This is a genomic window from Kitasatospora sp. NPDC094028 (assembly GCF_049543595.1).
GTDB lineage: Bacteria > Actinomycetota > Actinomycetes > Streptomycetales > Streptomycetaceae > Kitasatospora.
The window spans coordinates 1-56209 of the sequence record NZ_JBMVFA010000026.1 but is presented as its reverse complement, the minus strand read 5'-3'; the positions used below and the strand labels follow the sequence as shown (position 1 = coordinate 56209).

Sequence of the window (56209 nt, the reverse complement as noted above, 5' to 3'; positions counted from 1 at the left end):
GAGGGGGACGACGTGGCCGGTCGGGATGTGACGGTGACCTGCGTCACGGGCTCGCGGGGCCGGGTCAGGGTGCGGGGACGGGTTCGATCCGGGTGAGCTTCTCGGGGTTGACCACCACGTAGGCCTCGCGGATCAGGCCGTCGACGACGTCGAAGGCGACCACGCCGGTGACGGTGCCGGTGGCCCGCTCGTACCAGACCAGGCCCGGGTCGCCGTTGACCAGGGCGGCGCCGAGCCCGAGTTCGGGGGTGAACCACTTGCCGACCAGGCCGGCCACCAGCCGGGCCACCTTGTCGGCGCCGAGGACGGGGCGGGCGGCGGCGCGGACGATGCCGCCGCCGTCGGCGTGCCAGACCACGTCCGGGTCGAGGACCTCCATCAGGCCGAGGATGTCGCCGCGGGTGCTGGCGGCGGTGAAGGCCTCGACGGCCCGCCGGTGCGCGGCCGGGTCGGCGTGCGCGTGCCGGCTGCCGTCCTTGACCCGGCGGCGGGCCCGGGAGGCGAGTTGGCGGGTGGCGTCGGGGGTGCGGTCGAGGGAGGTGGCGATGTCCTCGAAGCCGACCGCGAACACGTCGTGCAGGACGAAGGCGGCCCGCTCGGCCGGGGTGAGCTGTTCGAGGACGGCGAGCAGGGCGAGCGACACGGACTCGCCGCGTTCGGCGAGGTCGGCGGGGGTGTCGGGGGTGTTCGCGTAGGAGACGGACGGCTCGGGCAGCCATTCGCCGTAGTAGGCCTCGCGGCGGGCGCGGGCGGAGCCGAGCTGGTCGTAGCAGAGCCGGGTGACGACGGTGGTGAGGAAGGCGCGTGGGTCGTCGACCGCGCCGCGGTCGGCGGCCTGCCAGCGCAGCCAGGCCTCCTGGAGCACGTCCTCGGCGTCGGTGAAGGAGCCGAGCAGCCGGTAGGCGACGGAACCCAGGTAGCGGCGGTTCGTCTCGAACGCGTCGGGGGTCGGTCGGGCGGCTGCGGGCTGGGCGGTCACGGGTGCCACCGTAGCGAAGGCCGGGCCGCTGCGCGACGGCCCGTCGCGCAGCGGAGCCGGGACGGGTGGGTCCGTCCCGGCTCCGCGCGCCGCCGCCCGGGGGGCGGGTCAGTCGACCTCGGCCACGGCCTCGGCGAACTGGGCCTGGTAGAGCCGGGCGTAGGCGCCGTCGACGGCGATCAGCTCGTCGTGCGTGCCCTGTTCGACGATCGAGCCGTTCTCCATGACCAGGATCACGTCGGCGTCCCGGATGGTGGAGAGCCGGTGGGCGATCACGAAGCTGGTGCGGCCGGTGCGCAGCCGGGCCATGGCGCGCTGGATCAGCACCTCGGTGCGGGTGTCGACGGAGCTGGTGGCCTCGTCCAGGACCAGGATGGACGGCTGGGCGAGGAACGCCCGGGCGATGGTGATCAGCTGCTTCTCGCCGGCGCTGACGCCCGCGCCCTCGTCGTCGATGACGGTGTCGTAGCCGTCCGGCAGGGTGCGTACGAAGCGGTCGACGTGGGCGGCCTTGGCGGCTTCGACGACCTGGTCGAGGGTGGCGCCCTGGGCGCCGTAGGCGATGTTGTCGGCGATGCTGCCGCCGAACAGCCAGGTGTCCTGGAGGACCATGCCGATGCCGGAGCGCAGTTCCTCGCGGGACATCGCGGCGATGTCGGTCCCGTCGAGGGTGATCCGCCCGGAGCTGACCTCGTAGAACCGCATCAGCAGGTTGACCAGGGTGGTCTTGCCGGCGCCGGTGGGGCCGACGATGGCGACGGTCTGGCCGGGTTCGACCTTGAGCGAGAGGTCCTCGATGAGCGGCTTGTCGGGGTCGTAGCGGAACGAGACGTCCTGGAAGGCGACCCGGCCGTGGATGGCGTCGGGCTTCTCGGGCATGGCCGGTTCGGGGCTCTGCTCGGGGGCGTCGAGGAGTTCGAAGACGCGCTCGGCGGAGGCGACGCCGGACTGCACCAGGTTGGCCATGCTGGCGACCTGGGTGAGCGGCTGGCTGAACTGCCGGGAGTACTGGATGAACGCCTGGACGTCGCCGATGGACAGGGCGCCGCTGGCCACCCGCAGTCCGCCGACGACGGCGACCAGCACGTACTGCAGGTTGCCGATCAGCATCATGGCGGGCTGGATGATCCCGGAGATGAACTGGGACTTGAAGCTGGCCTGGTAGAGCGCCTCGTTGTGCTCGCGGAAGGTCTCGGCGGCCTCCTTCTGGCGGCCGAACGCCTTGACCAGGGTGTGCCCGGTGTACATCTCCTCGATGTGGGCGTTCAACTTGCCGGTGGACGCCCACTGTTGGACGAACTGCGGCTGCGCCCGCCTGCCGACCTTGGCGGCGACGACGACCGACAGCGGGACGGCGACCAGGGCGATCGCGGCGAGCAGCGGGGAGATCCAGAACATCATCGCGAGCACGCCGACCACGGTGAGCAGCGAGTTGACGACCTGTCCCATGGTCTGCTGCATGGACTGGCCGATGTTGTCGATGTCGTTGGTGACCCGGCTGAGCACTTCGCCGCGCGGCTGCTTGTCGAAGTAACTGAGCGGCAGCCGGGCGAGTTTGGCCTCGACGTCCTGGCGCAGCCGGTAGACGGAGCGCTGGACGGCGGTGGTGGCGAGGCGGCCCTGGACGATGCCGAACAGGGCGGAGGCGACGTAGATCGCCAGTACCCAGAGCAGCACGGTGCCGATGGCGCCGAAGTCCATGCCGGAGCCGGGGGTGAAGTCGACGGAGGCGAGCAGGTCGGCGATGCCGTTGTCGCCGTGGGCGCGCAGGCCGGCGACGGCCTGGGCCTTGGTGAGGCCGGGGTCGAAGCGGGGGCCGACGACGCCGGCGAAGATCAGGTCGGTGGCGTGGCCGAGGACCTTGGGGCCGACGACGGCGCAGCCGATGCCGAGCACGCCGAGGCCGATCATGCCGGAGAGCCGGGTGCGTTCGGGGCGCAGCAGGCCGAGTACGCGTCTGCCGGAGTTCTTGAAGTCCATGGACTTCTCGGCGCCCTGGCCGCCGGCGAAGCGGCCGGGCCCGGCGGGGCCGCGGCGGGCGGCGGCGGCCTGCGAGTCGCTGGGGAGCCCGGGCTGGGGCTTGCCGCCGGCCTTGGGGTCGGGCTTGTTGCCGGGGCTGGTCACGCCGCCTCCTGCTCGGTGAGCTGGGAGAGCACGATCTCCCGGTACGTCGGGTTGTCGGCCATGAGTTCGTGGTGGGTGCCGGTGCCGACGACGGCGCCCTCGTCGAGGACGATGATCCGGTCGGCGTCGCGGATGGTGGAGACGCGCTGGGCGACGATGAGCACGGTGGCGTCGGAGGTCTCGCGGGCGAGGGCCTTGCGGAGCCTGGCGTCGGTGGCGTAGTCGAGGGCGGAGAAGGAGTCGTCGAAGAGGTAGACGCCGGGTTTGCGGACGAGGGCGCGGGCGATGGCGAGGCGCTGGCGCTGGCCGCCGGAGACGTTGCTGCCGCCCTGGGCGATGGGGGCGTCGAGGCCTTCGGGCATCTTCTCGACGAAGTCCTTGGCCTGGGCGACCTCCAGGGCGTGCCAGAGTTCCTCGTCGGTGGCGTCGGGCCGGCCGTAGCGCAGGTTGCTGGCGATGGTGCCGGTGAACAGGTAGGGCTTCTGCGGGACGAGGCCGACGGTGTCGGCGATCGTCTCGGGGGCGAGGTCGCGGACGTCGACGCCGTCGAGCAGGACCTGGCCGGTGGTGGCGTCGAAGAGCCGGGGGACGAGGCCGAGCAGGGTGGACTTGCCGCTGCCGGTGGAGCCGATGACGGCGGTGGTCTCGCCGGGCCGGGCGGTGAGGGCGATGCCGCGCAGCACGGGGGCCTCGGCGCCGGGGTAGCGGAAGTCGACGTCGCGCAGTTCGAGGTTGCCGCGGCGCAGCAGTTCGGTGACGGGGGCGGCGGGCGGGACGACGCTGGAGGAGGTGTCGAGGACCTCCTGGATGCGTTCGGCGCAGACCTCGGCGCGGGGCACCATCATGAACATGAAGGTGGCCATCATGACGCTCATCAGGATCTGCATCAGGTAGGAGAGGAACGCGGTGAGCGCGCCGATCTCCATGCCGCCGCTGTCGATGCGCTGGGCGCCGAACCAGAGGACGGCGACGCTGGAGGCGTTCACGACGAACATGACGGCCGGGAACATGAAGGACATCAGCCGGCCGACCTGGAGGGCGGTGTGGGTGAGGTCGCGGTTGGCCTCGTCGAAGCGGTTCTGCTCGTGGTCGTCCTTGACGAAGGCGCGGATGACGCGGATGCCGGTGATCTGCTCGCGCAGTACCCGGTTCACGGTGTCGATCTTGACCTGCATGCTGCGGAACTTGGGGCGCAGCGAGCGGACCAGCAGGATGACGACGGTGCCGAGGACGGGGATGACGGCGAGCAGCAGGCCGGACAGCGGGACGTCCTGGTTGAGCGCCATGATGATGCCGCCGACGCACATGATCGGGGCGGCGACGACCAGGGTGAAGCTCATCAGGGCGAGCATCTGGACCTGCTGGACGTCGTTGGTGGTGCGGGTGATCAGGGAGGGGGCGCCGAACTGGCCGACCTCGCGGGCGGAGAAGCTCTGCACCCGGTCGAAGACGGCGGCGCGGACGTCCCGGCCGAAGGCCATCGCGGCGTGGGCGCCGTAGCGGACGGCGCCGATGGAGCACAGTGCCTGGACCAGGGTGACGCCGATCATCACGGCGCCGACCCGCATGATGTAGCCGGTGTCGCCCTTGACCACGCCGCTGTCGATGATGTCGGCGTTCAGGGTCGGCAGGTAGAGCGCCGCGAGGGTGGACACCAGCTGGAGCACGACCAGCAGGGCGATCGGTCGGGAGTAGGGGCGCAGGTACGCCCTGAGCAGTCTGATCAGCACTGTCACACTCTTGTCGTCGACGGGAGGGTTCGCATCCCAATTCTCGGCCCTGGGTGGCCTCGTACGGGTGATTCGATCAATCAGCACGGGAGTTTGCCAGGGTTTTGCCGTACCCTTCGGCCGGCTCGGCGGTCCAGTCGGTGGTGCGGGCGCGGGCCGGTGGTGGCGGCGGGCACCGGCCCCGTGGGGGTGTGCCAGCTGGGCCCGCCCTCTTACGGAATGACCGATTTCCCCCTAGGCTGCTGGTTGCCCCCTTGTTACTGGCCGGTACCCCGCGGGTTTCGTACCGGTTGCGAGCGGGCCCGGCGACCGGCCCCCACGGCGCCGCGCCACCCCTCAGACGGCCACCCGCCTCCGGAGGTCCTCGTTGAGTTCCGCGCAGTCCCTGATCGGCTCCGGCAGCGCCGACATCGTCGCCGGGCGTCCCGCCTCCGTCGCCCACCTGTTCCTGGAGCGCGTCGCCCTCACCCCGAACGCCGAGGCCTACCGCTATCCCGCGGCGGTCGACCCGCACGCCGCGGACGGGGCCCCCGGCGCGGAGCAGTGGCGCTCGCTCACCTGGGCGCAGACCGCCGTCCGGGTGAAGGCGGTGGCGGCCGGCCTGATGGCGCTCGGCATCCAGGCGGAGGACCGGGTCGCGCTGGCCTCCTCCACCCGGCTCGAATGGGTCCTCACCGACCTCGGGGCGATGTGCGCGGGAGCCGCCATCACCACGGTCTACCCCAGCACCAACGCCGACGAGACCGCGTTCATCCTCTCCGACTCCGGCTCCAAGGCGCTGTTCGCCGAGAACACCGCCCAGCTGGCCAAGGTCGCCGGGCAGATCGACCAGCTGCCCGAGCTGCGCACCGTCATCCTCTTCGACTCCCCGGCCGGGGCCCCCGAGACCGCGGGCCTGGAGCTGATCACCCTCGCGGAGCTGGAACGGCGCGGCGCCGAGTACCTGGAGCAGCACCCGGACGCCGTCGAGAAGGCCGTGGCCGCGCTCGACAAGGAGCAGCTCGCCACCCTCATCTACACCTCCGGCACCACCGGCCGCCCCAAGGGCGTGCGCCTGGTGCACGACTGCTGGGCGTACGAGGGCCGGGCCCAGGAGGTCAGCGGGCTGCTGGCCGCCGACGACGTCCAGTTCATGTGGCTGCCGCTGTCGCACGTCTTCGGCAAGACCCTGATCTCCGGCCAGATCGCCACCGGCCACGTGATGGCCCTGGACGGCCGGGTCGACCGGATCATCCACAACCTGCCGGTCATCCGGCCGACCACGATGGCCTCCGCGCCGCGCATCTTCGAGAAGGTCTACAACGGCATCGCCGGCAGGGCCCGGGCCGAGGGCGGCGCCAAGTACAAGATCTTCATGTGGGCCGCGCAGGTCGCCCGCGAGTACGCCCGGGTCGTCCAGGAGAGCCGGATCGCCACCGGCACCGAGAGCGCCCCGCTCGGCCTGCGGCTGCAGCACGCGCTGGCCGACAAGCTGGTGTACGCCAAGATCCGGGCGGCCTTCGGCGGCCGGTTCCGCGGCGCCGTCTCCGGCAGCGCCGCGCTCGCCCCCGAGATCGGCTACTTCTTCCTCGGCGCCGGCGTGCCGATCCTGGAGGGCTACGGGCTCAGCGAGACCAGCGCCGGCTCCTGCGTCAACCGCCGCGAGGACGTGCGGATCGGCACCGTCGGCCGCCCGCTGCCCGGCACCGAGGTGCGGATCGCCGAGGACGGCGAGATCCTGCTGCGCGGCCCCGGTGTCATGCGGGGCTACCACAACCTGCCGGAGAAGACGGCCGAGGTGCTGGAGCCGGACGGCTGGTTCCACACCGAGGACATCGGCGAGCTCACCCCGGACGGCTTCCTGCGCATCACCGACCGCAAGAAGGACCTGTTCAAGACCTCCGGCGGCAAGTACGTGGCGCCCAGCGAGGTCGAGGGCAAGTTCAAGGCGGTCTGCCCGTTCGCCAGCAACATCCTGGTGATCGGCAACGGCCGCAACTACTGCACCGCGCTGATCGGCCTCGACGAGTCGGTGATCATGCCGTGGGCGGCCGAGCACGGCCTGGCCGGCAAGTCCTACGCCGAGGTCGTCGCCGACCCGGCCGTGCACCGGCTGATCGAGGGCTTCGTGAAGCGGCTCAACGGCGAGCTGCAGCGCTGGCAGACGATCAAGAAGTTCCACCTGCTGCCGCGCGACCTCGACGTCGAGCACGGCGAGCTCACCCCGAGCCTGAAGATCAAGCGCCCGGTCGTCGAGCGGGTCTACGCGGACGCCGTCGCCGCGATGTACGAGGGCGCCAACGAGGCCTGAGCCCGCCCGTCCCGTACGGCCCACCGGCCCTCACCGGTTCGGGTGAGCCGTACGGGACAATGGGGGCATGCCCTCCGCACTCCCCGACGGCGAACCGGTGCCGTCCGACGGCTCCCTGCCCGCGCACGCCCTCGCCGGGCTCGGCTCACGGCCGTTCGGCTTCTACCTGCACGTGCCCTACTGCGCCAGCCGCTGCGGCTACTGCGACTTCAACACCTACACCGCCACCGAGCTGCGCTCCTCCGGCGCGGTCGCGTCGCAGGAGACGTACGCGGACAACGTGGTCGCCGAGATCCGGCTCGCCCGGAAGGTACTGGGCGACACCGACCTGCCGGTGCGCACGGTGTTCCTCGGCGGCGGCACCCCCACCCTGCTGCCCGCCCGCGACCTGGTGAAGATGCTCGCCGCGATCCGCGACGAGTTCGGGCTCGCCGACGACGCCGAGGTCACCACCGAGGCCAACCCGGAGTCCGTCGACCCGGCGTACCTGGCCGAACTGCGCGAGGGAGGCTACAACCGGATCTCCTTCGGCATGCAGAGCGCCCGCCCGCACGTGCTGCGGTTGCTCGACCGCCACCACACCCCCGGCCGCCCCGAGGCCTGCGTCGCCGAGGCCCGCGCCGCCGGCTTCGAGCACGTCAACCTCGACCTCATCTACGGCACCCCCGGCGAGAGCGACGACGACTGGCGGGCCTCCCTGGACGCCGCCATCGGCGCCGGGCCCGACCACGTCTCCGCGTACTCCCTCATCGTCGAGGACGGCACCAAGCTCGCCGCCCGCGTCAAGCGCGGCGAACTGCCGATGATCGACGACGACGTGCACGCCGACCGCTACCTCATCGCCGAACAGGCGCTCAGCGCGGCCGGCTTCGCCTGGTACGAGGTCTCCAACTGGGCCACCGCGCCCGAGGGCCGCTGCCGCCACAACGAGCTGTACTGGACCGGCGCCGACTGGTGGGGCGCCGGCCCCGGCGCCCACAGCCACGTCGGCGGCGTCCGCTGGTGGAACGCCAAGCACCCCGCCGCCTACGCCCGGGCCCTCGCCGAGCACCGCACCCCGGCCCAGGGCCGCGAGGTCCTGGCCGACGAGGACCGCCGCGTCGAACGCATCCTCCTCGAACTGCGCCTCGTGGACGGCGTCCCGCTGTCCCTGCTCACCCCCACCGGCCGCGAAGCCGCCGCCCGCGCCCTCACCGCCGGCCTCCTCGCCGCCACCCCCTACGAGCAGGGCCGCGCCGCCCTCACCCTCCAGGGCCGCCTCCTCGCGGACGCCGTCGTACGTGACCTGGTGGACTGAGTCTCGTTAACGTGGTGTCAGCCGTCGGAGGGAGCGCGCAATGACCGCCATCGATGACCGGGTGACAGGGATCTTCGAGAAGCTGGAGGTTCCGGAGGGCTTCAAGGCCGAGCTCATCAGGGGGGAAATCGTGATGATGGCCGGGCCGGACATGGTCCACAACATCATTGTCGAAGCCATCCGGGACCAGGTTCCCCGGGCGAGGTGGTACCGCCTGACCACGCAGGACATCGACCTTCCCGGGTTGACCAGCGAGCCCCAGCCCGATCTGGTCGTGTTCGAGCGGGACGCCTTCGAGGGCCCCGGCCGCCTGGTTCCCGCGCCGTTCCTCACGCTGGTGGTCGAGGTCGTCTCGAAGACCAGCGTCCTGCGCGACTACCGGACCAAGCGGGAGCTGTACGCGGAGGGCTCGATTCCGGCGTACCTGATCGTCGACCCGATCAAGGCCGTCTGCGTGCTGCTCACCGAACCGACCCGGTCGAGCGCCTCAGGGCTGCCGGACTACGTGTCCGCGCGGACGACCAAGTTCGGCGAGCCCATTCCGGTGGATCTGCTCGGCATCACGCTCGACACCTCGGAGTTCCAGACCTACTCCTGACCCGGCAGGGCCGTGAAGTCGATCAGTTCCTCGACGCGGCCGAGGAGTTCGGGTTCGAGGTCCTTGTAGCTGTTGACCCTGGACAGGATGTGCTTCCAGGCGGCCGGGGTGTCGACCGGCCAGCCGAGGCGGCGGCAGGTGCCCTCCTTCCAGTCCTCACCCCGGGGGACGGCGGGCCAGGCGGGGATGCCCACGGAGGCGGGCTTCACGGCCTGCCAGATGTCGATGTAGGGGTGGCCGACGACCAGGACCGACTCGCCGGTGACCTTGGCGGCGATGCGGTGCTCCTTCGTTCCCGGGAGCAGGTGGTCGACCAGGACGCCGAGGCGCCGGCCCGGGCCCGGGGCGAAGTCGGCGACGATCGCGGGCAGGTCGTCGATGCCCCGCAGGTACTCGACGACGACGCCCTCGATCCGCAGGTCGTCGCCCCACACCCGCTCGACCAGCTCGGCGTCGTGCCGGCCCTCGACGTAGATGCGGGACTCGCGGGCGACCCGGGCGCGGGCGCCGGGGACGGCGACCGAGCCGGAGGCGGTGCGGCCCGGGGTGCGGGAGGGGGCGGGCCCGGCCGGGCGGACCAGGGTGACGACCCGGCCCTCCAGCAGGAAGCCGCGCGGGACCAGCGGGAACACCCGGTGCTTGCCGAAGCGGTCCTCCAGGGTGACGGTGAACCCCTCCGCCGTCTTCTCGCAGCGCACCACCGCCCCGCAGAAGCCGGTGGCGGCCTCCTCCACGACCAGGTCGCGCTCGGCGGCGACCTCCGGGGCGGGGGCCTGCTTCTTCCACGGCGGGGTCAGGTCGGGTCCGTACTGGCGGCTGCGCATGCAGGCGACTATACGGACGGACGGGCCGTCAGAGCCCCGGCGCACCCCAGACCGGGAACCAGCGGCCGAGGTCCTTCTCCAGCCGCAGGTCGTTCCCCAGCATGGCGTTGACCTGCAGCTCCAGCGGGCTGTTGCGGCGCTCTCCGCCGCCGGGCATCGGGGCGAACGGGTAGAAGGTGCCGCGCTTGTAGAGGTAGACCAGCGCCAGCGACTGCCCGTCCGCGTTGCGGAAGCCGACCAGCGAACAGAGCAGCTGCGGCCCGAATCCGTTCGCCTCCAGCTCGCTGTTGACCGCGTGCAGGTCGTTGACCAGCTCCGGCAGCTCCTCGGGCCGGTGCCGGGCGAGCAGCCAGGAGTAGCCGTAGCCGTCCTTGGAGGCCTCGACGGGGACGCCGCCGCGCTCGGTGTCGGCGTCGAGCAGGGCGCGGACCTGCTGCTCGACCTGGACGAAGGCCGCACCCTCGACGGCCGCGAAGCAGACCGCCCCGAGCCCGGTGGGCAGGAACCCGGCGGCGGCCTCCAGGGTGAGGGCGGCGGACGGCACGCCGAACAGCTGGTCGAGGTCGGGCCTGACGGGCTTGCTGCGCCCGAACAGCGTGTCCAGGAATCCCACGGCGGTCCTCTCGTCGGTCGGGAAGGGGCGGTCAGCGGCCGAGCTGCTCGGAGATCTTCGCGAGCTGCGCCAGCCGCTTCTCCAGCGTCGGGTGGGTGGAGAACAGCTGCGCGGCGGTCTCCCGGGCGCTCAGCGCGGGGGCGAAGTAGAAGGCGTTGTACGGCTGCGACTTGCGCAGGTCCTCGGTGGGGATGGCGGCGATCTGCCCGGTGACCTTGGTGAGCGCGGCGGCGAGGGCGCTGGGCCGGCCGGTGAGCTGGGCGGCGGCGCGGTCGGCGGCGAGCTCGCGGTAGCGGGAGAGCAGCCGGGTGAGCAGGAAGCTGATGGCGTAGACGACCATCGACACCAGCGGGATGATCAGGGCCGCGATGGCCGCGTTCTGGTCGTTGTTGTTGCGCCCGCCGCCCATGAACCCGCCGTACAGGGCGATCCGGGTCATCGCCCCGGCGAGGACGCCGAGGAAGCCGGCGACGGTCATCACGGCGACGTCCCGGTGGGCGACGTGCGACAGCTCGTGCGCGAGGACGCCCTCCAGCTCCTCGGGCTCCAGCCGGCGCAGCAGGCCGGTGGTGACGCAGACCACGGCGTTCTGCGGGTTGCGGCCGGTGGCGAAGGCGTTCGGCATGTCGTTGTCGGCGACCGCCACCCGGGGTTTGGGCATGTCGGCGAGGGCGCAGAGCCGGTCGACCGTGCCGTGCAGCTGGGGGTACTGCTCGGGGCTGACCGGGCGGGCGCCCATCGCCCGCTCGGTGATCTTGTCGCTGAACCAGAACTGGGCCACGAACAGCCCGCCGGAGATCAGGACGATCAGCGGCCAGGCGCCGCGCAGCAGCGCGATCAGCAGGCCGGTGAATCCGACGTACAGCAGCCCGATCACGAACATGGTGGCGACCATGCGGCTGGTCAGGCCGCGGTCGGGGGCGAACCGGGTGTGCTGGCCCGAGCTGGTCATCGCTTGCTCCTCCCAACGCCGTCGCTTTCGATGCTGCCACCCGGACGGCCGCCGGGCACCACCCGCGCGCGGGCCGTGTCGCGCCGGACGGGCGGAACTGCGGGCAGGATCACTCCGGCCGGGCCGTTCCTGCGGTCGGACCCGGGCCGTACACTGGCAGGTACGGTTCTGGCACTCGTGTGTTCGGAGTGCCAGGATCCGGGTCCTTCGCCGGAGCGGCCCGCAGCATCACAGACGGACAACGTGCGACGACGGAGGTGCGTGCCCATGGCCGGTGAGGTCCGCCAGCTGGACGAGCGCAAGCTCGCCGTGCTGCGCGCCATCGTCCAGGACTACGTCGGCACCGAGGAGCCGGTCGGCTCCAAGGCGCTGGTGGAGCGGCACAACCTCGGCGTCTCCCCGGCGACGGTGCGCAACGACATGGCGGCGCTGGAGGAGGAGGGCTACATCCACCAGCCGCACACCAGCGCCGGGCGCATCCCCACCGACAAGGGGTACCGCCTGTTCGTGGACCGGCTGGCCGAGGTCAAGCCGATGAGCGCCCCCGAGCGCCGGGCGATCCGGCACTTCCTGGACGGCGCCGTCGACCTGGACGACGTGGTCGCGCGCACCGTGCGGCTGCTCGCCCAGCTGACCCGGCAGGTGGCCGTCGTCCAGTACCCCTCGCTGTCGCGCTCGACGGTGCGGCACATCGAGCTGGTGGTGCTGGCCCCGGCCAAGGTGATGCTGGTGCTGATCACCAACACCGGCCGGGTCGAGCAGCGGATCGTGGACTGCCCGGGCACGGTCGGCGAGACCGTCCTGGCGGACCTGCGGGCCCGGATCAACGCGCGGGCGGCGGGCCAGCGGCTGCCGGACGTCCCGGGGCTCCTGGAGGAGCTGCCGGGCCAGTTCGAGCAGGGCGACCGGCCGACCGTCAGCACGGTCCTGGCGACCCTGTTCGAGGCGCTCGCCGAGCAGAACGAGGAGCGGATCATGCTGGCCGGCACGGCCAACCTGACCCGCTTCGGGCACGACTTCCCGCTCACCATCCAGCCGGTGCTGGAGGCCCTGGAGGAGCAGGTCGTCCTGCTCCGCCTCCTGGGTGAGACCGCGGACGCCGGGATGACGGTCCGGATCGGGCGGGAGATCGCCTACGAGGGGCTGAATTCCACCTCGGTGGTGTCGGTCGGCTACGGTTCGGGCGACGAGAGCGTGGCCAAACTGGGGGTGATCGGTCCGACCCGGATGGACTACCCGGGCACAATGGGGGCGGTGCGGGCGGTGGCACGGTACGTGGGTCAGATCCTGGCCGAGTCGTAGCAAGCAGGCTTCCGTCAGAATTCTGACGGGGGCGTCCAGTCGCAGCACTACTACAGGCGGAACAAGCGGAGCATTTGGTGGCCACGGACTACTACGCGGTACTCGGCGTCCGACGGGATGCGGGGCAGGACGAGATCAAGAAGGCGTTCCGGCGCCTGGCGCGCGAACTGCACCCGGACGTCAACCCGGACCCGAAGACGCAGGAGCGGTTCAAGGAGATCAACGCCGCCTACGAGGTGCTCTCCGACCCGCAGAAGCGCCAGGTCTACGACCTCGGCGGCGACCCGCTCTCCCCGGGCGGCGGCGGCGCGGGCGGCTTCGGCGCCGGCGCGGCGGGCTTCGGCTTCTCCGACATCATGGACGCCTTCTTCGGCGCCGCGGCCGGCCAGCGCGGCCCGCGCTCGCGCACCCGCCGCGGCCAGGACGCCATGATCCGGCTGGAGATCACCCTGGAGGAGGCCGCGTTCGGCACCACCAAGGAGCTCCAGGTCGACACCGCCGTCACCTGCACCACGTGCAGCGGCGAGGGCGCGGCCCCCGGCACCTCCGCGCAGACCTGCGACATGTGCCGCGGCAAGGGCGAGGTCTCCCAGGTCACCCGGTCCTTCCTGGGCCAGGTCATGACCTCCCGCCCCTGCCCGCAGTGCCAGGGCTTCGGCACCGTCGTGCCGACCCCGTGCCCGGAGTGCGCCGGCGACGGCCGCGTGCGCGCCCGCCGCACCCTGACGGTCAAGATCCCGGCCGGTGTCGACAACGGCACCCGCATCCAGCTGGCCGGCGAGGGCGAGGTCGGCCCGGGCGGCGGCCCGGCCGGCGACCTGTACGTCGAGATCGCCGAGACCACCCACAGCGTCTTCCAGCGCCGCGGGGACGACCTGCACTGCACCGTCACCATCCCGATGACGGCGGCCTCGCTCGGCACCCAGGTGCCGCTGCAGACCCTGGACGGGCTGGAGGAGGTCGACATCCGGCCCGGCACCCAGTCCGGCCAGTCGATCCCGCTGCACGGGCGCGGCATCACCCACCTGCGCGGCGGCGGCCGGGGCGACCTGATAGTGCACGTCGAGGTGCAGACGCCCACCAAGCTCGACGCCGAGCAGGAGGAGCTGCTGCGCCGACTCGCGGTGCTGCGCGGCGAGGAGCGGCCGTCCGGCCAGTTCGCGCCGGGCCAGCAGGGGCTGTTCTCGCGCCTGAAGGACGCCTTCAACGGCCGCTGAGTCCCGCTCGTCGTGAAGGGTGCCGGGGGAGATCCCCGGCACCCTTTCCGTGTCCCCACCCACCCGGAGGTACCCCGTCATGACCGCGCCCGTGTTCGTCGTCGAGACCGAGCGGATCGCCGCCGCCGCGCCCGGCTCGGTGGTGCGCCTGGACGGGCCCGAGGGGCGGCACGCGGCCGCGGTGAAGCGGCTGACGGCCGGCGAGGCGGTGACGCTCGCGGACGGGCTGGGGCTCGGCGTGGACGGGACGGTCGCCGAGGTGCTCGGCAAGGACGCGATCGACGTGACGGTGGCGGCCGTGCGCCGCGAGCCGGCGCCGGCGCCGCGGATCGTGGTCGTCCAGGCGCTGCCGAAGGGCGACCGCGGCGAACTGGCCGTGGAGACCATGACCGAGGTCGGCGTGGACGCGGTGATCCCGTGGTCGGCCTCGCGCTGCATCACCCAGTGGAAGGGCGAGCGCGGCGCCAAGGCGCTCGCCAAGTGGCGGGCCACCGCCCGGGAGGCGGGCAAGCAGTCCCGCCGGCTGCGCTTCCCCGAGGTGGGCGAGCCGGTGACGACCCGGCAGCTGCTGCCCGTGCTGGCCGGGGCCGCGTTCGCCGCCGTGCTGCACGAGGAGGGCGCCGAGCCGCTGGCGCACGCCGCGCTGCCGCACAGCGGTGACGTGGTGCTGGTGGTCGGCCCGGAGGGCGGGGTGTCGCCGGAGGAGCTGGCGGCCTTCGCCGAGGCCGGCGCGAAGCCGTACCGGCTCGGCCCCTCGGTGCTGCGCACCTCGACCGCCGGGGTGGCGGCGGGCGCGCTGCTGCTGGGGCGCACCGGCCGCTGGTCCTGAGCTCCCGGGCGCCGGGCGCGTCTGCCGAAATCGTGGGCGGGCGGGCGGTGCGGCTGCCTACGCTGGCCGCGTGACGGACTCCCTCAGCACCTCCGCGGGCGCCTATCCGCGCCACCCCCACCTGCACGGTGACCTGCTCACCTTCGTCGCCGAGGACGACCTCTGGCTCGCCCCGCTGGACGGCGGCCGGGCCTGGCGACTGACGGCCGATCACCTGCCGGTGCACCACCCCCGGTTCTCCCCGGACGGGCGGAACATCGCCTTCACCTCCACCCGCGACGGCGCCCCCGAGGTGCACGTGGTGCCGGTGGACGGCGGCCCGTCCCGGCGGCTCACCCACTGGGGCAGCGACCAGACCCGGACGCTCGGCTGGACACCGGACGGCCGCCCGGTCGCCGCGACCACGGCCGGTGAGGCGAGCCCGCGCCGCACCTGGGCGCACGCCGTGCCGCTGGACGGCGGCGCGTCGCGGCGGCTGCCGTACGGGCCGGTCGGCGGGCTGGCCTTCGAGCCGGGCGGCGACCGGGTGCTGCTGGTCACCAGCAACAACCGCGAGCCGGCCTGGTGGAAGCGCTACCGGGGCGGCCGGGCCGGCAAGCTGTGGCTCGGCCGGGACGGGGACGAGTTCGTCCGCGTCCACGGGGAGCTGGACGGCCAGCTCGACTCGCCGATGTGGGTCGGCGGCCGGATCGCGTTCCTGTCCGACCACGAGGGCGTCGGCGAGCTGTGGTCCAGCCTGCCGGACGGCTCCGACCTGCGCCGCCACACCGCCGACCCGGACGGCTTCTACGCCCGCGGCGCCGCCACCGACGGCGCCCGGGTGGTCTTCCACCGGGCCGGCGAGGTCTGGCTGCTGGACGACCTGGACGACCTGGACGGCGCCGGGCCGCGCCGCCTCGACGTCCGGCTGGCCGGCCCGCGCACCGGCCGCCGCCCCCGCCCGGTGCACGCCGCGCACTGGCTGGAGTCCGTCTCGCCCGACCGCACCGGCCGGGCCAGCGCCGTGGTGGTGCGCGGCGGCGTGCACTGGCTGACCCACCGCGAGGGCCCGGCCCGGGTGCTGGACGAGACCCCGGGCGTGCGCGGGCGCCTGGCCCGGGTGGTGCAGGGCGAGGACGGCGCCCAGGGCGTGCTGTGGGTGTCCGACGCCGAGGGCGAGGACGGGCTGGAGTTCACCCCGGCCGTGCAGGGCGCCGAGCGCCGCCGGCTCGCCGCCGGGCAGCTGGGCCGGGTCAACTCGCTGGCGGTCTCCCCGGACGGCAAGCAGGCCGCGCTCGGCGTGCACGACGGCCGGGTGCTGCTGGTGTCGCTGGCCGACGGCGCCGTGCACGAGCTGGACCGCAGCCGGGACGGCGAGGTCAGCGGGCTGGTGTTCAGCCCGGACTCGGCCTGGCTGGCCTGGTCCCGCCCGGTGCACGGCCTCGGCGCGTACTCGCTGCGCCAGATCGCGCTGGCGAACCTCGCCACCCGCACGGTCGGCGAGGCCACCCAGCCGCGCTTCGTCGACACCTCGCCGGCCTTCACCGCGGACGGCCGCTACCTGGCCTTCCTGTCGGTGCGCAACTTCGACCCGGTGTACGACGCGCACGGCTTCGACCTGGCCTTCCCCGGCGGCTGCCGCCCGTACCTGGTCACGCTGGCCGCCGACACGCCCTCGCCGTTCGGGCCGCAGCGGGCCGGGCGCCCGCTCGGCGGCGAGGAGGACGAGCCGCGCGCCAAGAAGCCGGACGGCGAGGAGGGCGCGGCCGACGCCGCGCCGGTGACCAGGGTCGACCTGGACGGCATCGCCGACCGGATCGTGCCGTTCCCGGTCGAGGGCGGCCGCTTCGGCCGGCTGCGCGCCGCCAAGGACGGCGTGCTGTGGACGCGTTCCCCGCTGCTCGGCGAACTCGGCGACGACGCGGCCTCGTTGGACGACCAGCGGCCCCGGCCGGTGCTGGAGCGGTTCGACCTGAAGCGGCGCCGTGCCGAGCAACTGGTGCACGGCCTCGACGACTTCACGGTCAGCGGCGACGGCACCCGGGTGGCCGTGCTGGACGAGGGCGAGCTGCGGATCGTCCCCGCCGACCACAAGGCGGGCGGCGAGGACGACGAGACCACCGTCGACCTCACCCGGCTGCGGGTGAGCGTCGACCCGGCCGCGGAGTGGCGGCAGATGTACGCCGAGAACGGCCGGCTGATGCGTGACAACTTCTGGCGCCCGGACCTGGACGGCGTCGACTGGGCGGGCGTGCTGGAGCGCTACCGGCCGCTGGTCGAGCGGGTCGGCTCGCACGACGAACTGGTCGACCTGCTCTGGGAGGTGCACGGCGAGCTCGGCACCTCGCACGCCTACGTGGCGCCGTACGGCCGCTACACCGAGCCCGCCCGCCGCCAGGGCCTGCTCGGCGCCGATCTGGTCCTCGACGGCGGGCAGTGGCGGATCGCCCGGATCCTGCCCGGCGAGTCCTCCGACCCGCGGGCCCGCTCGCCGCTGGCCGCGCCGGGCGCCGCGATCCGCCAGGGCGACGCGGTCCTCGCCGTCAACGGTCGCCCGGTGGACCCGGCCACCGGCCCGGCGCCGCTGCTGGCCGGCACCGCCGGGCAGCCGGTCGAGCTGACCGTGGCCGGCAAGGACGGCACCGACCGGCGCCACCCGGTCGTCGTCCCGCTCGCCGACGAGGAGCCGCTGCGCTACCACGACTGGGTGGCCGGGCGGCGGGGCGCGGTGCGCGAGCTGTCCGGCGGGCGGCTCGGCTACCTGCACATCCCCGACATGCAGGCGGCCGGCTGGGCGCAGCTGCACCGCGACCTGACCACCGAGATGGCGAAGGAGGGCCTGGTCGTCGACGTCCGGGAGAACCGGGGCGGCCACACCTCGCAGCTGGTGATCGAGAAGCTGGCCCGCCGGATCGTCGGCTGGACCTTCGCCCGCGACCTCGCCCACCCGGTGCCGTACCCGGCGGACGCGCCGCGCGGGCCGGTGGTCGCGCTGGCCGACGAGATGTCCGGCTCGGACGGCGACATCGTCAACGCGGCGATCCAGGCGCTGGGCATCGGCCCCGTGGTCGGCACCCGGACGTGGGGCGGGGTGATCGGCATCGACAGCCGCTACCAGCTGGTCGACGGCACCCTGGTCACCCAGCCCAAGTACGCGTCCTGGCTGGAGAACTACGGCTGGGGCGTGGAGAACCACGGCGTCGACCCGGACGTCGAGGTGCCGTGCGCCCCGCACCACTGGGCGGCGGGGGAGGACCCGCAGCTGGCCGAGGGCGTGCGGATCGCGCTCGCGGCCCTGGCCGGTGCGCCGGCCCGGACGGCGCCGCCGGCCCCCTGGGAGTAGATCGTGTACGGGGCCGCCCCGAGCCGAAGGAGCGCCGGAGCGAGGAACGTCGGCACCGGGTCGGAGCGCCCCGGAGGCGAGCGGGCGATGAAACAGCGCGGGAAGTCGACGGGGCCGACTTCCCGCGCCGCGCGGTGAGTAGGATGCGGGGCTGTTCTTGATCCAGATCGCCTGATCGACAGTCACGGGGGAGCACATGGCGCAGGGCTATCCGCCGCCGCAGCCGCAGCAGTACGGCTACGGCCCCAATCCGTACGCGCAGCAGCCTCAGCCGCCGCAGCCGTACCCGCCGCAGGGGTACCCGCCTCCGCAGCAGCCGTACCCGCCGCAGGGCCAGCAGCCGTACCCGCCGCAGCCGCAGCCGTACGCGCAGCAGCCGTACCCGGCGCAGGGCCAGCCGCAGCCCCAGCCGTACGCGCAGCCGCAGCAGCCGTACCCGCCGCAGGAGCAGCAGCCGTACCCGCCGCAGGGCTACCAGCAGCAGCCCGCGCAGTTCCAGCAGCCCTACGCGCAGCAGCCGTACGCGCAGCCGCAGCCGGAACTCCCGAAGTGCCCGGAGGAGGCGTTCGCCGGGCGGCGGTTCCTGGCGATCGTGCTCGACTTCCTCCTCGCCCTCGTCGCCGGCTTCGCGGCCGCCATCGCCGACGACAAGACGGCGGAGACCGCCAAGCCCGTCGTGCACGCCGGCCACACCGTGATCCAGAGCCCGGTGGTGCCCTTCTGGGTGGCGTTCATCGGCGTCAGCCTGCTCACCTCCTTCCTCAACCAGGTGGTGCTCGCCCGGCTCACCGGCTTCAGCGTGGGCAAGGGGATCCTGGCCATGCGGGTGGTCCGCCGCAAGCACGTCCAGCGCCCCAACACGTGGCGGCTGACGCGGCGTTGGCTGCTCGGCTTCGTCGTGCTGATCGTCATGTGGCTGTCCGACGAGGTCGAGGTGTCCGAGGGCGACATCGTCGGCATGCGGTCGGTGCGCTGGAAGCACCTGCGGGAGTACGAGCAGGCGGTCGGGCGGCTCGGCTAGGCTGCGCCCGTACGGACCAGAGCATCCCGCGAACCGAGGAGAGACCGATGGCCGGCGAGCCGCAGCACGACTGCGTGTTCTGCAAGATCGTGGCGGGCGAGATCCCGGCGACCGTGGTGCGCAAGACCGAGCGCGTCCTCGCCTTCCGCGACATCGCCCCGAAGGCCCCGGTGCACGTCCTGGTCATCCCGCACGTCCACTACCCGAACGCCGCCGCGCTGGCCGCCGCCGAGCCGGAGATCGCCGCCGAACTGCTCGCCGAGGCGGGCGCGGTGGCGAAGGACGAGGGCCTGGAGGACTACCGGCTGATCTTCAACACCGGTGCGGGCGCCGGCCAGACCGTCTTCCACGCGCACGTGCACGTGCTCGGCGGCACGTCCATGACCGAGCGCATGGTCTGACGTGTCCCAGCGCGAACTCGTCGTCCTCGGCACCGCCAGCCAGGTGCCCACCAGGCACCGCAACCACAACGGCTACCTGCTCCGCTGGGACGGCGAAGGCCTGCTGTTCGACCCCGGCGAGGGCACCCAGCGGCAGATGCTGCACGCCGGGGTCACGGCCACCCAGATCACCCGGATCGCCGTGACCCACTTCCACGGCGACCACTGCCTGGGCCTCGCCGGGGTCATCCAGCGGATCAACCTCGACCGCGTCCCGCACCCGGTCGACGTCTACTTCCCCGCCTCCGGCGAGGTCTACTTCGAGCGGCTGCGGCACGCCACCGCGTACCACGAGACCGCCGTGCTGCGCCCCCGGCCGATCGACGAACCCGGCCCGCTGCCCGCGCCCGGCGCCCGCTTCGCGCTGGACGCAGTCCGGCTCGACCACCCCGTCGAGTCCTTCGGCTACCGGCTGTCCGAGCCGGACGGCCGCCGGCTGGTGCCCGAGCGGCTCGCCGCACTGGGCGTGTCCGGCCCGGCGGTCGGCCGGCTGCAGCACGAGGGCGCGGTCGTGGTGGACGGCCGGACGGTCACCCTGGACGAGGTCAGCGAGCCGCGGCCGGGCCAGAAGTTCGCCTTCGTGATGGACACCCGGATGTGCGAGGGCGTGCACGCGCTCGCCGAGGGCGCCGACCTGCTGGTCGCCGAGGCGACCTTCTCGGACGCCGACGCCCGCCTCGCCGAGGACCACGGCCACCTCACCGCCGGCCAGGCCGCCAAGGCCGCCGCGGAAGCGGGCGTGCGCACCCTGGTGCTGACCCACTTCTCCCAGCGCTACCCGGACCTGGGCCAGCACCTGGCCGACGCCCGCAAGCACTTCGACGGGGAACTGGTGATCGCCGAGGACCTCGCCCGGGTGCCCGTCCCGGCCCGCCGGTAGCCGCAGCCGTGCGGGAAAAGGGCTCGCGCCGCTCCGCGATCTGCCGCAGCATCGTCGGGTGCGGCCCCGCCGCCCGCCGCGGCGATCACGTGCGCGGCGTACCCTGGTGCCCCGGAGAGACCGAGCGGCACCCGAGACCACGGATGGGATGAGGCAGGCCCCAGGGCCGACCCATGAGTGACACATCGCAGACCCGTACCAACGGACGGTCGCGGCCCGAGCCGGCCGACGACGGTCGCGTGAGCGCCCGGATCGTGATCCCCGAGAAGCACCCGATGGTCACCCTGCTCGGCACGGCGGACTCGCTGCTGCGCGTGATCGAGCAGGGGTTCCCGGCCGCCGACATCCACGTCCGCGGCAACGAGGTGACCGCCACCGGAGAGCGCGCCGAGGTCGCCCTCGTGCAGCGCCTGTTCACCGAGATGATGCTGGTGCTGCGCACCGGCCAGCCCCTGACGGAGGACGCCGTGGAGCGCTCCATCGCCATGCTCCGCGAGGAGGGTCCGGACGGCCCGGCGCCGTCCGAGGTGTTCACCGCGAACATCCTCTCCAACCGGGGCCGTACGATCCGCCCGAAGACGCTCAACCAGCAGCGCTACGTCGACGCGATCGACAAGCACACCATCGTGTTCGGCCTCGGCCCGGCCGGCACCGGCAAGACCTACCTGGCGATGGCCAAGGCCGTGCAGGCCCTGCAGGCCAAGGAGGTCAACCGGATCATCCTGACCCGGCCCGCGGTCGAGGCGGGGGAGCGGCTGGGCTTCCTGCCCGGCACCCTCTACGAGAAGATCGACCCGTACCTGCGCCCGCTCTACGACGCGCTGCACGACATGATGGACCCGGACTCCATCCCGCGCCTGATGGCGGCCGGCACCATCGAGGTCGCCCCGCTCGCGTACATGCGCGGCCGCGCGCAACCGCTTTTCACCAAGGTGCTCACGCCGGACGGCTGGCGTGCGATCGGCGACCTCCGAGTGGGTGACCTCGTCACCGGGTCGAATGGCGAGCCGACACCCGTGCTGGGTGTCTACCCGCAGGGTGAGAAGGACATCTACCGCGTCACGGCTCAGGACGGGGCATCGACGCTCTGCTGCGGAGAGCACTTGTGGACGGTCCGGACAGCAGCGGACCGTCGCCGGAACAAGCCCTGGCGCGTTCTCGAAACCCGGGAGATGATCGGGAACGTCCGGGCCGCGCACGCGCGGCGGTACGAGTTGCCGCTGCTCAGCCAGCCGGTTCGCTTTCCGGAGCAGGACGTGCCCATCGACCCGTACGCATTGGGACTGCTGCTCGGTGACGGCTGCCTCACCGGCTCCACGACACCCTCCTTCGCCACTGAGGACCCCGATCTCGCGTCCGCCCTGGACGCAGTTCTGCCGGGAATCGAAGTTCGGCCGAAGGGCGGAGTCGACTACACGCTGAGCAGGGCGAAGGCGCCGGGCGACCTGATGACCCTCGCGAACCCGCTCACCGAGGTCCTTCGGGAGCTCGACCTCCTGGGCGGCAGGTCGTGCTCGAAGTTCGTGCCCGAGGTCTATCTTCGCAACTCCCCGGCGATCCGTCTGGCCGTCCTGCAGGGGCTGCTGGACGCGGACGGCGGGCCGGTGACGCAGGCCGGCCGGACCTGCCGCGTGCAGTACACGACCACCTCGATCCTGCTGCGCGATGACGTGATCGAACTGGTCCGGTCCCTCGGCGGGGTGGCCTACACCCGGCGCAGGCCGGCGGAAGGCCGGAAGCCGGGCCGCGCGCGGGGCCGCGACATCCAGCACCGCTACGATGCCCACGTCGTCGACATCCGCCTTCCCGAAGGGATCGAACCCTTCAGGCTGCGGCGCAAGGCGGAGAAGTACCTCGCCGCCGGCGGTGGAGGGCGGCCGATGCGGCACATCGACAGCATCGAGCCCGCCGGGCGCGAGGAAGCCGTATGCATCCAGGTCGCGGCGGCCGATTCGCTCTACGTGACCGAGGACCACCTGCTGACGCACAACACCCTCAACGACGCCTTCATCATCCTGGACGAGGCCCAGAACACCTCGCCCGAGCAGATGAAGATGTTCCTCACCCGCCTCGGGTTCAACTCCCGGGTGGTGGTCACCGGCGACACCAGCCAGATCGACCTCCCGGGCGGCACCCGCAGCGGCCTCAAGGTCGTCCAGGAGATCCTGGCCGACGTGCCCGACATCCACTTCTCCGTCCTCACCAGCACCGACGTGGTCCGCCACAAGCTGGTCGGCCGGATCGTGGACGCCTACGAACGCTGGGACGCCCGGCAGGAGGCCGAGCAGAACACCCCGCTCGACCGCAAGCCGACCCAGCGCCGCCCCGGCAAGACCGCGGCGGCCCGCGCACCCCGACAGTCCCACCGCACCGAAAGCTGAGCACCAAGCCCCTCATGTCCATCGATATCGCCAACGAGTCCGGCTGGGAAGCGGACGAGGAGGCCATCCTCGACGTCGCCCGCTTCGCCCTCGACCGGATGCGGATCCACCCGCAGTCCGAACTGTCCGTGATCCTGGTGGACGGCGCGGCGATGGAGGAGCTGCACATCCAGTGGATGGACCTGCCCGGTCCGACCGACGTGATGTCCTTCCCGATGGACGAGCTGCGCCCCGGCAAGGACGGCGAGGAGCTGCCGCAGGGCCTGCTCGGCGACATCGTGCTGTGCCCCGAGGTCGCCAAGCAGCAGGGCGAGGCGGCCCCCTCCAAGCACTCGATGGACGAGGAGCTGCAGCTGCTCACCGTCCACGGGGTGCTGCACGTCCTCGGCTACGACCACGAGGAGCCCGAGGAGGAGGAGGAGATGTTCGCCCTCCAGAAGCGGATCCTGGACGACTGGCGGGCGGGCAAGGGCCTCGGCGGCATCTCCCCGGCCCCCACCACCCACTGAGCGCGGGGCCCGAACTCCTGTGAGTGGTGAGAGTACGAGCTTCATCCTCGGCGCCGTGGCGCTGGTCGTGCTCGGCTGGTTGGCCGCGTGCGCCGAGGCGGGCATCTCCCGGGTCTCCCGGTTCCGGGCGGAGGAGGCGGTCCGCAACGGGCGGCGCGGTTCCGCGCGGCTGCTGACCGTCGCCTCCGACCCGATCCGCTACCTCAACCTGGCGACCCTGATCCGGGTCGCCAGCGAGATGGCGGCGGCCGTGCTGGTCACCGCGGTGTGCGTGCGCAACCTCCACCCGACCTGGCAGGCCGTGCTGCTGGCCTTCGGCGTGATGGTGCTGGTCTCCTTCGTGGCGGTCGGCGTCTCGCCGCGCACCATCGGGCGCCAGCACCCGCTCACCACCGCGACCGCGGCCTCCTTCGTGCTGCTGCCGCTGGCCGCGGTGCTCGGCCCGATCCCCCGGCTGCTGATCCTGCTCGGCAACGCGCTGACCCCGGGCAAGGGCTACCGGGAGGGGCCGTTCGCCTCCGAGGCGGAGCTGCGGGCCCTGGTCGACCTCGCCGAGAAGGACGACCTGATCGAGGACGAGGAGCGCCGGATGGTGCACTCGGTCTTCGAGCTCGGCGACACCATCGTCCGCGAGGTGATGGTGCCGCGCACCGACCTGGTGATGATCGAGCGGCACAAGACCGTCCGGCAGGCGCTCACCCTGGCGCTGCGCTCGGGCTTCTCGCGGATCCCGGTGGTCGGGGACAACGAGGACGACGTGGTCGGCATCGTCTACCTGAAGGACCTGGTGCGGCGCACCCACATCAACCGGGACGCCGAGTCGGAGGAGGTCGGCGCGGTGATGCGCCCGGCCGTCTTCGTCCCGGACTCCAAGCCGGCCGGCGACCTGCTGCGCGAGATGCAGCAGCGCCGCTCGCACGTGGCGATCGTGATCGACGAGTACGGCGGCACGGCCGGACTGGTCACCATCGAGGACGTCCTGGAGGAGATCGTCGGCGAGATCACCGACGAGTACGACCAGGAGATCGCGCCGGTCGAGGAGTTGGGCGACGGCTCCTACCGGATCACCGCCCGGCTGCTGGTGGAGGACCTGGGCGAGCTGTTCGGGATCGAGCTGGAGGACGAGGACGTCGAGACAGTCGGTGGCCTGCTGGCCAAGCACCTCGGCCGGGTGCCGATCCCCGGTTCCGCCTGCGAGATCCCGCTGCCGGAGGGCGCCGGGGACGGCGACGGCCTGACCGGCATCCTGCTGACCGCCGAGTCCTCGGCCGGGCGCCGCAACCGGATCGGCTCGATGGTGGCCACGCCGGTGCGCGGGTCGGCGGACGGCGGGGCCGGGCCGGGCGAGTAGCGGGTGGCCGCCCGCCGCGCGACCATGGAGGGCATGACGCACAAACTTCGCGCGGAGTACGGCCCGCAGGGGGCGGCCGGCGGAGCCAAGTCCTGGCACGTGGTGCGGGACGGGGACCCGTCGACGGCGCTGTGCGGCCGGACCATGCCCGACGACGCCGAGACCCGGCCCGAGCAGGAGTGGGGCACCGGGCTGCGGTGCTGCCAGCAGTGCGGCTCGCTCTACATGCACGAGACGCCGCACATGCAGGGGAGCAACCCTTACAGCTAGGCGCGGTTGGATCATGGCCGAGCTCTGGAGGTCGCCATGAAGTTGCACGACGAACTGCCCACCGTCGGAACCCGGCTCGCCATGGTGTGGCGGATCGGGGCGGGGCTCGGGGGGGTCTTCCTGATCGTGTTCGGGATCCTGGGGCTGACCGACCACCCGGGCTTCCTGGCCACCCACGGCGACCGGATCGCCGGGCTGTCGACCAACGGGGCGCTGAGCATCCTGTCCATCGTGGCGGGCGCGGTCCTGGTGGCCGGGGCGGTGATCGGCGGGAACTTCGCGTCCAACCTCAACATGGTGGTCGGCGTGCTGTTCGTGCTCTCCGGCTTCTACGGGCTGGCGGTGCTCGGGCGGCCGGACGCCAACATCCTCAACTTCCGGATGTCCAACGTGCTGTTCGCGTTCGTGTTCGGGATCGTGGTGACGACCTTCGGGATGTACGGCCGGGTCAGCAGCCACCTGCCGCACGACAACCCGTTCTGGCGCGAGCGGATCGAGCACGAGGAGGCCCGGCCGTCCGGTGCCGCGAAGACCTTCGTCAAGGTCCTCAAGCCGAACCCGGGGCGGACCCACCCGGTCGGCCACTGACTCATGACCCACGCCACTTATGCTCGGCGGCATGAGTGACAGCGTCGAACTCGACCCCGAAGACAAGAAGATCATCACCCTGGCCCGCTCGGCCCGCGCCCGCAACGGCGTCCCCGAGGGGGCCGCGGTGCGTGACGAGACCGGCCGCACCTACGTGGCCGGGACGGTCGCCCTGGAGTCGCTGCGGCTGAGCGCGCTGCGGACGGCCGTGGCGATGGCGGTGGCCAGCGGCGCCAAGTCGCTGGAGGCGGCGGCCGTGGTGAGCGAGGCGGAGCAGCCGGCCGAGGCGGACCTGGCGGCCGTCCGGGACCTCGGCGGGGCCGGGACGCCGGTGCTGCTGGCCGGCCCGGACGGGACGCTGCGGGTGTCGGTCGAGGCCCGCTGAAGCCGTACCGCAGGCATCGCCCTCATGGGCTCAGCCGATAATCTCACCGGGGGAGTGGTTCGGTGAGGGGGCTGGGGCATGGGGGCGTTGGCGTTCTTCGCCGGGCTGCTGCTGTTCGTGATGGGCATGGGCAAGTGGCAGGAGTCCGGCTCGCCGTTCTGGCTCTGGGGCTCGGTCGCCTACCTGGTGCTGCTGGTCGTGTTCTCGCTGACCGGGAAGGGCGGGGGGAAGGGCTGACCGGGAGGGCCGAGGGCCACTGCGCGGGGCCTGGGCGGCGGGGCTCCGGTGATCAGGGAGAATGGAGCCCATGAGTGCTCCTTCCTCCTTCCGCTCCGGGTTCGCGTGCTTCGTCGGCCGTCCCAACGCGGGCAAGTCGACCCTGACCAACGCCCTGGTGGGGACGAAGGTCGCGATTACCTCCGACCGCCCGCAGACCACCCGGCACACCGTGCGCGGCATCGTGCACCGCCCGGACGCCCAGCTCGTGCTGGTCGACACCCCCGGTCTGCACAAGCCGCGCACCCTCCTCGGCGAGCGCCTGAACGACCTGGTCCGCACCACCTGGGCCGAGGTCGACGTGATCGGCTTCTGCCTGCCCGCCGACCAGAAGATCGGCCCCGGCGACAAGTTCATCGCCAAGGAGATCGCCGAGATCAAGAAGACCCCCAAGGTCGCCATCGTCACCAAGACCGACCTGGTGGACTCCAAGCGGCTCGCCGAGCAGCTGATCGCGATCCACCAGCTCGGCCTCGAACTCGGCTTCGAGTGGGCCGAGATCATCCCGGTCTCGGCGGTCGGCGACAAGCAGGTGTCGCTGGTGGCGGACCTGCTCACCAAGCTGCTGCCGGAGGGCATGCCGCTCTACCCGGACGGCGACCTCACCGACGAGCCCGAGCAGATCATGGTCGCCGAGCTGATCCGTGAGGCCGCGCTGGAGGGCGTCCGGGACGAACTGCCGCACTCGCTGGCCGTCGTGGTCGAGGAGATGCTGCCGCGCGAGGACCGGCCGGCGGACCGCCCGCTGCTGGACATCCACGCCAACGTCTACATCGAGCGGCAGAGCCAGAAGGCGATCGTCATCGGCGCCAAGGGCGCCCGGCTCAAGCACGTCGGCACGACCGCCCGCAAGCACATCGAGGCGCTGCTCGGCACCCCGGTCTACCTGGACCTGCACGTCAAGGTGGCCAAGGACTGGCAGCGCGACCCGAAGCAGCTGCGCAAGCTCGGCTTCTGAGCCGACGGCGCGCCGGTGCTGCGCGGGGGCCGCGGGTCACGCACCCTCGCGCAGCACCAGGGAGACCAGCTCGCGCTGCGAGTCGCTGAGCTTCGGGTCGGCGCAGTGCACCGTCCGGCCGTCGACGGTGATCTCGTAGTGGAAGCCGTCCGGCACCCCGTAGGAGGGGGCGCGCAGGCCGCCCGCGACGGCCTCGCGGGCGAGGGCGTGGACGTGCGGGGCGTCCGTGCGGTCGACGGTGTCGAGTTCCGCGTGGCGGACGATTCCCGCGAGGCCGCCGGTCCGGGTCACCTGGATACGCATGGTGTCCATGGTGCTACCCATGGATGGGGATTTGCGGCGCTTTTCCCGGACCGTGACCTTGGCTGCGGTTTCGACACCCCCGCGACGGTCGCTCAGCCCGGGCTGACCCCCACCTGGGCCCAGGAGGCGGTCACGGTGTCGGCGATCGAGGGCTGGTCGGGGTAGCGGGCCTTGGCGGCGGCGACGGTGGCCCGGGCGAAGGCGGTGAAGTCGGCGTCGGCGGGCAGCCGGCGGCCGGTCAGCGCGTCGTACCAGATCCGCCCGGCGCGCTCCCAGGCCGGGCCGCCGAGGGCGGTGGCGAGCAGGTAGAACGCGTGGTTGGGGATGCCGGAGTTGATGTGCACCCCGCCGTTGTCCTCGGAGGTGTTCACGTAGTCGCGCAGGTGCGCGGGCTGCGGGTCCTTGCCGAGCCGGGGGTCGTCGTACGCGGTGCCGGGTGCCTTCATCGAGCGCAGCGCGACGCCCTGGATGCCGGGGGCGAGCAGGCCGGCGCCGATCAGCCAGTCGGCCTGGGTGGCGTCCTGGTGCAGCGCGTACTGCTTGACGAGGGATCCGAAGACGTCGGAGACGGACTCGTTGAGCGCGCCGGGCTGGTCGTGGTACTCCAGCCCGGCGGTGAACTGCGTGACGCCGTGGGTGAGTTCGTGGCCGATGACGTCGATGCAGGCGGTGAAGTCGCCGAAGATCTCGCCGTCGCCGTCGCCGAAGACCATCCGGTGGCCGTTCCAGAAGGCGTTGTCGTAGTTCTGGCCGTAGTGCACGGTGGCGTCCAGGCGCAGCCCCTGGTCGTCGATGGAGCGGCGGCCGTAGGCGTCGGCGTAGAGCGCGAAGGTGGCGCCGAGGCCGTCGTAGGCGTGGGTGACGGAGTCGTCGGCGGTCGGGGCCTGGCCCTCGGTGCGGACGGAGCGGCCGGGCAGGCGCTGGGTGTGCCCGGCGTCGGCGATCACCCGGCTGAGGGCCGGGCTCGCGGCGGCGGGCGGGGGCGGGGCGAGGCGGGCCGCGCGGTGCGCGGCGTCGAGCGCGAGGGAGAGGACGGCGGGCTCGTGACCGGCCTCGGCGAGGCGGTCCAGGACGTACGGCGGAACGATCGCGCAGAGCGGGACTCCTGCTGTCATGTGACCCAGGGTGGGACATCGATGACCGGTTGTCACCACCTTTGGCATGACCATTCGCCGTCTCAAGGGGTGGAACGGTAGCCCGGATCACTTCGGGGGCGCGCGGGCCTGGGTTACGCTGGGCTTCATCATGCGCAACGGGCTGCTTCTTCTTAGCTGCCGCGTCGAGGGCCTGTAGTCCCACGGGGGCCGGCTCCCTCGCCGCGGGGAACGAGCTGTGCGCGCACTCAGGCGATCCGATGGTGTATCGCGAGCGGCACCGCAGAGGCCGGCCAATCGGTGTAGACCACCCCGACCCGCCCGCATCACGCATCCACAGGAAGCCGAGAGTCACCTCCATGACCGAGCAGAGCTCCGCCGCGTCCGTTCCCGCCGCCCCCGCCTTCGTCGACCGGCCCACCCCGATCACCGCGGCCTCCGTCCGCCAGCAGCCCTCGGGCATGCGGTACGGCCGCTACCTGCCGTTCGGCACCGTCGACCTGCCGGACCGCACCTGGCCGAACGCGGTGATCACCAAGGCGCCGCGCTGGCTCTCCACCGACCTGCGGGACGGCAACCAGGCGCTGATCGACCCGATGTCGCCGGCCCGCAAGCGGATGATGTTCGACCTGCTGGTCCGGCTCGGCTACAAGGAGATCGAGGTCGGCTTCCCGTCCTCCGGTGCCACCGACTACGCCTTCGTGCGGTCACTGATCGAGGAGGGGGCGATCCCGGAGGACGTCACCATCTCGGTGCTGACGCAGGCCCGCGAGGACCTGATCGAGCGCACGGTGCAGTCGCTGAAGGGCGCGCCGAGCGCCACCGTCCACCTGTACAACGCGACCTCGCCGCTGTTCCGCCGGGTGGTCTTCAAGGGCAGCAAGGACGACATCAAGGGCATCGCCGTGGACGGCACCCGCCTGGTGATGGAGTACGCCGAGAAGATCCTGGGCGACGAGACGGTCTTCGGCTACGAGTACTCGCCGGAGATCTTCATCGACACCGAGCTGGACTTCGCGCTGGAGGTCTGCGAGGCGGTGATGGACGTCTGGCAGCCGGGCGAGGGCCGCGAGATCATCCTGAACCTGCCGACCACCGTCGAGCGCTCCACCCCGAACGTCTACGCCGACAAGATCGAGTGGATGTCGCGGAACCTGTCCCGCCGCGAGTTCGTCTGCCTGTCCAGCCACCCGCACAACGACCGCGGCACCGGCGTGGCCTCCGCCGAGCTGGCCGTCATGGCGGGCGCGGACCGGGTCGAGGGCTGTCTGTTCGGGCAGGGCGAGCGGACCGGCAACCTGGACCTGGTCAACGTCGCGATGAACCTGTTCTCGCAGGGCGTCGACCCGCAGATCGACTTCTCCGACATCGACGAGGTGCGCCGCACCGCCGAGTACTGCAACCAGATGGAGGTGCACCCGCGCCACCCGTACGCCGGCGACCTGGTCTACACCTCCTTCTCGGGCTCGCACCAGGACGCGATCAAGAAGGGCTTCGACGCCCTGACGGCGGACGCGCGGGCGGCCGGCGTGCCGGTCGGGGAGCACACCTGGGGCGTGCCGTACCTGCCGATCGACCCGAAGGACGTCGGCCGCACCTACGAGGCCGTGATCCGGGTCAACAGCCAGTCCGGCAAGGGCGGCGTGGCGTACGTGCTGAAGAACGACCACAAGCTGGACCTGCCGCGCCGGATGCAGATCGAGTTCTCCCGGATCATCCAGGCCAAGACCGACGCCGAGGGCGGCGAGGTCACCCCGGCCGAGATCTGGCGGGTCTTCGAGGACGAGTACCTGCCGACCACCGGCAACCCGTGGGGCCGGATCTCGCTGAGCGGATCGCGCACCCTGACCACCGAGGACGGGCGGGACGCGCTGATCGCCGGCGCGCTGGTGGACGGCGAGCCGGTCACCCTGACCGGTGTCGGCAACGGCCCGGTCTCCGCCTTCGCGGACGCGCTGGCGAAGATCGGCGTGGACGTACGCGTCCTGGACTACGCCGAGCACGCGCTGAGCGAGGGCGGCGACGCCCAGGCCGCCGCGTACGTGGAGTGCGCGGTGGACGGCAAGGTGCTGTGGGGCGTCGGCATCGACGGCAACACCGTGCTGGCCTCGCTGAAGGCGATGACCAGCGCCGTCAACCGGGCCCGGCGCGGGTAATTCGTCAGGGTGGCATGCGAAGGGTCGCCCCGCGGGGCGACCCTTCGCGGTGTCCGGGCGACTGCGGGGCCCTCCTGTGGCCTGCGCCACATTTTTTCGGACCGGAAGCCGTTCCGGGTACTGACACGTGCCGGTAACCGTGGCAACATCGATCCACCGGAAAGCCGGGTCGGTGGGACGGCCTGGTGTCCGGTCGCGTGACCTGCCCGTTGTCGGGCAGGCCGCCTGCCATGTCTGGGGAGTGGCGCCGTGACCAGGTTGTGGGGTGTTCGCCCGCGGTGGCGGACTGACGTTCTCGGTGACTTCTTCTGCCCGGGCTGCGGCGGGGACCGTAACTACCGCCGGCAGCACGGCCGGCGGTGGCTGCGGTTGCTCGGAGCCCCGGTGGTCCCGCTCGGCCCGGTGGCCGGCAGCGTGCAGTGCACCGGCTGCCACGGCCGGTACGGGCTGGAGAGCCTGGAGCAGCCCACCTGCGTGCGGCTCGGCTCGATGCTGCGGGACGCCCAGTACACCGTCGCGCTGGCGATGCTCGCGGCCGGCGGCACCGCCCACCGCGCGGCCCTGGAGGCGGCCTGCGCGGCGGTGCGCGAGGCCGGCTTCGAGGACTGCGGCGAGGCCCAGGTGCTGGCCGCGCTGGCCGCGCTGTCCGGGCTCGGCGCCGAACTCTACGAGGCGCACGACCTGGAGCCGGCCGGGCGGCCGCTGGGGGAGGCCGGCGGCCTCGCCGTCGAGCTGCACGCGGTGCTCGAACCGCTCGCCCCACACCTCGCCCAGCAGGGCCGGGAGCGGCTGGTCAGCCAGGGCGCGGCGATCGCGCTGGCGGACGGGCGCTACCTGCCGCAGGAGCGCGAGGCGCTGGCCGCCATCGGGCGATGTCTGGACCTGCCGCGGGCCCGGGTCACGGTGCTGCTGGAGGCGGCGACCCGGGCGCCGTACGGGAACCTCTGAACCCGGACGGTTCTCCCGCCCGGCGGCCTTCCCGGCTCCATAGCCCTCGCGGCCCGGTAGCCCTCCCGACCTCGTAGCCCTCCCGACTCCTCAGCCCTTCCGGCCCGGTGGGCCGGTCGCCCTCCGCAGCCCCTCCTCATCCGCAGCCCCTCCTCATCCGCAGACCTTTCGAATCCCCCACAAACGGGCCCGCCCATCCCCCCATTCGGGCCCGCCGTGACCCGCACCGCAGTGGTCCTCCCCCACGGGCCCGGTGCGGGCAACACGGCTGTCCGCGGCCGTCCGGGCCTGAGGGACAATGGCTGGCATGAGTCTTTTCCGGGACGACGGCGTCGTGTTGCGGGCGCAGAAGCTCGGCGAGGCCGATCGGATCATCACCCTGCTGACCCGCCAGCACGGCAAGGTGCGGGCGGTGGCGCGCGGGGTGCGGAAGACCAAGTCCAAGTTCGGCGCCCGCCTGGAGCCGTTCTCGCACGTGGACGTGCAGTTCTTCAGCCGGGGCAGCGAGTTGGTCGGCCGCGGCCTGCCGCTGTGCACCCAGGTGGAGACGATCGCGCCGTACGGCGGCTCGATCGTCACCGACTACGGCCGCTACACCGCCGGCACCGCGATGCTGGAGACGGCCGAGCGCTTCGCCGAGAACGAGGGCGAGCCGGCCGTCCAGCAGTACCTGCTGCTCGTCGGCGGGCTGCGCACGCTGGCGGCCGGGGTGCACGAGTCGCACCTGGTGCTGGACGCCTTCCTGCTGCGCTCGCTCGCGGTGAACGGGTACGGCGCGAGCTTCACGGACTGCGCCAAGTGCGGCCTGGAGGGGCCGAACCGTTTCTTCTCGCTCCCGGCGGGCGGTGTGCTCTGCCCGGACTGCCGAGTGCCCGGATGTGCCGTACCCTCCCCTGAGACACTGGTACTGCTCGGGGCGCTGCTGTCAGGGGACTGGCAGACGGCCGATGCCTGCGAGCCCCGGTACTGGCGGGAGGGCAGCGGCCTGGTCGCGGCCTACCTGCAGTGGCACCTGGAGCGGGGCATCCGCTCGATGAGATACGTGGAGAAGTGAGCACATGGCAGCGCGACGGCTCTTCGGCGGCGGCAAGCAGCGGAACTACGTTCCCCCGACCCCGCACCCCAGCGGCGCACAGCCGCCGAAGATCCCCGGCGAGCTGGTCCCCGAGCACGTCGCGATCGTGATGGACGGCAACGGCCGCTGGGCCAAGGAGCGCGGGCTGCCGCGCACCGAGGGCCACAAGGTCGGCGAGTCCGTGGTGCTGGACGTGCTCAAGGGCGCCATCGAGCTCGGCGTGAAGAACATCTCGCTGTACGCCTTCTCCACCGAGAACTGGAAGCGTTCGCCCGACGAGGTGAAGTTCCTGATGAACTTCAACCGGGACGTCATCGCCCGCCGCCGCGACGAGATGGACGCGATGGGCGTGCGGATCCGCTGGGCCGGCCGGATGCCGAAGCTGTGGAAGAGCGTCGTGCAGGAGCTGCAGGTCGCCGAGGAGCAGACCAAGGGCAACGACGCCGTCACCCTCTACATGTGCGTCAACTACGGCGGCCGGGCCGAACTCACCGACGCCACCCAGGCGATCGCGCGCGACGTCGCGGCCGGGAAGCTCGACCCGAAGAAGGTCAACGAGAAGACCATCTCCAAGTACATGTACCACCCGGACATGCCGGACGTGGACCTCTTCCTGCGCCCCAGCGGTGAGCAGCGCACCTCCAACTTCCTGCTCTGGCAGTCGGCTTACGCCGAGTTCGTGTTCCAGGACGTGCTCTGGCCGGACTTCGACCGCCGCGACCTGTGGCGCGCCTGCGAGCAGTACGCGATGCGCGACCGCCGCTTCGGCGGGGCGATCCCGAACGACGTGAAGGCGGGCGGGGCGCTGCCCGCGCAGCGCTGACCGTGCCGTCGCACGACCGAGGGCCCGCAGGAGCGTTCCTGCGGGCCCTGGGTCGTGCTCGGTCGTGCTCGTCCGTGCTCGTCCGTGCCGACTGCCCCGGCGCGGGACGGTGTTCAGCCCTTCTCGGCGCACTCCGCGCAGGTGCCGAAGATCTCCAGCGTGTGCGCGATGTCGCTGAAACCGTGCTCGGCGGCGACCGCGTTCGCCCAGCGCTCCACCGCCGGGCCCTCCACCTCGACGGTGGAGCCGCAGTGCCGGCAGACCAGGTGGTGGTGGTGCCCGCTGCTGCACCGGCGGTAGACGGCCTCGCCGTCCGCGGTGCGCAGCACGTCCACCTCGCCGGCGTCGGCGAGCGACTGCAGGGTGCGGTAGACCGTGGTCAGACCGACCGAGTCTCCGCGGTGCTTGAGCAGGTCGTGGAGCTCCTGGGCGCTGCGGAAGTCCGCGATCTCGTCCAGGGCCGCCGAGACGGCGGCACGCTGCCGGGTCGAGCGGGCGCGCGGCGACGGGCCTGCGGTGGTCACCGTGGGTCCTCCTGGGGTCGTTGGCGTCACGCACCTCATTGTGCCAGCCCCGCCCCCCGCTCCGGCGTGGTCGGGTCCGGGGAAGTCGGTGACGGGAGTTCGACGTCGCAGACCCTCGGCCCGGGCTCGGCGCCGGCCCGGTGGCGGCGCCGGGCGAGCGGCCCGGCGATCACGCCGAACACCGCGAAGACGGCGATGGCGAGCAGCACGATGGCCGGCCCGGACGGCACGTTGAGGTGGTACGAGCCGGTGACGCCGGCCAGCGATACCACCACGCCGAGCGCGATCGAGGCGGCCTGGGTGGCGGCGAAGGACCGGGTGAGCTGCTGCGCGGCCACCACCGGGACCACCATCAGCGCGCTGACCAGCAGCAGCCCGACCACCCGCATGGCGACGGTGACGGTGACCGCGGCCATCACCGCGAGCAGCAGGTTGAGCACCCGCACCGGCACGCCGGTGACCCGGGCGAAGTCCTCGTCCTGGCAGATCGCGAACAGCTGGCGGCGCAGGCCGACCGTCACCGCGACGACCACCGCGCCGAGTGCCGCGATCGCGGCCAGGTCGCCGGGGGCGACGGTGAGGATCGAGCCCCACAGGTAGCTCTCCAGCGAGCCGGCGCCGGCCTGGGCGGACAGCGAGACCAGCAGCTTGCCGCAGGCCATGCCGCCGTAGAAGAGCATCGCGAGCGCGATGTCGCCGCGCTGGTTGCCGCGCGAGCGGACCAGCTCCATGGTGACGGCGCCGAGCACGCAGACCAGCACGGCCATCCAGACCGGGCTGGTCTGGAAGATGAAGCCGAGGCCGACGCCGGTCATCGCGACGTGGCCCATGCCGTCGCCCATCAGGGCCTGGCGGCGCTGCACCAGGTAGATGCCGACCGCCGGGGCGGTGATCCCCACCAGGACGGCGGCGAGCAGGGCGCGCTGCATGAAGTCGTAGGAGAGCATCTCGGTCATGCGAGCAGCCTCGGCGGGGTCAGGTCGGCGTGCGGGTGGACGTGGTCGTGGCCGGGCAGCGCGTGCAGGCCGGTGTTCGGCACGGGCGGGCCGTCGTGCGCGACGCAGCCGTCCCGCAGGACGACGGCGCGGTCGATCAGCGGTTCCAGCGGTCCGAGTTCGTGCAGCACGAGGAGGACGGCGGCGCCGCGGTCGACCTCGGCGCGCAGGGTGTCGGCGAGCACCTGCTGGCTGGCGGCGTCCACGCCGGCCATCGGCTCGTCCATGATCAGCAGTTCGGGAGAGCCGACCAGGGCGCGGGCGATCAGCACCCGCTGCTGCTGGCCGCCGGAGAGGTCGGCGACGCCGTCCCCGGCCCGGTCGAGCATGCCGACCGCGTCCAGCGCGGCGTCCACGGCGGTGCGGTCCTTGCGGCGGAACGGCAGCAGCCGGTGCTGCGCCAGCCGTCCGGTGGAGACCACCTCGCGCACGGTCGCCGGGACGCCGGAGGCGGCGGTGGTGCGCTGCGGGACGTACCCGATGCGGTGCCAGGCCCGGAACGAGCGGTACGGGGTGCCGAACAGTTCCAGCGTGCCGTGCTCCAGCGGCACCGAGCCGATCACGGCCTTGACGGTGGTCGACTTGCCGGAGCCGTTGGCGCCGAGCAGGGCGACCACCTCGCCGGGGCGGACGGTGAGGTCGACGCCGCGCAGGACCGGGCGGCCGCCGCGGGAGGCGACGGCGTCGCGGAGGCGGACGGCGGGGGAGGTCGCGGTCGGGGGTATCGGGTGCAGCATGGTGGGTCCGTCCCGTCAGCCGGCGGTGGCGCTGGGGGTGGCGCCGGCGGTGGCCGGGGTCGGGGTGGCGCCGAGGGCGGCCTGCAGGTTGGCCAGGTTCTGCCGCATGACGCTCAGGTAGTCGTCCTTGCTCGCGCCGGTGGACGTATCAGTCTTGACGCCCTCCAGCGGGTCCAGGACGGCGGTCTTCAGGCCGAGGTCCTTGGCGACGGTGTCGGCGAGCTTGGGGCTGACCAGGGTCTCGAAGAAGATCGTGGTGACGCCGTTGTCCTTGGCGGCCTTCTGCACCTCGGCGAGGCGGGCCGGGGTGGGCTCGGACTCCGGGTCGACGCCGTTGATGGCGACCTGGGTGAGGCCGTAGTGGTCGGCGAGGTAGCCGAAGGCGGCGTGGCTGGTGACGAAGGTCCTGCTCTTCACGTCCTTCAGACCGTTGCGGAAGTCCTGGTCGAGGGCGGTGAGTTCGGTGACCAGCTCGTCGGTGTTCTTCCGGTACTCGTCGGCGTGCGCCGGGTCGGCCTTGGCGAACTCGTCGCCGACGCTCCTGGCGATCGCGGAGTAGCGGGTCGGGTCGAGCCAGATGTGCGGGTCGCCGGCCGGGCCCTTGCCCTGGTGGCCCTCGGTGCCCTCGTCGAGGTGGTGGTCGACCAGCGGGCTGGCGGCGGTGGCGTCGACCTTGTGCGGGCTGGACGACTGGTCGACGGCCTGGTCGACGGTGGGCTGCAGGCCCTTGAGGTAGACGATCGCGTCGGCCTTCTGGACGGTGGCGACCTGCTTGGCGGTGAGCTCCAGGTCGTGCGGCTCGACGCCGGGCGCGGTGAGGTCGGTGACCTCGACGTGGTCCTTGCCGATCTGCTGGGCGAGGAACTCCATCGGGTAGAAGGAGGCGACGACCTTGAGCTTTCCGTCGCCGCCGTGGGCGCTGCTGCTGCCTCCGCAGGCGGTGAGGACGAGGGAGGCGGTGAGGGCGGAGGCGGCGAGGGCTATGAAGCGGGAGGTTCGACGGCGAGACTGTCCGATCATCATGACAATCATTCTCATATTAACTGGAAATGATTGTCAAATCACTCGATCGGGTGAACGGCAGGTGTCGGTGGATGGGCGGGGCCGGACGATACCGATTTGAACCCCGTACCCATGTGGCCGGTAACCTGAGGTATTCGGGTACGAGCAACCAGCCGTGCCCTGACCGTGCCGTACGTACTGAAGAGAGCACTGTGGCCGCCGACAAGATCGACACGATCGTCAGCCTGAGCAAGCGCCGTGGCTTCGTCTACCCCTGCAGCGAGATCTACGGCGGCACGCGTGCCGCCTGGGACTACGGGCCGCTGGGCGTCGAACTCAAGGAGAACATCAAGCGCCAGTGGTGGCGCGCGATGGTCCAGGCCCGCGAGGACGTCGTCGGACTCGACTCGTCGGTCATCCTCGCCCGCGAGGTGTGGGAGGCCTCCGGCCACGTCGCCACCTTCAACGACCCGCTGACCGAGTGCACCTCCTGCCACAAGCGCCACCGGGCCGACCACCTGGAGGAGAAGTACGAGGCCAAGCACGGCTTCCCGCCGCCGAACGGCCTCAAGGACATCAACTGCCCCGACTGCGGCACCAAGGGCCAGTTCACCGAGCCCAAGGACTTCTCGGGCATGCTGAAGACCCACCTCGGTGTCACCGAGGAGGCCTCCGGCCTGGCCTTCCTGCGCCCGGAGACCGCCCAGGGCATCTTCACCAACTTCCGGGCCGTCCAGACCACTTCGCGCAAGAAGCCGCCGTTCGGCATCGCCCAGACCGGCAAGAGCTTCCGCAACGAGATCACCCCCGGCAACTTCATCTTCCGGACCCGTGAGTTCGAGCAGATGGAGATGGAGTTCTTCGTCAAGCCGGGCGAGGACGAGCAGTGGCACGAGTACTGGCTCCAGCAGCGCTGGGACTGGTACGTCGGCCTCGGCCTGCGCACCGAGAACATGCGCTTCTTCGAGCACCCGAAGGAGAAGCTCTCCCACTACGCCAAGCGCACGGTGGACATCGAGTACCGCTTCAACTTCGGTGGCAGCGAGTTCTCCGAGCTGGAGGGCGTCGCCAACCGCACGGACTACGACCTGCGGGTGCACAGCGAGGCGTCCGGCCAGGACCTGAAGTACTTCGACCAGGAGTCGAACGAGCGGTACTTCCCGTACGTCATCGAGCCGGCGGCCGGCCTCAACCGCGCCATGCTGGCGTTCCTGCTCGACGCCTACTTCGAGGACGAGGCGCCGAACGCCAAGGGCGTCATGGAGAAGCGCGTTGGCATGCGGCTCGACCCGCGCCTGGCCCCGGTCAAGGTCGCCGTCCTGCCGCTGTCGCGCAACGCCGACCTCTCGCCGAAGGCCCGCGGCCTCGCCGCGGACCTGCGCACCGCGTGGAACGTCGAGTTCGACGACGCCGGCGCGATCGGCAAGCGCTACCGCCGCCAGGACGAGATCGGCACGCCGTTCTGCGTGACGGTCGACTTCGACACCCTGGAGGACAACGCCGTGACCGTGCGCGACCGCGACACCATGTCGCAGGAGCGCGTGTCGCTCGACCAGGTCAAGGCGTACCTGGGCGCGCGGCTCATCGGCTGCTGAGGTTCCGTCCTCGGGCGGGGAGCCCTCGTTCGTTCCGGTCGCGGCCGGGGCGGGCGGGGGCTCCCTCGCTTCTGGCCGCGTCCTAACGCCGGCCCCAGCGGGAGCGGGGAGCGGCGGGCGGGGTGGTCGGCAGGCCCGCGGTGCGCAGGGCGGCGAAGGTGGTGCGGTGCCGGGCCTCGTCCGCGAGCAGGGCCGTCAGCAGCTGCCCGTACAGCGCCGGGCTGTCCTTCAACGCGGCCGCCAGCCGGGCCAGTTCGATGGGCGGGCGCAGGACGGTCAGCTCGCCGAGGAGGACGCCGGCCAGCTCCGGCGGCAGTTCGGCCACCAGGGTGGCCAGGTCGGCGGTCGGGCGGCCGGCCGCCTGGCGCAGCAGGGTGCGCAGGTCGGCCTGGCGGCCGTGCTGCCGCAGGCCGGTGGCGAGCTCGGTTAGTTCGGGCGTCGGGGCCGAGCCCCACTCCCACAGCAGGGTCGCGCCGTCCGCGTGCTGCCCGGCCCGCTCCAGCGCGGCCAGCAGGGCGGGCAGGGTCGTCGCCGGGTAGGACCAGAAGGCGTGGAACAGCTCCGCGGCCTCCTCCGCCAGGCCCAGCTCCCGCAGCTCGGAGAGCACCGCCACCGCGCGCTCGGGCGCCGACCCGGCGCAGTCGCGGGCGAGTTGGAGCGAGGCGCCGGTCGGGCCGCGCTGGGAGAGCATGCCCATCAGCAGGGCGGCGTCGGTGGCGTCCAGCCGGGCGGCCGCCTCGGTGAGCAGGTCGGCGGCCGCGGCGAGGGCGCCGGTGCGGTGGAGCGAGGTGATCCGCGCGGTGAGGGCGCCGAGGTCCGGGCGGGTGGGCGGCGGCGGGGGAGGCGGCGGGGTGGGCCGTAGCGGCGGTTGCGGTTGTTCGTGGGGTGGTTGGTCGTCGAGCTGCACGTGTCTGAGTCGGATCTCCAACTCCTGCAGTTCGTTGCTCAGTTGCAGGCACCGGGCGCCCAAACCCTCGCGCAGGGTGCGGGCCTGGGCGAGCTGGCGCAGCAGGTCCCCGTCCGGGCGCTGCCGGCCGGGGGCCGCCCGTATCGCCTCGTTCAGCCGCCGCTCGCGCTGGCCGGCGTAGCGGCTCGCGTTCAGCAACTCGTCCAGCTCCGCCCGGAGTTCGACGGCCTGCTGTTCACCGTCAAGCGGCTGGCCTGCGGGTTGTGCCGTCGGCCGCATGCGCATGATCGCCCCACCCTGTCCATCTCGACCCTGACTGCGGGACATCCTGGCGTCGTTATGTGGCTGGGGAGTTAAGAACGCACGACTTGCCGTGTCCGTCTGGTGTCAAGGAGCGCGCAGAGGGCGGTCGTTGCGAGAAGTGCGCCGGTCGCGCTCCGGAGGAGCGTCGCGGCCTCATCCGGCCAGCCGCGCCCGTGCCTCCATCAGCGCGAAGCCGAGGAGGTTCAGCCCGCGCCACTCGTCCGGCTGCTGGGCCCGGATGTCGTCGGCGGCGAGCCCGATGCCCCAGATCCGGTCCAGCGGGCTGGCCTCGACCAGGACGCGGGAGCCGGTGCCGAGGAGGTAGCCGAGCAGGTCCTCGTCCTGCCGGAACTTCGCGACGTTGCCCTCGACGACGAGCTCGAAGCGCCCGGCCTCCCAGGTCGCGTCGTCGAAGCCGCGGACCAGCCGGCCGAGCTTCTTGGCCTCGGCGGGCGTGCGGGCGGCGAGGATGCGCTCGGCGGTGGCGTGGTCGTCGAACATCCGGGCCTTCCCGGCCATCATCCAGTGCTCGGCCGAGGCGTAGTCGACGCCGTCGACGGTGAACCGGCCGGGCCACCACTGGCTCAGGCACTCCTGCCGGGTGCCGCCGCCCTTGCGCTCGGTGTGCCCCCAGAACATCACCCACTTGGGCCGGGCACCGCCGGCCATCAGCGCGGACAGCTCCTCGCGGGTCCGGGCGTCGGCGGGGGCGGTGGGTCGGTTCTCGCTCATATCGTCACTCTGACACAAAGGGCGCTTTCAGGCCAGCGGGATTTCGGCGCCGGTGCGGGCGAACGGTCCGGACGCTCCGCGGGGGCGCTCAGCAGTGGTCCTCGATGTAGACCATGCGGCGCCGCCCGGAGTCGGCGCGGAACTCGTGGGCGACGTAGCGGCCGTGGTTCGGGTCGCCGCCGGGGCCGCCGTAGTCGCGCCTGATCAGCTCCCAGAGGCCGGGCCGTTCGGTGTCGGCGGTGGCTTCGGGGGCGAGGCCGCCCATGCGGCCCCGGACGAGGGCGGTTTCGGGGATGCGGACGAGGCGGCGGACGGTGCGCAGGTCGAGGCGTTTGCGGTGGAGCGTCCAGGTGGTGCCCTCGTCGTCGAGGAGGGTGACGACGCCGGGCGTGCTGCCGGGGTTCTGCTTGAACGTCTGCATGCGGAGAGTCTTGCAGGACCGTTACCGGGCCGGATGCTCCCAGCACAGGTCCGGGTGGTCGCCGAGGCGGTAGGTGTGGGTGTCCTCGGTGAGGCGGAGCCGGACGGAGCCGAGATCGGGGCGGCCGGCCTCGTGCCAGGCGGCGACCAGGCGTTCGACCCGCGCCCAGAGGGGGGCCTTGCCGTACTCCCGGACCGTCCAGCCGTAGGTGTCGTCGACGATCTCGACCAGGGTGGGGCTGCCGGGGTGGTGGAGGTAGTGGACGGACGCCAGGTCCTCGTCCACGGTCGACCGCAGTTGCGCGCCGGGGAAGGCGAGTTGGAGGAGGAAGGCGGGTGTCCCGTGCGCCAGCGTCGAGGGCGGGGTGTTCGTCGGCCGCGCGGGCGTGGCGGCGCCGACGCCGCCCGACCAGGGCTGCGGCCCGGTGGGGACGGGCGGCATCGGCGAGGGGCCGAGGACGCGGCCGTCCGCCGTGCCGTCCGGGCGGACGGTGAGCCCGACGAGTTCGGTGCCGAGTGTGGCGGTGATCGTCCCGCCGGGCCCGGCCCACCGCACCCAGTCGTGCGGGAGGCGGGTGACGGGCTCGGTCACGACCACCCGGTCGTACGGGCCGGACGGCGAGGCGGTGAAGCACGCCGCGTACCCGGCCTCCGCGAGCGAGGCGCGGGCGTGCCCGGCGAGCGCGGTGTCGGCCTCGACGGCCGTGACCTCGGCGCCCAACTGGCAGAGCAGCGCGGTGGAGTAGCCCGTCCCGGCGCCGAGCTCCAGGACGCGCGAGCCCGGGGCGACGTCCGCCGCCTCGATCAGCCGCGCCGCCGCCGATGCCTCCGGGAGGAGGCGGACGGGCGTGCCGCGGACGGGCCGCCAGGTGGCCCGGTCGGCCAGGTACCTGGCCCGGTTCCACTCCACCTGGAGCACCAACGGCCACTCGTGGTCGGCGAGTTCGGCCAGTTCGGCGGGGTCGGTCACGGCCCGCCAGGCGCGGCGGTCGGGCCGGAACACCCCCGGCCGCAGGAACAGCGGGCGCGGCACGGCGGCGACGGCGGTGCGAAGCGGAGGGGAGAGCGGGGCTGCTGCGCCGGATCGGTCCTGCATGGCCCCCCTCAAGACCACGGGAAACACACTTCCCGCCATTAAAAAGATATACCGCAAGGGGGGCCTTGCGGCAAGGCCCCCTCGGGGGCGCACAATCGCTGGCCTGAGATCGGAGCTGATGTGATGAACCCCCTCGCGACCAGCGTGTTCGCCCTCCCCGCCGGCCTGTCCGCGAAGGCCGACCCGGCGCTGACCGCCGCCGACGAACGGCACTTCGCCGCCGTCGCGCGGGCCCTGGCGGAGGCGATCGCCGAAGTGTCCGACCAACTGGACGTGTTGCGCCGCGCGCCGGGCGGTCTCGGCCGGGCGGCGATGGACCGGGACGTGGAGGTGCACCGGCTGTCCGCCCGGCTGCGCGCCCTGCGCCGCTTCGGCCTGGACGTGTGCCTGGGCCGGGTGGTCACCGAGGGCGACGGCGTCGCCGGGAGCGGCGCCGAACCGGTCTACATCGGCCGCCTCGGCCTCACCGACAGCGACGGCCGCCGCCTGCTGGTGGACTGGCGCTCCCCGGCCGCCGAGCCGTTCTTCGCCGCCACCCACGGCCACCCCATGGGCCTGGCCAGCCGCCGCCGCTACCGCTGGACGGCGGGCCGGATCACCGACTACTGGGACGAGGTGTTCACTGCGGACGGCCTGGCGGGCCACGCCGCGCTGGACGACCAGTCCGCGTTCATCGCCAGCCTGGGCACCAGCCGCTCGCCCCGGATGCGGGACGTGCTGGCCACCATCCAGGCCGACCAGGACGCGATCATCCGGGCCGGCTCGCGCGGCGCCCTGGTGGTGGACGGCGGCCCCGGCACCGGCAAGACCGTCGTCGCCCTGCACCGCGCCGCGTACCTGCTGTACGCCGACCCGCGCCTGGGCCACCGGCGCGGCGGCGTGCTGTTCGTCGGCCCGCACCAGCCGTACCTGGCGTACGTCGCCGACGTGCTGCCGAGCCTCGGCGAGGAGGGCGTGCGGACGTGCACCGTCCGCGACCTCGTCCCGGAGGGCGCGGGCGCGGCGCCGGAGGCGGACCGGGAGGTGGCCCGGCTGAAGTCCTCGACCGGCATGGCGACGGAGGCGATCGAGCGGGCCGTCCGGCTGTACGAGGAGCCGCCCGCCGAGGGCATGACCGTCGAGACGTACTGGGCCGACCTGCCGCTGACCCCCGCTGACTGGGCGGACGCCTTCGCCGCCCCCGAGCCGGGCACCCCGCACAACGAGGCCCGCGAGCAGATCTGGGAGGAACTGACCGGCATCCTGTGGGAGAAGCTGGACGGCGCGGACGAGGAGGAGGTCTCCCCGCAGCTGTTCCGCCGGTCCCTGCGCCAGAACCGGGAGTTGGCCACCACCCTCAACCGGGCCTGGCCGATGCTGGAGCCCGCCGAACTGGTCGGCGACCTCTGGTCGGTGCCCGCCTACCTGCGGATGTGCGCGCCCTGGCTCGGCCCGGACGACGTGCGCCGGCTCCAGCGCAAGGACGCCCCGCACGCCTGGACGGTCTCCGACCTCCCGCTGCTCGACGCCGCCCGGCACCGCCTCGGCGACCCCGACGCGGCCGCCCGGAAGCGCCGGCGGGAGGCGGCCGCCGAGGCGCAACGGCAGCGGATGGCGGACGTCATCGGCGACATCATCGCCGCGGACGACGACGGCGAGGGCGCCGTCACCATGCTGCGCGGGCAGGACCTGCGGGACACCCTGGTCGACGAGTCGGCCCTCCCCGGTGACGAACTCGACGCGCTGGACGGCCCGTTCGCGCACATCGTGGTCGACGAGGCGCAGGAGCTCACCGACGCGGAGTGGCAGCTGCTGCTGCGGCGTTGCCCGTCCCGCAGCTTCACCATCGTCGGCGACCGGGCGCAGGCCCGGCACGGCTTCACCGAGTCGTGGGAGGAACGGCTGGCGAGGGCCGGCATCGACCGGACGCAGCTCGCCTCGCTCACCGTCAACTACCGTACGCCGGAGGAGGTCATGACGGAGGCGGAGCGCGCCGTGCGGGTCGCGCTGCCGGACGCCAACGTGCCGACGTCGATCCGCCGGAGCGGCATTCCCGTGCGGCACGGGGAGACCGGCGAGCTGGCGGCGGTGCTGGCCGAGTGGCTCGCCGAGCACGCGGAGGGGACGGCCTGCGTCATCGGCGCTCCGGGGTTCCAGGAGCGGGCCCGGGTGCGGTCGTTGACGCCGACGCTGGCGAAGGGACTGGAGTTCGACCTGGTGGTGGTCGTCGATCCGGCGGCGTTCGGCGACGGCATCGAGGGCGCGGTCGACCGGTACGTCGCGATGACGCGGGCGACGCAGCGGCTGGTGGTGCTGGAGCCCGGCGGGGCCGGGGCTCGCTGCTGAGGCGGCGCGGCTGGGCCGCGGCGGCCGCGGCGACCATGGCGACCATGGCGACCGCGGCGACCCGTTCAGGTGAACCCGCCGCCCGGGTCCGTTAGTTCGTCGGCGATCGGTGCTACCAATTGCTCTGCACTCGGGCCTGGGCTGCGCACACACCACCTGGACGTAGGGGAACCGCACGTCCGCAGCGAGAACGGAAGACCGCCGCATGGCAATCGCACTCCGCAAGACGCTCGCCGTCGCCGCCCTGGCGCTCACGGCCTCCTTCCTGCCCACCGGCGGGGCGGGCGCCGCCGACACCGCCCACCGGTCGGTGCGCACCCCCAACCTGTACTGCCTGGCGAACGCCTGGGGCACCGCGAACGTCTCCACGAAGCCGTGCAACGCCGGTGACGCCGGCCAGCACTGGTCCCTCTCGGGCCAGCGGATCTCCCTCTCGAACGCGCCGGCGTACTGCTTCGCGAACGTCTGGAACACCGCGAACGTCGGCACCAAGCCGTGCGACCCCGGCGACATGGGCCAGTACTGGACCGTCACCGGCCAGCAGATCTCCCTCACCTTCGCCCCGGCCTACTGTCTCGCGAACGCCTGGGGCACCGCGAACGTCGGCACCAAGCCGTGCGACACCACCGACCCCGGGCAGCACTGGGTGATCTTCAACGACGAGATCAGCCTGGCGAACGCCTGATGCCCCGCCGCTGCTGACGCTCCACCGCCACAGACACTCCACCGCCACTGACGCTCCACCGCCGCGCCCGGGACGGAAACCGCCCCGGGCGCGGCCCCTTGTCGCCCGGCGGGGTGTCGGCTCGGTCGGCCGACCGACGCACCGACCGCCCGGCTCCTGAAGTTGGCGGCCGTCCCGGTCAGGCGCCGGTCTCCCCGTCCGGCCGGCGGCGGCGCCGGCGCCGCACGGCGCGGACGATGTCCGTCCCCGCGAGCTCCAGGAAGACCGACGCCTGCGCCATCCGCGCCCCGGCCGGCGTGGCCGGGCCGAGCAGGTCCGCCCCGTCGCGGGCGAACTCGGCCAGCGCGGCGTTGCGTTGGGCGCTGGCGAGCATCGCCCGGTACCAGATGTCGTCGTCGACGACGTACCGCTCGCGGGGGCCGCTCTCGTCCCGCTCGCGCCGTACCAGCTCCTGGACCTCCAGGTAGCCGATCGCCTTCGAGACCGACGCCGGGCTCACCCCGAGCCGCTGCACCAGGTCGGCGGCGGTCAGGCTGCCGCAGTCGGTGACGTAGAGGCACGCCAGCACCCGGCCCACCATGCGGGGCATGCCGAGGTGGGCCAGCAACTCGGCGAGCCGCGTCGCGTACTCCTCCACCGCGGCCGGGTCGCGCCCGTCGCCCGTGCTCGCGCTGCCCTCCGGCACCCGGGGCGCCGCTGCCTTGCTGCGCCGGGAGCGCCGGGCGGTGGCGCGCTGCGCGTTGTCCGCCCGGTAGCCGGACGGGCCGCCGTTGCGGGCGATCTCGCGGGTGACCGTGGAGGTCGGGCGGGCGAGCTGCCGGGCGATCTCCCCGTAGCCCAGCCCGGCGGTGAGGCCGGCGGCGATCTGCCGGCGCTCTTCCTGGGTCAGCCTGGCGCCTGGCACGGGCGCTCCTCTCGTCGCTGCCGAGTATGCGCCCGGCCCCGATTCCATTGCAACAGCCTGGGATCGCACTCATTGCATTAGTCGGCAGGGTCATTGCAAGGAAATTCCGTCTATGACCTGGGAGTTCTCGCCTGACAGTTGCTCATGGAATTGATGGGATGGCGAACACCGGCCTAGTGTTTTCCTCGAAGCGAAACACGAGTCCGACCCAGGGGGAGACCACCATGAAGACCACCGTCCGCGCCGCGCTCACCGCCACGCTCACCGCCGCGATCGCCGGCACCCTGCTGGCGGCCGCTCCGGCCCCGGCCGCCTCCGCCGCTTCCGCCGCTTCCGCCGCCTCCGCCGCCGAGGGCCCGCGGGGCGGCGAGCACGTCGGCGTCCAGGCCGTGCTCGACCGCGCGGTGTCCGAGGGCGGCCTGCCGGGGGCGCGGGCCGAGGTCCGGGACGGCGACTCGACCTGGTTCGGGACGGCCGGCACCGCGGACCTGGACACCGGCCGCGCGATCGCCGCGAAGGACCGGTTCCGGATCGGCAGCACCACCAAGACCTTCGTCGCGACCGTCGTCCTCCAGCTGGCGGCCGAGCAGCGGCTCAGCCTGGACGACAGCGTCGAGCACTGGCTCCCCGGCCTGGTGGACGGCCACGGCTACGACGGCTCCAGGATCACCGTCCGTCAGCTGCTGAACCACACCAGCGGCGTCTTCAACTACGCCGGGGCGCCGCAGCTCAGCGGCGACTTCATCGGCACGCCGTTCCTGCAGCACCGGTTCGACGACTTCACGCCGCGTCGGCTCGTCGAGGTCGCCGTCGCCAACGGTCCGGTGTTCGCCCCGGGAACCGGCTTCGCCTACTCCGACACCAACTACGCGCTCGCCGGGATGATCGTCGAAAAGGCCACCGGGCGCGGCCTGGCCCAGGAGATCGCCGACCGGATCACCAAGCCGCTGCACCTCAAGAGCACCTACGAGCCGGCCGCCGGCGACATGCGCATCCACGGCCCGCACGGCCGCCACTACTCCCAGCTGATGGCGAAGGACGTCGAGACCGCCCCGATCTACGACGTGACCGAGCTCAACCCCTCCTGGGGGTACGCCTCCGGCGACATGATCTCGACCAGCGGCGACCTGAACACCTTCTTCCGCGCCCTGCTCGAAGGCCGGCTGCTGCCGCCCGCCCAGCAGCGCGAGATGTTCACCACCGTGGACCCGCAGGGCAACTGGATCCCGGACACGGAGTACGGCCTGGGCGTCGCCTCGCAGAAGCTGTCCTGCGGCACGGTGTGGGGCATGGGCGGCGCGATCGACGGCTCCTGGTCGTACACCTTCGGGAGCCGCGACGGCCGGCACCTGCTCTCCACCGAGGTGAACGGCGACTGGGCCAAGGGCAGCCTGGGCTCGCCGATCGGGGTCTTCACCAAGGAGCTGGAGGCGGAGTTCTGCCCGGCCGCCGCCTCCTGAGACGGCCCGCGGGCCCGGGCGCGACGTGCTAGCCCGGGCGGAGCACTCCAAGGGCCGGGCCCGGGGCCCGCATAGCGGGCCCGGAGCCGTGGCGGTCGCGGCCGGCCCGATCGGGGCCGGTCGTTCTTCGGACAGCGTGACCGGAACCTTCCCACCGCTGCCCGGATATCCATGGCGGTCCGGCCCGGCCGGGCCGGGGTTCCCGTACCGTGACTGATCATGGACATTCTGATCGTGGGTGGAAGTGGCTTCCTGGGTCGGGAGTTGACGCGGCAGGCGGTGGCGGGCGGGTACGCCGTGACGGCGACCTACGCCAGTCGGGCGGGTGAGGTGCCCGGGGCGCGCTGGGTGCCGTTGGACCTGCGCCGTGACGAGGCGGTCGCCCGGGTCCTGCGGGAGCGCCGGCCGGACGTGGTCGTCAACGCGGCTGCCAGCAAGACGGATTGGGCGATCACGGCGGAGGGCGCGATCCGGCTCGCGGTGGCCGCCACCCAGTACGGCGCCCGGCTGGTGCACGTGTCCAGCGATGCCGTGTTCTCCGGTGCGGACGGCCGCTACGACGAATCCGCCGTTCCCGATCCGATCACCCCGTACGGCGCCGCGAAGGCCGGTGCCGAGACGACGATCCGCCTGCTCGCGCCGGCGGCGGTCGTCGCCCGCACCTCGCTGATCATCGGGGACGGTGGCTCCCCGCACGAGGCGTTCATCCACGACCTGGCCGCCGGGCGGCGGGACGGCGTCCTGTTCACCGACGACGTCCGGTGCCCCGTCCACGTCGCGGACCTCGCCCGGGCCCTGCTCGAACTGGGCGCCTCGGACCGTTCGGGCATCCACCACCTCGCCGGGCCGGACGCGCTCAGCCGGCACGAACTCGGGTTGCTCGTCGCCGCCCGCGACGGGCTGGACCCCGCGGGGCTCGCCGCCGGCCGCCGGGCCGACAGCGGCGCCCCGGCGGCGCTGGACGTCCGGCTGGACAGCGCGCGGACGCAGCGGATCCTGCGGACCCGCCTGCGCGGCGCCCGCGAGTTCCTGCGCGCCGGGTTGCCCGGGTAGGCGCCGTCGCCCCGCACCGGAAGTCGATCCCGTCGACTTCCGGTGCGGGGCGGCGGCTGCCGTCAGGCGGCCCCGGCGTTCGCCCGGCCGAAGTGGCGGGCGAAGAAGCGGACGGCGCTGTCCGCCTCGAAGCGGGGGAGTTCCTTGTGGCGCCCCGCGTTGGCGTGCAGGGACTTCTCCTTCGAGGCGAAGGCGTCGAACAGGGCGAGGCCGGCCTCGCGCGGGATGTGCTCGTCGTCCCACTGGACGTCGTACTCGATGGGGACGGTGATCCGGCGGGCCTTGTCGGCGAGGGTGTCGGGCCAGTGTTGTCCGAAGACGGCGGCGGTGATCCTCGGCTCGACGGCGACGAGCGGTATGCCGATGGCCGTGCCCATGTTGATGCCCCAGTAGCCGACCGGGCCGGCCGTGCCGATCTCGGGGAGCCGCTGGAGGGCGTCGAGCGCGGACTGCCATTCGGGCAGGGAGAGTTCGGCGAGGTGGTCGTTGTACCGGACGACGATCGGGCCGACCGGCTCGCCCGTCGCCATCGCCTCCTGCATGACGGCGATCTCGGCCTCGTCGTGCTCGTCGCGGGGACGGTCGCCGTGGCCGGGGGCGTCGAGGACGGCGACGTGGTAGCCGCAGCCGAGCACCAGGCGCCGGGCGCGGCCGGTCATCGCGGGGTGCTTCTTGTGGTTGCCGCCGCCGTGGCCCATCAGGATGAGGGGCGCACCGTCGGCGCCGGCGGCCGGGGACCAGAGGACACCGGGGACGCCGCCCACGGTGAAGTCGCGCTCGCGGACGCCGTTCGTCGTGGATTGGGCGGTGAACCGGAAGAGGTTGGAGGACATAGGAATCACCCTTTTTCGGGAAAGCCTGCGTTGGTGGTCAGGCGCTCCCCGGCGATACCTACGTCTATCGGCCGGCCGTGATGGGAAGGGGGAGCACCCACGTCGTCTGTGCGTTCACGGGTCTCACCTCCTGGGTCTGTCTCACGGACGAGGAAAAGCTAGCAGCTCTTCCGGAACGCCTCCACCCCTTTTCCCGCCGCCCCATGACCGCACGTCAGGCCGGGTGCCCGGCTACCGCCCCGCCCCGTCCGGCGGGAACCCGTGGCGGCGGGCGGCCGCGGTGACGGCGAGGGCGGCGGCGAGGAGGGGGAGGGCGGCCCAGGGCAGGGCGCCGGGGCCGCCGTGGTCGAGGAGGAGGCCGCCGGCCGGCGCGGCGACCGCGATGCCGAGGTTCCAGCAGGTGACCAGCAGCGACTGGGCGAGGTCGCCGGCCGCGCCGGCGCCCGCCGTGTCGGCGACGGCGGTCTGCGCAGGGTGGCGGCGATGCTCGACGGCGTCGGCCACAATCCGCAGGTGGAGAGCGCCGGGACGGTCCGCGGCCTGGTCGGCGACCGGCTCGACGGCCTGCGCCGCTGAACCCCGACGCACGGGAACGCCCCCGCGGCCGCCCGGGGAGGGCCGGTCGCGGGGGCGTTCGGGGCCGTCACCCCGGTGCGGCTCAGCCGATGGAGCGGGGGAGCCGGGTGGTCAGGTACAGGACGGTGAACGACCCGGTGAGCTGGATGCCCAGGCACAGGGCCAGCGCCCGGTCCATGCCGAGGCTGGGGGAGAGCGAGAGGTAGAGCGTGCCGAGGGTCGCGACGCCCAGCGCGAGGCTGGACTGCTGGCCGGTGGCGAGGACGCCGCTGCCGACGCCGGCCCGGGCGGCGGGCACCTTGGAGAGGACGACCCGGAACAGCGGGGTGCCGATCAGGCCCTGGCCGATGCCCGCGAGGGCGACGCCGGGGGCCATCCGCAGCGGCGAGAAGTGCGACCAGTCGGCGAGGACGGTCAGGGCGAGGGTGGCCAGGCCGGTGGCCTGGACGACGGCGCCGGCGCTGAGCACCCGGCTGCCCCAGCGGCCGATCAGCCGGGGCCCGGCCAGCGAGGCGGAGAAGTAGCCGACCGCCATCGGCACCAGCGCCCAGCCGGCCGCGACCGGTCCGAGCCGCAGGCCCTGCTGCAGGGCGACGGCGATGACGAACATGAAGCCGCCGAAGCCGGCGAAGTACGGCAGCGCGATGCCGAGGCCGCGCCGCATCTCGGGGATGCGCAGCAGGGACGGCGGCACCAGCGGGGTGTCCCCGCGCTGCTCGGCCCGGCGCTCGACGACGGCGAAGGCGACGGCCAGGACCGGGAACAGGGCGAGCAGCACCCACGACCACACCGGCCAGCCGGCCGCGCGGCCCTCCATCAGCGGGACGAGCAGGGCGAGCAGCGCGGCGGTGAGCAGCAGGGTGCCGGGCACGTCGACCCGGGCGGCCCGCTCGGCCCGGCTCTCCGGGACGTACCGGACGGCCATCACCACGGCGAGCAGGGCGAACGGCACGTTCAGCAGGAACACCGAGCGCCAGCCGGTGCCGAACACGTCGGCGGCGACCAGCATCCCGCCGAGGACCTGCCCGATGACCACGGAGATCCCGCCGACCGCGCCGTAGACGCTGAGCGCGCGGCCCTGCCGGGCGCCGGTGGTGGCGGCGGTGATGGTGCCGAGGACCTGCGGGATCAGCAGGGCGGCCGAGGCGCCCTGGGCGGCGCGGGCGGCGACCAGGCTCCAGGCGTCGGGGGCGAGGCCGCAGGCGAGCGAGGTGAGGGCGAAGGCGACGGCGCCGGTGATGAACAGCCGGCGGCGGCCGAGGTTGTCGCCGAGGCGTCCGCCGAGGACGAGCAGGACGGCGAAGGCGATGCCGTAGCCGGCGGCGACGAGTTCGAGGACGGCGGGCCCGGCGGCCAGGTCGTGGTCGATGGTGGGGAGGGCGACGTTGACGATGAAGAAGTCGAGCATCGGCAGGAAGGCCCCGAGCAGGACGGTGACCAGCCCGGCGGTGCCGAGGGCGGGGGTGGCGGTACGGGCGGGGGCGGGAGCGGCGGCGGCCGGACGGATCGGGGCTGGGGCGACGGCGAGTCGTTGAGTCACGGGTCCTACGATCGGGTACGCCGTACCCTGGTACCAGAGTGTGGTTATCCAGGTATAAGAAGTACCTGGCAACAGGTTCCGCGCTACCGCATCCTGGGGAGCATGAGTTTCGTGACGCAGGCCGCGCAAGCCCGTCCGCCGCAGTCCGGGGCCCGGCAGCCGGGGAACCGGCCGCGCCCGACACCCGACGAGGCCCGCCGGCACGACCTGGCCGCCTTCCTGCGCAGCCGCCGCGAGCGCCTGGCGCCCGAGCAGGTGGGCCTGCCGATGACCGGCCGCCGCCGCACCCCGGGCCTGCGCCGCGAGGAGGTCGCGCAGCTCGCCGCGGTGGGGGTGACCTGGTACACGTGGTTGGAGCAGGGGCGGGACATCCAGGTGTCCGTCCAGGTGCTGGACGCGGTGGCCCGCGCGCTGCTGCTCGACCCGAGCGAGCGCGCCCACCTGTTCACCCTGGCCGGCGCGGACGACCCGGCCCCGGTGAAGGACTGCCCCTCGGTGACGCCGGGCGTGCGGCTCCTGCTGGAGCAGCTGTCGCCGTTCCCGGCCGTGGTGCTCAACTCCCGCTACGAGATCCTGGTGTCCAACCCGCAGTACCAGGCCTTCATCGGCGACCTGGACCAACTGCCGCCCGAGGACCGGAACCTGATGTGGATGGCGTTCACGCCGTCGCGGTTCCGCGAGGTGCTGATCGACTACCGCACCGAACGCCTCGGCATGGTGGCCCGGTTCCGTGCGGCGATGGCCGACCACGGCGCGGAGCCCGCCTGGAAGGCGCTGCTGGCCCGGCTGCGCAAGGCGTCCCCGGACTTCGAGGAGGCCTGGCAGCGGCACGACGTCCTGCTGCCGACCAACGGCGTCAAGCGCTTCCAGGTGCCCGGCGTCGGCCTGCTGCGCTGCGAGTACACCAACTTCTGGCTCAGCCCGAGCCTCGGCACCCGGATGGTCGCCTACACCCCGCTGGACGACGAGACCCGCGCCCTGATGGACGAACTGCCGAAGTAGCCGCCGAGCCGCTGCCGACTCAGCCGCCGAACCGGCGGCCGTGCACGCCCCGCCCGAGCAGCAGGCACACCACGGCGAGCGGCAGCTCCACGCAGCAGGCCATCGCCAGCGCGGTGAGGATCGCGTGCCCCGGCCCGGCGAGCGAGACGTCGGCCAGCGCGTCCGCCGCGAGCAGCGCCGCCGTGACCGCGGCGGCCCACGGCGCGGCGGCGCTGCGCCGGCGCAGCAGCCCGTCCAGCGAGAGCAGCGCGGCGAACTCCACCAGGTCCAGCACCACCCACGGCGTCTCGTGCTGGGCGGCCAGCACCAGCAGCCAGGGCAGCAACGCGACGGCGGCCGCGACCGGCACCTTGGCGAGGCGCCCGCGCAGCGAGGGCAGGGACGGCGCGGCGAACGCGACGGCGGTGCTCACGCGACACCCCCGACGCGCGCGGCCTGCGCCTCGAAGCCGCGCGACGCGGCCCCGCGCGGCTCGCGCACCCGCCGCAGCGGCATCCGCTCGGCGGCCCGGCCCGCCGGGTGCTCGACCAGCACCGCGTCGAACGGCCCCTCGGCCCAGGCGAGCCAGAACTCCCCGACGACGGTGGCCATCTCGGCCGCGACCGAGCACCGCGCCGACCGGGCGGCCCGGGCCGGGCACAGGAACCGCAGCAGCCCGCGCCCGGTGAACACCACCGAGGGCGCCGTGCCGTCCGCCGCCAGCCGCCCCCAGGCGAACACCTGCCGGGCCTGCCCGCCGGCGGGCAGGCCGGGCCGCGCCAGGCGCCGCGCAGCAGCTCCGGAGTGAGCCGGGCGGCGACCAGGACGTCGGCCAACTCGCCGTCGCGGTACAGCTCCAGAGCGGCCCGGCCGCGGCCGGCGGCACCGGTGCCGACCGAACGGACCGACCAGGGGCCGGTGCCGACCGGCAGCGTCCCCGCCGGCCCCGCGGCCGGACGGAGCGCGCCCCCGGGGACACCCCCGTGGTCCCCGGGGACGGGCCGCCCGTGCGGCGGGGTGGCGGAGTGCGATGCGGTGCTCGTCATGCCGTCAAGACTCCCGTCCGGGCCGGGGTGTTGTCGGTAGTGCCGCACCCCGAATCAGGGGTGGTGCTAGCTACACCCCCACCCGGCACCCCCCTTCATGGCAGCCGGTGATCGCCGCGCCCTAGGCTTTCGGCCATGTCCTCCAGCACGTCCTCCACCACGTGGCGCGAAGCGCTCGTCAGGAGCCTCCGGCGCCCACCGTGGTCGCGGGAGGCCTGGCGCGACACGCGCCTCATAGCCGCCGGAATACCGCTGGCCCTGCCGGTCTGGGCGGGCGTCACCGCGCCGTCGCTGCTGGCGCCGGTCCTCGCGATCGTGCTGACCTGCACCCGCTGGCTCACCCACGCCCAGCGCGGCCGGCTGCACGCCCTGCACGGGGTGGAGGTGCCGCCGGCCGGCGCGCCCACGCTCCTGCGGCTGGGCCGGCTGCGGCTCGGCGTGAACTGGCGCCAGATCACCTATCACCTGCTGATCGGGCCCTCCCTCGCGGTCGGCGCACTGGGCGTGGTCTACCTCTGGGGCGCCGCCCTGGTGCTGTCCACCCTCTACGCCTGGGTCTGGCTGCTGCCGATGGAGGTCGGGCTGCGCACCCAACTGGCCGGCCTGGACGTGCTGTTCACGGTGGTCGGGGTGGTGCTGCTGGCGGTGACGCCCTGGCTGGCCACGTTCACCGCCTGGCTGGACGCCCGCTCGGCGCAGGTCCTGCTCGGGCCCAACCGGGCGGAGGCGCTGGAGCGCCGGGTCGAGGAGATCGCCGAGAGCCGGGCCGGCCTGGTGGACGCGGTGGACGCCGAGCGCCGCCGGATCGAGCGCGACCTGCACGACGGCGCCCAGCAGCGCCTCACCTCCCTCGCGATGAACCTCGGCCTGGCCCGGCGCACCCTCAAGGACTGCCCGCCGGACGCCATGCAGGTGATCGTCGCCGCGCACGAGGAGGCGCAGGCGGCCATCGACGAGCTGCGCGACCTGGTCCGCGGCCTGCACCCGGCCGTCCTGGAGGACCGCGGTCTGGACGCGGCGTTGTCCGGCATCGCCGCCCGCGCCCCGCTGCCGGTGCGCCTGGACGTCGAGCTGACCGAGCGGGTCGCCCCCACCGTCGAGGCGGTCGCGTACTTCACCGTCTCCGAGGCGCTCACCAACGTCGCCAAGCACGCCCGCGCCTCCGCCGTCGACGTGTCGGCGCGGACGGCCGGCGGCAAGCTGCGCCTGGTCGTCACCGACGACGGCGTCGGCGGCGCGGACGCCGGGCGCGGCACCGGGCTCACCGGTCTGCGCCAGCGAGCCGCCTCCGTCGACGGAACCCTGTCCGTTCTCAGCCCCCTCGGGGGGCCCACCACCATCACCGTGGAGTTGCCGTGCGTGCTGTGATCGCCGAGGACTCGGTCCTGCTCAGGGTCGGCCTGGTCAAGGTCCTGGAGGCGGTGGGCTTCGAGGTCGTCGCCGCGGTCGGGGACGCCGCCGAGCTGCTGGCGGCCGTCGAGGAGCACCGCCCGAACGTCGTCGTCTCGGACGTCCGGATGCCGCCGGGCTTCCACGACGAGGGCGTCAAGGCCGCGATGATCATCCGCCGGCAGTGGCCGGAGGTCGCGGTGCTGCTGCTCTCCCAGTTCGTCGAGGAGCGCTACGCGGCGGACCTGCTGGCCACCAACACCAGCGGCGTCGGCTACCTGCTCAAGCAGCGGGTGGCCAACGTGGACGACTTCGTCGACGCGCTGCAGCGGGTCGCCGAGGGTGGCACCGCGCTGGACCCGGAGGTCGTCGCCCAGCTGCTGGTGCGCCGGAAGCAGGACCCGCTGGAGAAGCTGACCCCGCGCGAGCGGGACGTCCTCGCCCTGATGGCGGAGGGCCGGTCCAACGCGGCCATCGCCGCCGCCCTGGTGGTCAGCGACAGCGCGGTGGCCAAGCACATCAACTCGATCTTCACCAAGCTCGACCTGCCGCCGGCCGACGACAGCCACCGCCGGGTGATGGCGGTGCTGCGCTTCCTGGAGATCGCGTGAGCGCGCGGACCCCGCAGGCTGCCGGGGCCGCGGAGGGCGGGGCCCCCGCACGGTCCGGCCGGGCTTGGCGGATCACCGGGGCGCTCATCGTGGTGTTCGTGCTGGTCATGGGCGGGGGGCAGACCCTGGCCCTGGTGGCCAAGCAGGAGCGGACCGAGCAGACGACGTACCCCAACGCCATCCACAAACTGGAGCTCTCGACGGGCAGCGCGTCCGTGCGGATCGAGGCGGGAGCCGAAGGCGCGGTCGTGCTGCGCAAGAACATCGACTGGACGGTCTCCGAACCGCACGTGCGCGCGGACGTCGTCGGCGACACGATGACCTTGGCCGTCGAGTGCCACCGCTCGGCGCCGTTCTTCAACTGCGGCGCCTCGGTCCAGCTGGAGGTGCCGCCCGGCACCGCCGTCTCCGGTTCGGTGACCTCGGGCGCGGTGGAGGTGTCGGGCCTCACCGGCGAGGTCCGGCTGGACGGCGCCTCCGGGGCGATCAGCCTGCGCCGGGTGTCCGGCCCGGTCCACGCGCACACCGTCTCCGGGATGGTGGAGGGGCACGACCTCGCCGGCTCCCGGGTGGACGTGGCCAGCGTCTCCGGGGCGGTGGACCTGTCCTTCGCGGCGGCGCCGCAGGACGTGAAGGTGAGCACCACGTCCGGCGCGGTGAGCATGTACCTGCCGAAGGGCAGCCACTACCGGGTCAACGGCCGGACGGGTTCGGGCAGCAGCAGCATCGACGCGGCCCTGGGGGATCCGACCAGCCCCAACAGCCTGGAAGCCGACGTCGACTCGGGCTCGCTGGACATCGGCTACCGCTCCGACGTCCCGAAGGCTCCGGCCGCGCCGACCCACGCGGACCCGGGTTAGGGCGTGTCTTGTGGATCTTGTCGGATCAGGCCGCGGCGTTGGGGTGCGTGCATCGCAAGGCGGAGGAGGGAGCCACTGCGGAGCATTGGCGACCGACGAC

The 56209-nt window shown here is 73.0% G+C and carries 53 protein-coding genes; 31 read left to right on the top strand and 22 right to left on the bottom strand.

Annotation, left to right across the window (positions count from 1 at the left end; genetic code table 11):
* Nucleotides 1–64: 64 nt before the first annotated feature.
* From sigJ to ACPC54_RS30010, 3 genes are all read right to left on the bottom strand, one after another.
* Complete coding sequence (gene sigJ / locus ACPC54_RS30020; RefSeq protein WP_498969272.1) at nucleotides 65–979, bottom strand: RNA polymerase sigma factor SigJ; 915 nt, start codon at nucleotides 977–979, stop codon at nucleotides 65–67.
* Between the two features lie 108 nt (nucleotides 980–1087).
* Nucleotides 1088–3103 (bottom strand): ABC transporter ATP-binding protein, encoded by a 2016-nt coding sequence (locus tag ACPC54_RS30015; RefSeq protein ID WP_498969271.1) that lies wholly within the window; start codon nucleotides 3101–3103, stop codon nucleotides 1088–1090.
* On the bottom strand, nucleotides 3100–4833 hold the full coding sequence (locus tag ACPC54_RS30010; RefSeq protein ID WP_498969269.1) for an ABC transporter ATP-binding protein: 1734 nt from the start codon (nucleotides 4831–4833) through the stop codon (nucleotides 3100–3102). The genes ACPC54_RS30015 and ACPC54_RS30010 overlap by 4 nt, the downstream gene beginning before the upstream one ends.
* Before the next feature lie 367 nt (nucleotides 4834–5200).
* Between ACPC54_RS30010 and ACPC54_RS30005 the strand changes: the two genes are divergently transcribed.
* The 3 genes from ACPC54_RS30005 (at nucleotide 5201) to ACPC54_RS29995 (ending at nucleotide 9018) form a co-directional block, all read left to right on the top strand.
* Nucleotides 5201–7123, top strand: a complete 1923-nt coding sequence (locus ACPC54_RS30005; RefSeq protein WP_498969268.1) for an AMP-dependent synthetase/ligase — start codon at nucleotides 5201–5203, stop codon at nucleotides 7121–7123.
* Nucleotides 7124–7190: 67 nt separating this feature from the next.
* Nucleotides 7191–8420 (top strand): radical SAM family heme chaperone HemW, encoded by a 1230-nt coding sequence (gene hemW, locus ACPC54_RS30000; RefSeq protein WP_498969266.1) that lies wholly within the window; start codon nucleotides 7191–7193, stop codon nucleotides 8418–8420.
* A 40-nt stretch (nucleotides 8421–8460) separates the two neighbouring features.
* Nucleotides 8461–9018: a Uma2 family endonuclease gene (locus tag ACPC54_RS29995; protein ID WP_498969265.1), complete on the top strand. Its 558-nt coding sequence runs from the start codon at nucleotides 8461–8463 to the stop codon at nucleotides 9016–9018.
* Here the strand turns inward: ACPC54_RS29995 and ACPC54_RS29990 are convergent.
* From ACPC54_RS29990 to htpX, 3 genes are read right to left on the bottom strand one after another with little or no spacing between them, the layout of a single operon-like run.
* Nucleotides 9009–9842, bottom strand: coding sequence for a DUF3097 domain-containing protein (locus ACPC54_RS29990; protein WP_498969264.1), 834 nt, complete (start codon nucleotides 9840–9842; stop codon nucleotides 9009–9011). The two genes, ACPC54_RS29995 and ACPC54_RS29990, sit on opposite strands and share 10 nt — an antisense overlap.
* 28 nt (nucleotides 9843–9870) lie before the next feature.
* A complete protein-coding gene (gene pspAB, locus ACPC54_RS29985; RefSeq protein ID WP_498969263.1) occupies nucleotides 9871–10455 on the bottom strand; it encodes a PspA-associated protein PspAB in 585 nt (194 codons plus the stop codon).
* A 31-nt stretch (nucleotides 10456–10486) separates the two neighbouring features.
* On the bottom strand, nucleotides 10487–11407 hold the full coding sequence (gene htpX / locus ACPC54_RS29980) for a zinc metalloprotease HtpX (RefSeq protein ID WP_498969261.1): 921 nt from the start codon (nucleotides 11405–11407) through the stop codon (nucleotides 10487–10489).
* A 267-nt stretch (nucleotides 11408–11674) separates the two neighbouring features.
* On the opposite strand from htpX, the gene hrcA reads away from it, so the two are divergent.
* From hrcA to era, 15 genes are all read left to right on the top strand, one after another.
* On the top strand, nucleotides 11675–12709 hold the full coding sequence (gene hrcA / locus ACPC54_RS29975; RefSeq protein WP_498969260.1) for a heat-inducible transcriptional repressor HrcA: 1035 nt from the start codon (nucleotides 11675–11677) through the stop codon (nucleotides 12707–12709).
* 77 nt (nucleotides 12710–12786) lie between these two features.
* The gene (gene dnaJ / locus ACPC54_RS29970) at nucleotides 12787–13926 is read left to right on the top strand and encodes a molecular chaperone DnaJ (RefSeq protein WP_498969259.1); all 1140 of its coding nucleotides are present in this window, start codon (nucleotides 12787–12789) and stop codon (nucleotides 13924–13926) included.
* Between the two features lie 79 nt (nucleotides 13927–14005).
* Nucleotides 14006–14755 carry a 16S rRNA (uracil(1498)-N(3))-methyltransferase gene (locus tag ACPC54_RS29965; RefSeq protein ID WP_498969258.1) on the top strand — a complete coding sequence of 250 codons (750 nt, stop codon included), beginning with the start codon at nucleotides 14006–14008 and terminating at the stop codon, nucleotides 14753–14755.
* A 70-nt stretch (nucleotides 14756–14825) separates the two neighbouring features.
* Nucleotides 14826–18077, top strand: coding sequence for a S41 family peptidase (locus ACPC54_RS29960; protein WP_498969257.1), 3252 nt, complete (start codon nucleotides 14826–14828; stop codon nucleotides 18075–18077).
* Nucleotides 18078–18273: 196 nt separating this feature from the next.
* Nucleotides 18274–19098, top strand: a complete 825-nt coding sequence (locus ACPC54_RS29955; RefSeq protein WP_498969256.1) for an RDD family protein — start codon at nucleotides 18274–18276, stop codon at nucleotides 19096–19098.
* A gap of 47 nt (nucleotides 19099–19145) precedes the next feature.
* On the top strand, nucleotides 19146–19499 hold the full coding sequence (locus tag ACPC54_RS29950) for an HIT domain-containing protein (RefSeq protein WP_498969255.1): 354 nt from the start codon (nucleotides 19146–19148) through the stop codon (nucleotides 19497–19499).
* Between the two features lies 1 nt (nucleotide 19500).
* Nucleotides 19501–20418 carry a ribonuclease Z gene (locus ACPC54_RS29945; protein ID WP_498969253.1) on the top strand — a complete coding sequence of 306 codons (918 nt, stop codon included), beginning with the start codon at nucleotides 19501–19503 and terminating at the stop codon, nucleotides 20416–20418.
* Between the two features lie 275 nt (nucleotides 20419–20693).
* Nucleotides 20694–22799: a PhoH family protein gene (locus tag ACPC54_RS29940; protein ID WP_498969340.1), complete on the top strand. Its 2106-nt coding sequence runs from the start codon at nucleotides 20694–20696 to the stop codon at nucleotides 22797–22799.
* A 14-nt stretch (nucleotides 22800–22813) separates the two neighbouring features.
* Nucleotides 22814–23308, top strand: a complete 495-nt coding sequence (gene ybeY / locus ACPC54_RS29935) for an rRNA maturation RNase YbeY (RefSeq protein ID WP_045693630.1) — start codon at nucleotides 22814–22816, stop codon at nucleotides 23306–23308.
* A gap of 19 nt (nucleotides 23309–23327) precedes the next feature.
* Entirely contained in the window at nucleotides 23328–24659 is a 1332-nt protein-coding gene (locus ACPC54_RS29930; protein WP_498969251.1) for a hemolysin family protein, read from the top strand.
* Nucleotides 24660–24692: 33 nt separating this feature from the next.
* The gene (locus ACPC54_RS29925; protein ID WP_498969250.1) at nucleotides 24693–24929 is read left to right on the top strand and encodes a hypothetical protein; all 237 of its coding nucleotides are present in this window, start codon (nucleotides 24693–24695) and stop codon (nucleotides 24927–24929) included.
* Nucleotides 24930–24965: 36 nt separating this feature from the next.
* On the top strand, nucleotides 24966–25517 hold the full coding sequence (locus ACPC54_RS29920; RefSeq protein ID WP_498969249.1) for a DUF4383 domain-containing protein: 552 nt from the start codon (nucleotides 24966–24968) through the stop codon (nucleotides 25515–25517).
* Nucleotides 25518–25548: 31 nt separating this feature from the next.
* A complete protein-coding gene (locus ACPC54_RS29915) occupies nucleotides 25549–25902 on the top strand; it encodes a cytidine deaminase-like protein (protein WP_498969248.1) in 354 nt (117 codons plus the stop codon).
* A 78-nt stretch (nucleotides 25903–25980) separates the two neighbouring features.
* Entirely contained in the window at nucleotides 25981–26139 is a 159-nt protein-coding gene (locus tag ACPC54_RS29910) for a hypothetical protein (RefSeq protein ID WP_498969246.1), read from the top strand.
* Between the two features lie 61 nt (nucleotides 26140–26200).
* The gene (gene era / locus ACPC54_RS29905; protein WP_498969244.1) at nucleotides 26201–27136 is read left to right on the top strand and encodes a GTPase Era; all 936 of its coding nucleotides are present in this window, start codon (nucleotides 26201–26203) and stop codon (nucleotides 27134–27136) included.
* A 36-nt stretch (nucleotides 27137–27172) separates the two neighbouring features.
* Here era and ACPC54_RS29900 read toward each other — a convergent pair whose 3' ends face one another.
* Together ACPC54_RS29900 and ACPC54_RS29895 are read right to left on the bottom strand one after the other, a co-directional pair.
* Nucleotides 27173–27439, bottom strand: a complete 267-nt coding sequence (locus tag ACPC54_RS29900; RefSeq protein ID WP_498969243.1) for a protealysin inhibitor emfourin — start codon at nucleotides 27437–27439, stop codon at nucleotides 27173–27175.
* 92 nt (nucleotides 27440–27531) lie between these two features.
* Nucleotides 27532–28554: a M4 family metallopeptidase gene (locus tag ACPC54_RS29895; RefSeq protein ID WP_498969242.1), complete on the bottom strand. Its 1023-nt coding sequence runs from the start codon at nucleotides 28552–28554 to the stop codon at nucleotides 27532–27534.
* A gap of 338 nt (nucleotides 28555–28892) precedes the next feature.
* On the opposite strand from ACPC54_RS29895, the gene leuA reads away from it, so the two are divergent.
* From leuA to ACPC54_RS29875, 4 genes are all read left to right on the top strand, one after another.
* The gene (gene leuA, locus ACPC54_RS29890) at nucleotides 28893–30689 is read left to right on the top strand and encodes a 2-isopropylmalate synthase (RefSeq protein WP_498969240.1); all 1797 of its coding nucleotides are present in this window, start codon (nucleotides 28893–28895) and stop codon (nucleotides 30687–30689) included.
* A 249-nt stretch (nucleotides 30690–30938) separates the two neighbouring features.
* On the top strand, nucleotides 30939–31637 hold the full coding sequence (locus ACPC54_RS29885) for a TerB family tellurite resistance protein (protein ID WP_498969239.1): 699 nt from the start codon (nucleotides 30939–30941) through the stop codon (nucleotides 31635–31637).
* Nucleotides 31638–31944: 307 nt separating this feature from the next.
* Entirely contained in the window at nucleotides 31945–32691 is a 747-nt protein-coding gene (recO, locus tag ACPC54_RS29880) for a DNA repair protein RecO (protein ID WP_498969237.1), read from the top strand.
* A 4-nt stretch (nucleotides 32692–32695) separates the two neighbouring features.
* Nucleotides 32696–33535 (top strand): isoprenyl transferase, encoded by an 840-nt coding sequence (locus ACPC54_RS29875; protein WP_498969236.1) that lies wholly within the window; start codon nucleotides 32696–32698, stop codon nucleotides 33533–33535.
* A gap of 113 nt (nucleotides 33536–33648) precedes the next feature.
* Here ACPC54_RS29875 and ACPC54_RS29870 read toward each other — a convergent pair whose 3' ends face one another.
* Genes ACPC54_RS29870 through ACPC54_RS29855 form a run of 4 tightly spaced genes read right to left on the bottom strand, consistent with a single transcriptional unit; the run spans nucleotide 33649 to nucleotide 36814 of the window.
* Entirely contained in the window at nucleotides 33649–34059 is a 411-nt protein-coding gene (locus ACPC54_RS29870) for a Fur family transcriptional regulator (RefSeq protein ID WP_498969235.1), read from the bottom strand.
* Between the two features lie 35 nt (nucleotides 34060–34094).
* Entirely contained in the window at nucleotides 34095–35015 is a 921-nt protein-coding gene (locus tag ACPC54_RS29865) for a metal ABC transporter permease (protein WP_498969233.1), read from the bottom strand.
* On the bottom strand, nucleotides 35012–35791 hold the full coding sequence (locus ACPC54_RS29860; RefSeq protein ID WP_498969232.1) for a metal ABC transporter ATP-binding protein: 780 nt from the start codon (nucleotides 35789–35791) through the stop codon (nucleotides 35012–35014). The genes ACPC54_RS29865 and ACPC54_RS29860 overlap by 4 nt, the downstream gene beginning before the upstream one ends.
* 15 nt (nucleotides 35792–35806) lie before the next feature.
* A complete protein-coding gene (locus ACPC54_RS29855; protein ID WP_498969230.1) occupies nucleotides 35807–36814 on the bottom strand; it encodes a metal ABC transporter substrate-binding protein in 1008 nt (335 codons plus the stop codon).
* Between the two features lie 191 nt (nucleotides 36815–37005).
* Between ACPC54_RS29855 and ACPC54_RS29850 the strand changes: the two genes are divergently transcribed.
* The gene (locus ACPC54_RS29850) at nucleotides 37006–38388 is read left to right on the top strand and encodes a glycine--tRNA ligase (RefSeq protein WP_498969229.1); all 1383 of its coding nucleotides are present in this window, start codon (nucleotides 37006–37008) and stop codon (nucleotides 38386–38388) included.
* An 82-nt stretch (nucleotides 38389–38470) separates the two neighbouring features.
* Here the strand turns inward: ACPC54_RS29850 and ACPC54_RS29845 are convergent, their stop codons facing one another.
* The 4 genes from ACPC54_RS29845 to ACPC54_RS29830 all read right to left on the bottom strand — a co-directional run bounded on the left by ACPC54_RS29845 (nucleotide 38471) and on the right by ACPC54_RS29830 (nucleotide 41846).
* Nucleotides 38471–39580 carry a hypothetical protein gene (locus ACPC54_RS29845; RefSeq protein ID WP_498969227.1) on the bottom strand — a complete coding sequence of 370 codons (1110 nt, stop codon included), beginning with the start codon at nucleotides 39578–39580 and terminating at the stop codon, nucleotides 38471–38473.
* Between the two features lie 171 nt (nucleotides 39581–39751).
* Nucleotides 39752–40330 carry a riboflavin biosynthesis intermediates N-glycosidase gene (gene ybiA, locus ACPC54_RS29840; protein WP_498969226.1) on the bottom strand — a complete coding sequence of 193 codons (579 nt, stop codon included), beginning with the start codon at nucleotides 40328–40330 and terminating at the stop codon, nucleotides 39752–39754.
* 88 nt (nucleotides 40331–40418) lie between these two features.
* Nucleotides 40419–40751, bottom strand: coding sequence for a hypothetical protein (locus tag ACPC54_RS29835; RefSeq protein ID WP_498969225.1), 333 nt, complete (start codon nucleotides 40749–40751; stop codon nucleotides 40419–40421).
* Nucleotides 40752–40772: 21 nt separating this feature from the next.
* Nucleotides 40773–41846 carry a methyltransferase domain-containing protein gene (locus tag ACPC54_RS29830; protein WP_498969224.1) on the bottom strand — a complete coding sequence of 358 codons (1074 nt, stop codon included), beginning with the start codon at nucleotides 41844–41846 and terminating at the stop codon, nucleotides 40773–40775.
* 123 nt (nucleotides 41847–41969) lie between these two features.
* Between ACPC54_RS29830 and helR the strand changes: the two genes are divergently transcribed.
* Complete coding sequence (gene helR / locus ACPC54_RS29825; protein ID WP_498969223.1) at nucleotides 41970–44171, top strand: RNA polymerase recycling motor ATPase HelR; 2202 nt, start codon at nucleotides 41970–41972, stop codon at nucleotides 44169–44171.
* Between the two features lie 205 nt (nucleotides 44172–44376).
* Nucleotides 44377–44856 carry a ricin-type beta-trefoil lectin domain protein gene (locus ACPC54_RS29820; RefSeq protein ID WP_498969222.1) on the top strand — a complete coding sequence of 160 codons (480 nt, stop codon included), beginning with the start codon at nucleotides 44377–44379 and terminating at the stop codon, nucleotides 44854–44856.
* Nucleotides 44857–45034: 178 nt separating this feature from the next.
* On the opposite strand, the gene ACPC54_RS29815 is transcribed toward ACPC54_RS29820, so the two are convergent.
* Entirely contained in the window at nucleotides 45035–45760 is a 726-nt protein-coding gene (locus ACPC54_RS29815) for a GbsR/MarR family transcriptional regulator (protein WP_498969221.1), read from the bottom strand.
* 224 nt (nucleotides 45761–45984) lie between these two features.
* Between ACPC54_RS29815 and ACPC54_RS29810 the strand changes: the two genes are divergently transcribed.
* Entirely contained in the window at nucleotides 45985–47220 is a 1236-nt protein-coding gene (locus tag ACPC54_RS29810) for a serine hydrolase domain-containing protein (protein WP_498969218.1), read from the top strand.
* Between the two features lie 219 nt (nucleotides 47221–47439).
* Complete coding sequence (locus tag ACPC54_RS29805) at nucleotides 47440–48273, top strand: SDR family oxidoreductase (RefSeq protein WP_498969216.1); 834 nt, start codon at nucleotides 47440–47442, stop codon at nucleotides 48271–48273.
* Between the two features lie 62 nt (nucleotides 48274–48335).
* Here the strand turns inward: ACPC54_RS29805 and ACPC54_RS29800 are convergent, their stop codons facing one another.
* The 3 genes from ACPC54_RS29800 to ACPC54_RS29790 form a co-directional block, all read right to left on the bottom strand.
* A complete protein-coding gene (locus tag ACPC54_RS29800; RefSeq protein ID WP_498969214.1) occupies nucleotides 48336–49106 on the bottom strand; it encodes an alpha/beta hydrolase family protein in 771 nt (256 codons plus the stop codon).
* 231 nt (nucleotides 49107–49337) lie between these two features.
* A complete protein-coding gene (locus ACPC54_RS29795) occupies nucleotides 49338–49694 on the bottom strand; it encodes a hypothetical protein (RefSeq protein WP_498969213.1) in 357 nt (118 codons plus the stop codon).
* A 70-nt stretch (nucleotides 49695–49764) separates the two neighbouring features.
* Nucleotides 49765–51222, bottom strand: a complete 1458-nt coding sequence (locus tag ACPC54_RS29790; protein ID WP_498969212.1) for an MFS transporter — start codon at nucleotides 51220–51222, stop codon at nucleotides 49765–49767.
* A gap of 102 nt (nucleotides 51223–51324) precedes the next feature.
* Here ACPC54_RS29790 and ACPC54_RS29785 point away from each other — a divergent pair, with 102 nt between their 5' ends.
* Nucleotides 51325–52224 carry a helix-turn-helix transcriptional regulator gene (locus tag ACPC54_RS29785; protein WP_498969211.1) on the top strand — a complete coding sequence of 300 codons (900 nt, stop codon included), beginning with the start codon at nucleotides 51325–51327 and terminating at the stop codon, nucleotides 52222–52224.
* Nucleotides 52225–52243: 19 nt separating this feature from the next.
* On the opposite strand, the gene ACPC54_RS29780 is transcribed toward ACPC54_RS29785, so the two are convergent.
* Nucleotides 52244–52636, bottom strand: coding sequence for a hypothetical protein (locus ACPC54_RS29780; protein WP_498969209.1), 393 nt, complete (start codon nucleotides 52634–52636; stop codon nucleotides 52244–52246).
* The gene (locus ACPC54_RS29775; RefSeq protein WP_498969208.1) at nucleotides 52633–52944 is read right to left on the bottom strand and encodes a hypothetical protein; all 312 of its coding nucleotides are present in this window, start codon (nucleotides 52942–52944) and stop codon (nucleotides 52633–52635) included. Before ACPC54_RS29775 ends, ACPC54_RS29780 begins: the two co-directional genes overlap by 4 nt.
* Before the next feature lie 440 nt (nucleotides 52945–53384).
* Between ACPC54_RS29775 and ACPC54_RS29770 the strand changes: the two genes are divergently transcribed.
* The 3 genes from ACPC54_RS29770 to ACPC54_RS29760 are packed head-to-tail and all read left to right on the top strand — an operon-like array spanning nucleotide 53385 to nucleotide 56109.
* Entirely contained in the window at nucleotides 53385–54617 is a 1233-nt protein-coding gene (locus tag ACPC54_RS29770; RefSeq protein WP_498969206.1) for a sensor histidine kinase, read from the top strand.
* Nucleotides 54605–55249: a response regulator gene (locus tag ACPC54_RS29765; protein ID WP_498969204.1), complete on the top strand. Its 645-nt coding sequence runs from the start codon at nucleotides 54605–54607 to the stop codon at nucleotides 55247–55249. Before ACPC54_RS29770 ends, ACPC54_RS29765 begins: the two co-directional genes overlap by 13 nt.
* Nucleotides 55246–56109: a DUF4097 family beta strand repeat-containing protein gene (locus ACPC54_RS29760; RefSeq protein WP_498969202.1), complete on the top strand. Its 864-nt coding sequence runs from the start codon at nucleotides 55246–55248 to the stop codon at nucleotides 56107–56109. Before ACPC54_RS29765 ends, ACPC54_RS29760 begins: the two co-directional genes overlap by 4 nt.
* Nucleotides 56110–56209: the final 100 nt, after the last annotated feature.

Bases quoted from the DNA above. Each gene is read 5' to 3' on its own strand.
- hemW (WP_498969266.1), top strand. From the start codon at position 7,191: ATGCCCTCCGCACTCCCCGACGGCGAACCGGTGCCGTCCGACGGCTCC.
- ACPC54_RS29995 (WP_498969265.1), top strand. From the start codon at position 8,461: ATGACCGCCATCGATGACCGGGTGACAGGGATCTTCGAGAAGCTGGAG.
- ACPC54_RS29990 (WP_498969264.1), bottom strand. From the start codon at position 9,842: ATGCGCAGCCGCCAGTACGGACCCGACCTGACCCCGCCGTGGAAGAAG.
- htpX (WP_498969261.1), bottom strand. From the start codon at position 11,407: ATGACCAGCTCGGGCCAGCACACCCGGTTCGCCCCCGACCGCGGCCTG.
- hrcA (WP_498969260.1), top strand. From the start codon at position 11,675: ATGGCCGGTGAGGTCCGCCAGCTGGACGAGCGCAAGCTCGCCGTGCTG.
- ACPC54_RS29965 (WP_498969258.1), top strand. From the start codon at position 14,006: ATGACCGCGCCCGTGTTCGTCGTCGAGACCGAGCGGATCGCCGCCGCC.
- ACPC54_RS29955 (WP_498969256.1), top strand. From the start codon at position 18,274: ATGGCGCAGGGCTATCCGCCGCCGCAGCCGCAGCAGTACGGCTACGGC.
- ACPC54_RS29950 (WP_498969255.1), top strand. From the start codon at position 19,146: ATGGCCGGCGAGCCGCAGCACGACTGCGTGTTCTGCAAGATCGTGGCG.
- ACPC54_RS29940 (WP_498969340.1), top strand. From the start codon at position 20,694: ATGGTCACCCTGCTCGGCACGGCGGACTCGCTGCTGCGCGTGATCGAG.
- ybeY (WP_045693630.1), top strand. From the start codon at position 22,814: ATGTCCATCGATATCGCCAACGAGTCCGGCTGGGAAGCGGACGAGGAG.
- ACPC54_RS29925 (WP_498969250.1), top strand. From the start codon at position 24,693: ATGACGCACAAACTTCGCGCGGAGTACGGCCCGCAGGGGGCGGCCGGC.
- ACPC54_RS29920 (WP_498969249.1), top strand. From the start codon at position 24,966: ATGAAGTTGCACGACGAACTGCCCACCGTCGGAACCCGGCTCGCCATG.
- ACPC54_RS29915 (WP_498969248.1), top strand. From the start codon at position 25,549: ATGAGTGACAGCGTCGAACTCGACCCCGAAGACAAGAAGATCATCACC.
- ACPC54_RS29910 (WP_498969246.1), top strand. From the start codon at position 25,981: ATGGGGGCGTTGGCGTTCTTCGCCGGGCTGCTGCTGTTCGTGATGGGC.
- era (WP_498969244.1), top strand. From the start codon at position 26,201: ATGGAGCCCATGAGTGCTCCTTCCTCCTTCCGCTCCGGGTTCGCGTGC.
- ACPC54_RS29900 (WP_498969243.1), bottom strand. From the start codon at position 27,439: ATGCGTATCCAGGTGACCCGGACCGGCGGCCTCGCGGGAATCGTCCGC.
- ACPC54_RS29895 (WP_498969242.1), bottom strand. From the start codon at position 28,554: ATGACAGCAGGAGTCCCGCTCTGCGCGATCGTTCCGCCGTACGTCCTG.
- leuA (WP_498969240.1), top strand. From the start codon at position 28,893: ATGACCGAGCAGAGCTCCGCCGCGTCCGTTCCCGCCGCCCCCGCCTTC.
- recO (WP_498969237.1), top strand. From the start codon at position 31,945: ATGAGTCTTTTCCGGGACGACGGCGTCGTGTTGCGGGCGCAGAAGCTC.
- ACPC54_RS29875 (WP_498969236.1), top strand. From the start codon at position 32,696: ATGGCAGCGCGACGGCTCTTCGGCGGCGGCAAGCAGCGGAACTACGTT.
- ACPC54_RS29865 (WP_498969233.1), bottom strand. From the start codon at position 35,015: ATGACCGAGATGCTCTCCTACGACTTCATGCAGCGCGCCCTGCTCGCC.
- ACPC54_RS29860 (WP_498969232.1), bottom strand. From the start codon at position 35,791: ATGCTGCACCCGATACCCCCGACCGCGACCTCCCCCGCCGTCCGCCTC.
- ACPC54_RS29855 (WP_498969230.1), bottom strand. From the start codon at position 36,814: ATGATGATCGGACAGTCTCGCCGTCGAACCTCCCGCTTCATAGCCCTC.
- ACPC54_RS29845 (WP_498969227.1), bottom strand. From the start codon at position 39,580: ATGCGCATGCGGCCGACGGCACAACCCGCAGGCCAGCCGCTTGACGGT.
- ybiA (WP_498969226.1), bottom strand. From the start codon at position 40,330: ATGAGCGAGAACCGACCCACCGCCCCCGCCGACGCCCGGACCCGCGAG.
- ACPC54_RS29835 (WP_498969225.1), bottom strand. From the start codon at position 40,751: ATGCAGACGTTCAAGCAGAACCCCGGCAGCACGCCCGGCGTCGTCACC.
- ACPC54_RS29830 (WP_498969224.1), bottom strand. From the start codon at position 41,846: ATGCAGGACCGATCCGGCGCAGCAGCCCCGCTCTCCCCTCCGCTTCGC.
- helR (WP_498969223.1), top strand. From the start codon at position 41,970: ATGAACCCCCTCGCGACCAGCGTGTTCGCCCTCCCCGCCGGCCTGTCC.
- ACPC54_RS29820 (WP_498969222.1), top strand. From the start codon at position 44,377: ATGGCAATCGCACTCCGCAAGACGCTCGCCGTCGCCGCCCTGGCGCTC.
- ACPC54_RS29810 (WP_498969218.1), top strand. From the start codon at position 45,985: ATGAAGACCACCGTCCGCGCCGCGCTCACCGCCACGCTCACCGCCGCG.
- ACPC54_RS29805 (WP_498969216.1), top strand. From the start codon at position 47,440: ATGGACATTCTGATCGTGGGTGGAAGTGGCTTCCTGGGTCGGGAGTTG.
- ACPC54_RS29800 (WP_498969214.1), bottom strand. From the start codon at position 49,106: ATGTCCTCCAACCTCTTCCGGTTCACCGCCCAATCCACGACGAACGGC.
- ACPC54_RS29785 (WP_498969211.1), top strand. From the start codon at position 51,325: ATGAGTTTCGTGACGCAGGCCGCGCAAGCCCGTCCGCCGCAGTCCGGG.
- ACPC54_RS29770 (WP_498969206.1), top strand. From the start codon at position 53,385: ATGTCCTCCAGCACGTCCTCCACCACGTGGCGCGAAGCGCTCGTCAGG.